48 protein-coding genes are annotated in these 57,508 nt (G+C 65.8%); 22 read left to right on the top strand and 26 right to left on the bottom strand.

The window, feature by feature from the left end; genetic code table 11:
• Positions 1–255 precede the first annotated feature (255 nt).
• From MHZ91_RS10585 to MHZ91_RS10540, 10 genes are all read left to right on the top strand, one after another.
• Positions 256–3,924 carry a glycosyltransferase gene (locus tag MHZ91_RS10585; RefSeq protein WP_239213559.1) on the top strand — a complete coding sequence of 1,223 codons (3,669 nt, stop codon included), beginning with the start codon at positions 256–258 and terminating at the stop codon, positions 3,922–3,924.
• Between the two features lie 17 nt (positions 3,925–3,941).
• Positions 3,942–4,712, top strand: a complete 771-nt coding sequence (rfbF, locus tag MHZ91_RS10580; RefSeq protein WP_218343524.1) for a glucose-1-phosphate cytidylyltransferase — start codon at positions 3,942–3,944, stop codon at positions 4,710–4,712.
• Entirely contained in the window at positions 4,697–5,767 is a 1,071-nt protein-coding gene (rfbG, locus tag MHZ91_RS10575) for a CDP-glucose 4,6-dehydratase (protein WP_239213558.1), read from the top strand. The genes rfbF and rfbG overlap by 16 nt, the downstream gene beginning before the upstream one ends.
• The gene (locus MHZ91_RS10570) at positions 5,764–6,321 is read left to right on the top strand and encodes a dTDP-4-dehydrorhamnose 3,5-epimerase family protein (RefSeq protein WP_239213557.1); all 558 of its coding nucleotides are present in this window, start codon (positions 5,764–5,766) and stop codon (positions 6,319–6,321) included. Before rfbG ends, MHZ91_RS10570 begins: the two co-directional genes overlap by 4 nt.
• Complete coding sequence (locus tag MHZ91_RS10565) at positions 6,318–7,562, top strand: class I SAM-dependent methyltransferase (RefSeq protein WP_239213556.1); 1,245 nt, start codon at positions 6,318–6,320, stop codon at positions 7,560–7,562. The genes MHZ91_RS10570 and MHZ91_RS10565 overlap by 4 nt, the downstream gene beginning before the upstream one ends.
• Complete coding sequence (locus tag MHZ91_RS10560) at positions 7,559–8,380, top strand: NAD(P)-dependent oxidoreductase (RefSeq protein WP_239213555.1); 822 nt, start codon at positions 7,559–7,561, stop codon at positions 8,378–8,380. Before MHZ91_RS10565 ends, MHZ91_RS10560 begins: the two co-directional genes overlap by 4 nt.
• On the top strand, positions 8,381–9,136 hold the full coding sequence (locus tag MHZ91_RS10555) for a cephalosporin hydroxylase family protein (RefSeq protein ID WP_218343519.1): 756 nt from the start codon (positions 8,381–8,383) through the stop codon (positions 9,134–9,136).
• 51 nt (positions 9,137–9,187) lie between these two features.
• The gene (locus MHZ91_RS10550) at positions 9,188–9,463 is read left to right on the top strand and encodes an acyltransferase (protein WP_239213554.1); all 276 of its coding nucleotides are present in this window, start codon (positions 9,188–9,190) and stop codon (positions 9,461–9,463) included.
• A 128-nt stretch (positions 9,464–9,591) separates the two neighbouring features.
• Positions 9,592–10,494, top strand: a complete 903-nt coding sequence (locus MHZ91_RS10545; RefSeq protein ID WP_239213552.1) for a hypothetical protein — start codon at positions 9,592–9,594, stop codon at positions 10,492–10,494.
• Positions 10,495–10,697: 203 nt separating this feature from the next.
• Positions 10,698–10,892, top strand: a complete 195-nt coding sequence (locus MHZ91_RS10540) for a putative motility protein (protein WP_056316520.1) — start codon at positions 10,698–10,700, stop codon at positions 10,890–10,892.
• Between the two features lie 174 nt (positions 10,893–11,066).
• Here the strand turns inward: MHZ91_RS10540 and MHZ91_RS10535 are convergent, their stop codons facing one another.
• Positions 11,067–11,570, bottom strand: a complete 504-nt coding sequence (locus MHZ91_RS10535) for a MarR family winged helix-turn-helix transcriptional regulator (RefSeq protein ID WP_239213550.1) — start codon at positions 11,568–11,570, stop codon at positions 11,067–11,069.
• A gap of 109 nt (positions 11,571–11,679) precedes the next feature.
• Here MHZ91_RS10535 and MHZ91_RS10530 point away from each other — a divergent pair, with 109 nt between their 5' ends.
• Positions 11,680–12,867 carry an MFS transporter gene (locus MHZ91_RS10530; protein ID WP_239213549.1) on the top strand — a complete coding sequence of 396 codons (1,188 nt, stop codon included), beginning with the start codon at positions 11,680–11,682 and terminating at the stop codon, positions 12,865–12,867.
• A gap of 205 nt (positions 12,868–13,072) precedes the next feature.
• Here the strand turns inward: MHZ91_RS10530 and lpdA are convergent, their stop codons facing one another.
• From lpdA to aceE, 3 genes are read right to left on the bottom strand one after another with little or no spacing between them, the layout of a single operon-like run.
• Positions 13,073–14,851 (bottom strand): dihydrolipoyl dehydrogenase, encoded by a 1,779-nt coding sequence (gene lpdA, locus MHZ91_RS10525; protein ID WP_239213548.1) that lies wholly within the window; start codon positions 14,849–14,851, stop codon positions 13,073–13,075.
• A 12-nt stretch (positions 14,852–14,863) separates the two neighbouring features.
• Positions 14,864–16,543, bottom strand: a complete 1,680-nt coding sequence (aceF, locus tag MHZ91_RS10520) for a dihydrolipoyllysine-residue acetyltransferase (protein ID WP_218343514.1) — start codon at positions 16,541–16,543, stop codon at positions 14,864–14,866.
• A gap of 12 nt (positions 16,544–16,555) precedes the next feature.
• Complete coding sequence (gene aceE / locus MHZ91_RS10515) at positions 16,556–19,264, bottom strand: pyruvate dehydrogenase (acetyl-transferring), homodimeric type (protein ID WP_175138964.1); 2,709 nt, start codon at positions 19,262–19,264, stop codon at positions 16,556–16,558.
• Positions 19,265–19,616: 352 nt separating this feature from the next.
• Between aceE and MHZ91_RS10510 the strand changes: the two genes are divergently transcribed.
• From MHZ91_RS10510 to MHZ91_RS10485, 6 genes are all read left to right on the top strand, one after another.
• Entirely contained in the window at positions 19,617–21,371 is a 1,755-nt protein-coding gene (locus MHZ91_RS10510) for a PAS domain S-box protein (RefSeq protein ID WP_105238467.1), read from the top strand.
• Positions 21,368–21,994, top strand: coding sequence for a response regulator transcription factor (locus tag MHZ91_RS10505; protein ID WP_056570132.1), 627 nt, complete (start codon positions 21,368–21,370; stop codon positions 21,992–21,994). The genes MHZ91_RS10510 and MHZ91_RS10505 overlap by 4 nt, the downstream gene beginning before the upstream one ends.
• Positions 21,991–22,842, top strand: coding sequence for a bifunctional methylenetetrahydrofolate dehydrogenase/methenyltetrahydrofolate cyclohydrolase FolD (gene folD / locus MHZ91_RS10500; protein WP_175126081.1), 852 nt, complete (start codon positions 21,991–21,993; stop codon positions 22,840–22,842). Before MHZ91_RS10505 ends, folD begins: the two co-directional genes overlap by 4 nt.
• Positions 22,843–23,081: 239 nt before the next feature.
• On the top strand, positions 23,082–25,148 hold the full coding sequence (locus MHZ91_RS10495; RefSeq protein ID WP_239213547.1) for a M3 family metallopeptidase: 2,067 nt from the start codon (positions 23,082–23,084) through the stop codon (positions 25,146–25,148).
• A 185-nt stretch (positions 25,149–25,333) separates the two neighbouring features.
• The gene (locus MHZ91_RS10490) at positions 25,334–25,948 is read left to right on the top strand and encodes an SCO family protein (RefSeq protein ID WP_175126079.1); all 615 of its coding nucleotides are present in this window, start codon (positions 25,334–25,336) and stop codon (positions 25,946–25,948) included.
• 112 nt (positions 25,949–26,060) lie between these two features.
• Positions 26,061–26,312 carry a GlsB/YeaQ/YmgE family stress response membrane protein gene (locus MHZ91_RS10485; protein WP_008158223.1) on the top strand — a complete coding sequence of 84 codons (252 nt, stop codon included), beginning with the start codon at positions 26,061–26,063 and terminating at the stop codon, positions 26,310–26,312.
• A 126-nt stretch (positions 26,313–26,438) separates the two neighbouring features.
• Here MHZ91_RS10485 and adeC read toward each other — a convergent pair whose 3' ends face one another.
• From adeC to MHZ91_RS10470, 3 genes are read right to left on the bottom strand one after another with little or no spacing between them, the layout of a single operon-like run.
• A complete protein-coding gene (adeC, locus tag MHZ91_RS10480) occupies positions 26,439–27,917 on the bottom strand; it encodes an AdeC/AdeK/OprM family multidrug efflux complex outer membrane factor (protein WP_218343512.1) in 1,479 nt (492 codons plus the stop codon).
• Entirely contained in the window at positions 27,917–31,096 is a 3,180-nt protein-coding gene (locus MHZ91_RS10475; RefSeq protein ID WP_175185178.1) for an efflux RND transporter permease subunit, read from the bottom strand. Before MHZ91_RS10475 ends, adeC begins: the two co-directional genes overlap by 1 nt.
• 13 nt (positions 31,097–31,109) lie before the next feature.
• Positions 31,110–32,303: an efflux RND transporter periplasmic adaptor subunit gene (locus tag MHZ91_RS10470; RefSeq protein ID WP_175185213.1), complete on the bottom strand. Its 1,194-nt coding sequence runs from the start codon at positions 32,301–32,303 to the stop codon at positions 31,110–31,112.
• A 349-nt stretch (positions 32,304–32,652) separates the two neighbouring features.
• On the opposite strand from MHZ91_RS10470, the gene MHZ91_RS10465 reads away from it, so the two are divergent.
• Positions 32,653–33,564, top strand: a complete 912-nt coding sequence (locus tag MHZ91_RS10465; RefSeq protein WP_175126096.1) for a LysR family transcriptional regulator — start codon at positions 32,653–32,655, stop codon at positions 33,562–33,564.
• Positions 33,565–33,765: 201 nt separating this feature from the next.
• Here the strand turns inward: MHZ91_RS10465 and MHZ91_RS10460 are convergent, their stop codons facing one another.
• Positions 33,766–34,497, bottom strand: a complete 732-nt coding sequence (locus MHZ91_RS10460) for a pseudouridine synthase (protein ID WP_175126076.1) — start codon at positions 34,495–34,497, stop codon at positions 33,766–33,768.
• 159 nt (positions 34,498–34,656) lie between these two features.
• Here MHZ91_RS10460 and MHZ91_RS10455 point away from each other — a divergent pair, with 159 nt between their 5' ends.
• Positions 34,657–35,280, top strand: a complete 624-nt coding sequence (locus MHZ91_RS10455) for a chorismate lyase (protein ID WP_175138961.1) — start codon at positions 34,657–34,659, stop codon at positions 35,278–35,280.
• A gap of 116 nt (positions 35,281–35,396) precedes the next feature.
• Here MHZ91_RS10455 and MHZ91_RS10450 read toward each other — a convergent pair whose 3' ends face one another.
• The 14 genes from MHZ91_RS10450 to MHZ91_RS10385 all read right to left on the bottom strand — a co-directional run bounded on the left by MHZ91_RS10450 (position 35,397) and on the right by MHZ91_RS10385 (position 50,860).
• Positions 35,397–36,260, bottom strand: coding sequence for an oxaloacetate decarboxylase (locus tag MHZ91_RS10450; protein ID WP_191578151.1), 864 nt, complete (start codon positions 36,258–36,260; stop codon positions 35,397–35,399).
• A gap of 10 nt (positions 36,261–36,270) precedes the next feature.
• Positions 36,271–37,620, bottom strand: a complete 1,350-nt coding sequence (locus tag MHZ91_RS10445) for an FAD-dependent oxidoreductase (RefSeq protein WP_255809359.1) — start codon at positions 37,618–37,620, stop codon at positions 36,271–36,273.
• Between the two features lie 44 nt (positions 37,621–37,664).
• Positions 37,665–38,273, bottom strand: coding sequence for a cysteine hydrolase family protein (locus MHZ91_RS10440; protein WP_175138958.1), 609 nt, complete (start codon positions 38,271–38,273; stop codon positions 37,665–37,667).
• Positions 38,274–38,282: 9 nt separating this feature from the next.
• Entirely contained in the window at positions 38,283–40,331 is a 2,049-nt protein-coding gene (locus MHZ91_RS10435; protein WP_218343509.1) for a hydantoinase/oxoprolinase family protein, read from the bottom strand.
• Entirely contained in the window at positions 40,328–41,998 is a 1,671-nt protein-coding gene (locus MHZ91_RS10430; RefSeq protein WP_239213545.1) for a hydantoinase B/oxoprolinase family protein, read from the bottom strand. Before MHZ91_RS10430 ends, MHZ91_RS10435 begins: the two co-directional genes overlap by 4 nt.
• A gap of 10 nt (positions 41,999–42,008) precedes the next feature.
• Positions 42,009–42,509 carry a 3-isopropylmalate dehydratase gene (locus MHZ91_RS10425; protein WP_175138955.1) on the bottom strand — a complete coding sequence of 167 codons (501 nt, stop codon included), beginning with the start codon at positions 42,507–42,509 and terminating at the stop codon, positions 42,009–42,011.
• Positions 42,506–43,774 carry a 3-isopropylmalate dehydratase large subunit gene (locus tag MHZ91_RS10420; RefSeq protein ID WP_239213544.1) on the bottom strand — a complete coding sequence of 423 codons (1,269 nt, stop codon included), beginning with the start codon at positions 43,772–43,774 and terminating at the stop codon, positions 42,506–42,508. The genes MHZ91_RS10425 and MHZ91_RS10420 overlap by 4 nt, the downstream gene beginning before the upstream one ends.
• A gap of 2 nt (positions 43,775–43,776) precedes the next feature.
• Positions 43,777–44,487, bottom strand: coding sequence for an ABC transporter ATP-binding protein (locus MHZ91_RS10415; protein ID WP_175126067.1), 711 nt, complete (start codon positions 44,485–44,487; stop codon positions 43,777–43,779).
• The gene (locus MHZ91_RS10410; protein ID WP_056570099.1) at positions 44,484–45,239 is read right to left on the bottom strand and encodes an ABC transporter ATP-binding protein; all 756 of its coding nucleotides are present in this window, start codon (positions 45,237–45,239) and stop codon (positions 44,484–44,486) included. Before MHZ91_RS10410 ends, MHZ91_RS10415 begins: the two co-directional genes overlap by 4 nt.
• Entirely contained in the window at positions 45,232–46,203 is a 972-nt protein-coding gene (locus tag MHZ91_RS10405; RefSeq protein ID WP_175126066.1) for a branched-chain amino acid ABC transporter permease, read from the bottom strand. Before MHZ91_RS10405 ends, MHZ91_RS10410 begins: the two co-directional genes overlap by 8 nt.
• A 2-nt stretch (positions 46,204–46,205) precedes the next feature.
• The gene (locus MHZ91_RS10400) at positions 46,206–47,078 is read right to left on the bottom strand and encodes a branched-chain amino acid ABC transporter permease (RefSeq protein ID WP_175138953.1); all 873 of its coding nucleotides are present in this window, start codon (positions 47,076–47,078) and stop codon (positions 46,206–46,208) included.
• 8 nt (positions 47,079–47,086) lie between these two features.
• Positions 47,087–48,292: an ABC transporter substrate-binding protein gene (locus MHZ91_RS10395; RefSeq protein WP_239213543.1), complete on the bottom strand. Its 1,206-nt coding sequence runs from the start codon at positions 48,290–48,292 to the stop codon at positions 47,087–47,089.
• A gap of 19 nt (positions 48,293–48,311) precedes the next feature.
• The gene (locus MHZ91_RS10390; RefSeq protein ID WP_175126063.1) at positions 48,312–49,109 is read right to left on the bottom strand and encodes a GntR family transcriptional regulator; all 798 of its coding nucleotides are present in this window, start codon (positions 49,107–49,109) and stop codon (positions 48,312–48,314) included.
• A 62-nt stretch (positions 49,110–49,171) separates the two neighbouring features.
• Complete coding sequence (locus MHZ91_RS10385) at positions 49,172–50,860, bottom strand: diguanylate cyclase (protein WP_239213542.1); 1,689 nt, start codon at positions 50,858–50,860, stop codon at positions 49,172–49,174.
• 113 nt (positions 50,861–50,973) lie between these two features.
• On the opposite strand from MHZ91_RS10385, the gene MHZ91_RS10380 reads away from it, so the two are divergent.
• Positions 50,974–51,642, top strand: a complete 669-nt coding sequence (locus tag MHZ91_RS10380) for a hypothetical protein (protein WP_239213540.1) — start codon at positions 50,974–50,976, stop codon at positions 51,640–51,642.
• Positions 51,635–52,759 carry a hypothetical protein gene (locus MHZ91_RS10375; protein ID WP_239213539.1) on the top strand — a complete coding sequence of 375 codons (1,125 nt, stop codon included), beginning with the start codon at positions 51,635–51,637 and terminating at the stop codon, positions 52,757–52,759. The genes MHZ91_RS10380 and MHZ91_RS10375 overlap by 8 nt, the downstream gene beginning before the upstream one ends.
• 61 nt (positions 52,760–52,820) lie before the next feature.
• Here MHZ91_RS10375 and MHZ91_RS10370 read toward each other — a convergent pair whose 3' ends face one another.
• From MHZ91_RS10370 to MHZ91_RS10355, 4 genes are all read right to left on the bottom strand, one after another.
• Positions 52,821–54,374, bottom strand: coding sequence for a DHA2 family efflux MFS transporter permease subunit (locus tag MHZ91_RS10370; RefSeq protein ID WP_239213537.1), 1,554 nt, complete (start codon positions 54,372–54,374; stop codon positions 52,821–52,823).
• A 19-nt stretch (positions 54,375–54,393) separates the two neighbouring features.
• Positions 54,394–55,086 carry an SDR family oxidoreductase gene (locus MHZ91_RS10365; RefSeq protein WP_239213536.1) on the bottom strand — a complete coding sequence of 231 codons (693 nt, stop codon included), beginning with the start codon at positions 55,084–55,086 and terminating at the stop codon, positions 54,394–54,396.
• A 116-nt stretch (positions 55,087–55,202) separates the two neighbouring features.
• Positions 55,203–55,796 (bottom strand): TetR/AcrR family transcriptional regulator, encoded by a 594-nt coding sequence (locus tag MHZ91_RS10360; protein WP_175185166.1) that lies wholly within the window; start codon positions 55,794–55,796, stop codon positions 55,203–55,205.
• Between the two features lie 74 nt (positions 55,797–55,870).
• A complete protein-coding gene (locus MHZ91_RS10355) occupies positions 55,871–56,407 on the bottom strand; it encodes a YaeQ family protein (RefSeq protein ID WP_056570589.1) in 537 nt (178 codons plus the stop codon).
• 184 nt (positions 56,408–56,591) lie between these two features.
• Between MHZ91_RS10355 and MHZ91_RS10350 the strand changes: the two genes are divergently transcribed.
• Positions 56,592–57,245 carry a LysE family translocator gene (locus MHZ91_RS10350; RefSeq protein ID WP_239213535.1) on the top strand — a complete coding sequence of 218 codons (654 nt, stop codon included), beginning with the start codon at positions 56,592–56,594 and terminating at the stop codon, positions 57,243–57,245.
• The last annotated feature ends 263 nt before the right edge of the window (positions 57,246–57,508 follow it).

The raw sequence follows: 57,508 nt of genomic DNA, 5'->3' as shown, positions 1-57,508 counted from the left end.
GTGGTTTCCACTCGCCGTTTCAGGCGGCCCCACCCGCCTGGAATTCCGAAAGCGACCAACGCACGGAATCCCAAACCCCACGCGCCCTCGCCGCCGTGGGGTTTTTTTATTGCCCCACGAATGTCGTACACCCGAGTGAATAGCCATTCAGGTCAGTGGAAATACGGGGGATTTTCCGTCTTCAACTCGACTTTGGTAAGCCTGGACGTCCCTTAAGCTGGCCGGACTTTCGAACATCCCGAATTCCCGGTATCCATGGCTAAGTCCGACCTGCCCACCAAAACTAAATCGTCTACCGTAGGCAAGACGCCCCTTACGGCTAAGCAGGCGTTAGCCCGGACGCAGCGCTTTCCACAAGACCCGTACGGCTGGAAGGAGCACGGCCGCCACCTTTTCAATGCCGATGATCTGAGCAGCGCCAAGGCGGCTCTGAGTCGGGCGAGCGAACTTGATCCCGAAGATTGTGGCATCTGGTTGCTGTTGGGTTATACGCAACTCAATGCAGGGGACGAAACGCTTGCCGTACAACACTTCGAACATGCCCTTTCGCTACAGTCCGACTTGTTCGAAGCGCATCTGAATCTCGGGTTCCTCTATATGCGCCGCAATGAGGCTGCAACGAGCATTGCGCATATCGAAAAAGCGTTATCACTTCGGCCAGAGAACGCGCTGGCATTGCGCGTTAAGGCGCAACTACTTGTCCTCACGTCCCAGCATGAAGATGCGATCCGCATTTATGAGCGTCTCGTAAATGAAGACACTGCCAATCTCCATCATTACTGGAATGATCTGGGCAACATCAAACGCGAACTGATCCGACTGGACGAGGCGTTGGAGTGCTACGTTAAGGCAGCGATGCACCCTGCCACTCGGCCCATCGCGCTTTCCAACCAGATCACACTACTGCACTACATGCCCAATCGAGATCCAGTCGAGATCCTTGATCTGTGCAAAAAATGGGGTCAGATTTTTACCCCACCAATGACGGCATTGCGTCCCATCCCCCGCGATCGTTCCCCCGACAAGATCTTACGAGTCGGATTGATCTCGGACGGCTTTCGCCAGCATCCTGTGGGCGCGATGATTACTCCCGCCGTAGTGCATCTTGAACGCTACGGTGTTGAGCTGTTCATGTATTCGTCGAGCAGCGCACAAGATGACGTGACCGCTAAACTTAAGTCCGCCGCCACGAAATGGTCTTCGATTTTCAATGTCTCGGACGACGACGTGGCAACACGCATCAGGAATGACAGTATCGATATCCTGATTGATTTATCGGGCCACAATGCCGGCACTCGTATGAAGGCGATTGCGTCGGAACCGGCGCCGGTCATCGTGAAATGGGTTGGCGGCTTGATCAACACTACGGGCGTGGCCGCAATCGATTACCTCATCACGGACGCCGTCCAAACCCCCCTGGGCAGCGACACTTCTTACACGGAAAAGCTGATTCGCATGCCGGATGACTATGTCTGCTACATGCCACCTGCACGTATTCCTGACGTTAGTGCCCTGCCCTCCATACGTAACGGTTATATTACTTTCGGTTGCTTCAACAATCCTACTAAGGTGAACGATGTCCTGCTTGGCGAGTGGGCTAAGTTGCTCCATGCCGTTCCGGGTTCACGACTATTCTTAAAAGGTGGTTCATTCGGCACCCAAGATTTGCGCCGGCGTACGCTCGAAACGCTTGGCGGCTATGGCATCGGCCCCGAACGCATTCGCATGGAAGGGCAATCTCACCATTTCGATCTGCTCAACAGCTACAGCGAAGTCGACATCGCGCTAGACCCCTGGCCCTATTCGGGCGGGCTCACGACTTGTGAAGCATTGTTGATGGGCGTACCTGTCATCACGATGCCCGGCCCCACGTTTGCCGGCCGCCATTCCGCCACGCATTTGGTCCACGCCGGCATGCCGGAGCTCATCGTGCAAAGTTGGGAGGAATATCGCGCGCGAGCATCGAGCCTAGCGTCCGATATCGTAAGCTTGGCCACCATACGCAGTCATCTGCGGCGCATATTGCTGGAATCGCCCGTCTGCAATGGCGAAAAGTATGCTCGCCACTTGGGTAAGGCGCTGCGCGCGATCTGGGTGCGATATTGTGAAGGAAGGGCGCCTGCTGCACTCGCATTCACGGCGGAAGGTCAGCCTTGGTTCGAAGACGATTCAGGCCCACTGACGCTGACGCATCCCACTCCGGCAACCTCTAGCTCTGCGATCGATTTTCGCTTCGCCCTCGAAGGGAAAATTTTGGCGTTAGACCATGGCGCGACCCTCACCAAAGGCTCCCTCCTATCCGATTTGCACAGACTAGGTGCGTTCACTGTGGTCGTCATGGATCCGGCGAGCGTTGTAAGTAGTTCGGATGCGCCCAAGCTCGCGGAGTACATTCAGCAATATGTGCCGAACGTGGCCTTGGGTGATGGAGAACCCGCCACACTCTACGCGTGCCTAGACAGATCGCTGAGCGGCACGCAGGAACCGCTGTGCAATGAAGGGACGCTTCAGTATGTGCCGCAAGGGAATCGAGTGCTGGCTAGACTGCCAATTTCTACTGTTCAGCTTGATCAGATAGGAGGCATGGAGAAGTTGGATTGGCTGATCTTGGATGAGAGACACGACAACCTCCTGATCATTCAATCCGCACGGAACATCTTGCCGAGCATCTTGGTTTTGCAGGTCCGCGTAGCTTTCTCGCGCATCTACAAAGAACAATGCGATCTTTCCGCTCTATGTACAGCGCTCGCGGCACGCGGGTTCAGTCTCCTACGATTGAGTAACCCCAAGCACGGCAGCCACTTTCCGCAAGGCACCACAATCAAGGACACATACACCGGCTCGCAATTAATAAGCGCGGACGCCATTTTCATTCCCGATCAAGCAGCAATGGGGCGACTCGACGCGCCTTCTCGGCAGAAATTGGCTTTCATCCTTCACAGCGTCTATCAAGCGCCTGATGTCGCGCACCGGGTTCTCGCGCTTTCCGGGGGCGATTCCGCCGACCGTTACTTGGCCGCCAGCGGCTTGGCGGCTCCCACTAAGGCCCCCGTCATCAGCGCGCCGACATTGCTACTAGGTAAAGAAGGGGCCGCCCGTACATTCGTCGGCGTACCTATCTACAACGAAGAACCCTACATTGAGCAAACCATTCGTTCGTTGATCGGGCAGACCTGCGATGGGCTTCGGTTTTTAGTCTCGGACAATTGCTCAACGGATCGAACCATGGAAATTGTTCGCGACGTTGTCGGCGGTGATAAACGCTTCGAAGTATTTCAGCACGACCGAAATTACGGTAACGCCGCCAATCTGAGATTCGTTTTTGAAAACACATTTTCCGAGTATTTCATGTGGCTCGGAGGGCACGACTACCTTTCGTCGAACTATTTCGAAGAAGTTACCAAAGCGCTGGACGAGGACAGCGGATTAGCAATGGTGCTAGGGATGCCCTACGCTGTCCAGGAGGCAAAAATTGCATTCCTACAGGCGGGCATGTATGACTTTTCCGGCGACACAGGAGAGAGTCGATATCTAGATTCGGTCGCTCGATTAGCGAACTGCACGATTGTGCAGTCTGTTTTCCGTCGCAAGCATCTGGAGGATCTGGAAATTCGGGCGGTTCCATCGTACGACCATATTCTGATCAGCCATTTGCTTTGGAAAGGGCGACTCGGCTATGCGAGTAACGCGAAATACTACCGTCGATATTTCCCGAACCGCGTCGAAACTGCCAGCGCACGTGTTAGCGGAGATAACAGAGAATTGTCCCGAGCCGATATGTATCAGTATTACTTGGATGACATTGCTCAACTAACTAAGGACTTGGCGGATCCGCTGCGCCAGCAGTATCTGCAGGAGACCATCCAAACCATCCTGACGAAACGCTTCGGATTGCCGAAGCTTCAAGAAGCCGCCAACACTTAAGCGACAGCGAGTTGTGCATGAAAGCAATCATCCTGGCCGGCGGCCTCGGCACCCGGATTTCCGAAGAGACCCACACACGCCCCAAGCCGATGATCGAGATCGGCGGGCGGCCCATCCTGTGGCACATCATGAAGACCTATTCCGCCCACGGCGTGAACGACTTCGTGATCTGCTGCGGCTACAAGGGCTACATGATCAAGGAGTACTTCGCCAACTACTTCCTGCACATGTCCGACGTCACGTTCGACATGGCCGACAACCGCATGGAAGTGCATCAGCGCAAGGCCGAACCCTGGCGCGTGACGCTGGTGGACACCGGCGAAAACACGATGACCGGCGGGCGCTTGAAACGCGTGGCCGACTACGTGAAGGAAGACGAGGCGTTCTGCTTTACGTATGGCGACGGCGTGGCCGATATCGACATCACCGCCCTGCTCGCCTTCCACCGCAAGCACGGCAAGGCCGCCACAGTAACCGCCGTGCAACCCCCGGGCCGTTATGGCGCGCTGCGCCGCGACGGCGATCAGGTCACCGGCTTTGCGGAAAAGCCGCGCGGCGACGGCGGTCTGATCAACGGCGGCTTCTTCGTGCTGTCGCCCAGCGTACTCAAGCTGATCGAAGACGACGATTGCACGTGGGAACTCGGACCGCTGGAAGCGCTGAGCCGCGACGGCCAGCTCCACGCCTATGAACATCTGGGCTTCTGGCAGCCCATGGACACGCTGCGCGAAAAGAATCTGCTGGAATCCCTCTGGAGCACGGGCAAGGCGCCATGGAAAGTCTGGTAACGCCGAATGCCGGTTTCTGGCGCGGCAAGCGCGTCCTCCTTACCGGTCACACCGGCTTCAAGGGCGGCTGGCTGGCGATCTGGCTGCAACGCCTGGGCGCAAAGGTGACGGGCGTGGCCCTGCCGCCGTGCACGGAGCCCAGTCTGTTTCAGGCCGCCCGCGTCGGCGCGCTGATCGACAGCCATTATTGCGACATCCGCGACGCCGCCGCGCTGCGCGAACGGGTGCAGACCGCCCGTCCCGAAATCGTGTTGCACCTGGCCGCTCAGGCGCTGGTGCGGTCGAGCTACGCGCAGCCGGTCGAGACCTTCGCCGCCAACATCATGGGCACGGCGCACCTGCTGGATGCCCTGCGCGTCATGCCGTCGGCCCGCGTGGCGGTCATGGTCACGACCGACAAGGTCTACCGCAACAACGAATGGCCCTATCCCTACCGCGAGAACGACGCGCTGGGCGGCCACGATCCCTACAGCGCCAGCAAGGCCGCCAGCGAACTGGTCATCGCGTCGTATCGCGACGCCTTCCTGCGCGAGCAAGACCTGGCCGTCGCCAGCGCGCGCGCCGGCAATGTGATCGGCGGCGGCGACTGGTCGGCGGACCGCCTGTTGCCAGACGCCGTCCGCGCCTGGCGGGACGGCGGAGATCTGCATGTGCGGCGCCCGCAGTCGGTGCGTCCGTGGCAGCACGTCCTGGAGCCGCTTGCGGGTTACATGACCCTGGCCGAAAAGCTGTGGGACGCGCCCGCGTTGGCCGACGCCTATAACTTCGGCCCGGATGCGGCCGAAGCAGCGCCCGTGCGCACCGTGGTGGACATGGCCCTGTCCGCTTACGGCAAGGGCCGCGTGGTCTATGCCGAACAGATCGAAGGCCCGCACGAAGCCGGCCTGCTCACCCTGGATACGTCCAAGGCGCGCGCCGTATTGAACGTGGCGCCCCACTGGGCGCTGTCGCAGGCCGTGACGCGCAGCATGGACTGGTATCGCCGATTCGACGCCGGCGAAGACGCGCAGGCGCTCTGCCATGCCGACATCGACCGCTACGAGGCGCGCGCATGAGCCTGGCCGTCCTTGATACCCCGATCGCTGGCCTGAAGGTTGTGCAGCGCCATCCGCGCGGCGACACGCGTGGCTTTCTGGCGCGGCTGTTCGATGCTGCCGATCTGGCCGCATGCGGCTGGACCGGCCCGGTCGCGCAGGTCAACCATACCTATACGGCGCAGGCCGGCACGATCCGCGGCATGCACTACCAGTTGCCGCCCTTTGCGGAAATGAAGCTGGTGAGCTGCATCCGCGGTGTGGTCTGGGATGTCGCCATCGATCTGCGGCAGGGCTCGTCCACGTTCCTGCAATGGCATGCCGAACGCCTGTCGGCGGACAACGGCCGCGCGCTGCTGATTCCCGAAGGCTTCGCCCACGGGTTCCAGACGCTGACGGACGACGTGGAAATGCTGTATTGCCATTCCGCCTCCTACGCCCCGCAGGCAGAAGCCGGCCTGCATTACCAGGAGGCCCGCGTCGGCATCTCCTGGCCCGTCCCCCCTACCCTCGTGTCCGAGCGCGATCAGCAACACCCGCGCCTGGACGCTGCCTATTCTGGAGTCGCACTGTGAAGTGCCGCCATTGCCAGGCCGATTTGCGCCTGCCCTTTCTCGACCTGGGTCACGCCCCGCCATCCAACGCCTACCTGAGCGAAGCGGCGTTGCGCGGTCCGGAGACCTGGTTCCCCCTGCGCATCCTGGTGTGCGAGTCCTGCTGGCTGGTCCAGACGGAAGACCACGCGGGCCGCGAAGCGCTGTTCACCGACGACTACGCCTACTTCAGCTCATTCTCGTCATCGTGGCTGGCGCATTCGCGCTGCTACGTGGATGCGATGATCAGTCGCTTTGGTCTGGGCAAGGACAGCATGGTCGCCGAGATTGCAGCCAACGACGGCTATCTGCTGCAGTACGTCAAGGAAGCGGGCATTACCTGCTACGGCGTGGAGCCCACCGCCAGCACGGCGCAAGCCGCGCGCGACCGCGGCATCGACATCGTGCAGCGCTTCTTTGGCGTGGAACTGGGCGACGAGCTGACCGAAGGCGGACGCGCCGCGGACTTGATTGCCGCCAATAACGTGCTGGCGCATGTTCCGGACATCAACGATTTCGTTTCGGGCTTCGCCGCCCTGCTCAAGCCGCAAGGCGTGGCGACGTTCGAGTTTCCGCACTTGCTGCGCATGGTGCAGGAAGGACAGTTCGACACGGTCTATCACGAGCACTATTCGTACTTGTCGCTCACGGCGGTCTCGCGCATCTTCACGGCCAACGGGCTGTCGGTGTTCGATGTCGAACACCTGGGCACGCACGGCGGCAGCCTGCGCGTCTTCGCGCAGCGCCTGGACACCGGCAAGCATGAAGTTGGCGCCGAAGTGGCGCGCACGCTGGGCGAAGAGCAGCGCGCCGGCGTCGCTGGAACTGATTTCTACGCGCGCTTTCAGCAGCAGGCCGAACGCGTCAAGAATGACCTGCTGGCGTTCCTGGTGGAACTGCGCCGCGGCGGCAAGCGCATCGCCGCTTACGGTGCCGCAGCCAAGGGCAACACGCTGCTGAACTTTGCCGGCGTGCGTCCAGACCTGCTGCCGTATGTGGTGGACCTGAACCCCGCCAAGCAGGACAAGTACCTGCCGGGCAGCCACATTCCGATCGTGGCCGAAGCCCGGCTGCGCGAGGACCGGCCCGAGTACATCCTGATCCTGCCGTGGAATCTGAAGACCGAGGTGACGGAGCAGCTTGCCTACGCGCGCCATGAATGGGGCGCCAAGCTGGTTACCGCAATCCCTTCGCTTTCCATCGACAGCGGGCCGCACGCATGAATGGCCGGCCGGTCACCGTTCTGGGCGCCTCGGGCTTCATCGGCCGCCATCTGGTCGCGCGCCTGCGCGCCGATGGCATCGCCTGTGACGCCCCGCCGCGCCAGGACACGGACCTGTTGCGCCGCCCGCTGGGGCACGTGATCTACGCGATCGGCCTGACCTCGGACTTTCGCAGCCGTCCGCTCGACACCGTGGAAGCCCACGTATGCCTGCTGCGCAGACTGCTTGCCCAGGGTGATTTCGACACCCTGACCTACCTGTCCAGCACACGCGTGTATTCGGGCGTGAACGACACGCGTGAAAGCGCGACGCTGCGCGTCAATCCTAACGACGCGAGCGACCTGTACAACCTGTCCAAACTCATGGGTGAGTCGCTGTGCCTACACGGCGGACGGTCCGCCAAGGTTGTGCGCCTGTCCAACATCGTAGGTCTGCGCGACGCGCCGGACAGCTTTATTGACCAGTTGCTGGAGGAAGGCGCGCGCGATGGCCGTATCACGCTGCGAACCGCGCTGGCCTCCCGCAAGGACTATCTGCACATCGACGACGCGGTTTCGCAGATTCTTGCCATCGCTCTGTCCGACGCCACCGGCATCTTCAACGTCGCGCACGGCGTGGGCATTGAGAATCGCGAGGTCGCAGCACACCTGCAGGACGTCATGGGCTATCCGGTATCCGTCGCGCCCGACGCCCCGGAATGGGCCTTCGACGACATCGACGTGACCCGCACGCAGGCGCTGTGCCGCCAGCCACTGCGTCCGTTTTCCGAATTTTTCCCGAATTTTCTAGCGCAGTACCGTCTGCACAAAGGAATCTGAATGTCCTACCTTGAAACCACGCCCGACGCGCATCCGGAATACCGCCAGGAGAAGGAAGCCCGCATTGCCGGATTTGCCAAAGACCAGGAATTTCGCGAACTCTCCATTGCCTGGCGCCAGATGGCGCTGGAGCGCAAGTACATGAACAACTTCTCGTGGGCGGGCCGCCCGCTCATCCAGCTGCCCATGGACGCCATGGCCATGCAGGAGCTGATCTGGGCCGTGAAGCCGGACCTGATCATCGAGACGGGTATCGCCCACGGCGGCTCGCTGATGCTGTCGGCCTCCATGCTGCAACTGTTGGGCGCAGGCGACGTGGTCGGCGTGGATATCGAAATCCGCGAACACAACCGCAAGGCCATCGAGTCGCATCCGCTGGCCAAGCGCATTCATCTCATCGAAGGCTCCAGCATCGACCCGGCGACGATTGCGCAAGTACGCGCGCACGCCGAGGGCAAGAAGAACATCATGGTGTGCCTGGATTCCAACCACACCCACGACCACGTGCTGGCCGAATTGAATGCCTACGCGGATCTCGTCAGCGTGGGAAGCTACTGCGTTGTCTTCGACACCTTTGTGGAAGACATGCCGGCCGACTACGAGTGGCCCGGCCGCCACTGGGGCAAGGGCAACAACCCCAAGACGGCCGTGTGGGAATGGATCAAGCAGCATCCCGAGTTTGAAATCGACCGTTCGGTCGAAGACCGCCTGCTCGTGACGTCCGCGCCGGACGGCTTCCTGCGCCGCAAGGCCTGATTGCGCGGCGGTCTGACAGCATGATTCACATCGACCCCACCTCGCGCGAAGGTGGCCGCAAACTACACCTTCGCTCCGGCCAACCATGAATTCCGCCGGCGCGACATGCCCTTCCGCGAGCGGGGCTTCCGGCCCAGCAAGGGCGGCATCGTAATCGAGGACGACCTCTGGATCGGCACCAACTGCGTGCTGCTGGACGGCGCAGTGCTGCGTCAGGGCTGTGTCATCGCAGCGGGCAGCGTGGTGCGGGGCGAAGTCGAGGCGTATTCGATACAGGGCGGCAATCCCATGAGGCTGCTGGGACGTCGAGAGGCGACGGGAGACTGACGCGACGGGTCGGATGCGTGGCGGAAACTTGGGCCAAGCGGCCGATTTTCGGTCCTATTCGCCGGTTGCCCCCTGCGGACATGCTTCATAATTGCGTCCGCAGCTTTTGTATCTATATTTTTCACGACATGACCGCCACGCCTCCCGATCCACTCGCTACGCAGCACGACGGCACTCCGGATCAAGATGACCAGGGGCCGGGAGACACGCAGACCCTGCGCCTGCGCGAAGAAAACCGCGCCCTGCGCGAGCTTCTGGCTGCGCAGGTACAGGCGTCGCTACCGCGTCAGGAACCGGGCTGGTTCAAGCGCCTGTGCTGGTGGCTGATCTCGGCGCCGGGCGCGGCGCTGGTCGGCTGGCGCAGCCTGTTCGGCCGCGAGGACGGCGAACCCATAACGCGCCGCAATGTGGGCCGCGCGACGATGACCGTGATCTACACGCTGGCCATCTATGGCGCACTGGTGCTGCTCGTGGTGTCGTGGAATTCCCCCAACATTGCACCATCGGGCGCGACATCCGCAAGCCCGGTGCGCGTGCCGTTGACGCCGCTGCCTTCCGTGACGCCAGAGTCGGACAAGGCGGGCACGCCATCTTCCGATCGCGGGCACGAAGCAACAGGTTCTGGATCGGCATCGCCGGCTGCGGGCTCGTCGTCTGGGACACCGATTGGAGCGGATCGGACCGACGCATCGCCCGCAACGGCTGAAACGGAACCAGGCACATCCACGCCCTCTGTGCCCGCCCCTGCCGTGTCATCTCGCGCTGCACCGGTGGCCTCCTCGACCGGGCTGGAGCGCTCGACACCAGCAGCGTCCTCCAACGAACCCGCCGCCCCGCAATCGACGCTGCGCATCACCGAAATTCCCGCGCCGGATCCGATGGCTTGGGTCGCCAAGCTCGATGAAGAGCTCGCGCAGTGCGCGGAACTCGGTTTCTTTGAGCGCCCCGAATGCGCATGGGCCGCACGCAAGCAATATTGCGAACCGAATCAGGGGTGGGGCAAAGTGAAGGAATGTCCCGCGCAGCCCTAGTGCGCCTCACGGTGAGTGTGTCCATCGCCGAACAGCGCCGACGCAAGACGCCGCGCCTGTCACATGCCCGCCACGAACCCACGCCACAATGCACTGCCGTCCACGATCATTGCGAAATGTTTTGCATCATTCGATTGGCGTGCCCCATAATGCGACTTGCTTCGGCCGTTGATCCGGCCTCACATCACCAGGACACCTAGACCATGGATGCTTCCGTCAACAACACCGTCAATTCCGCCCTGGCCTTGCGCGACGCGAACCTCATGATGGAAGTGCAGGCATCGGTGACGAAGAAGGCGATCAACGCGCAAGCCGACTCGGTCGCCACGCTGTTGCAATCGCTGCCGGTGCTGGCCATCGACGGCACGCTGGGTTCGCGCATCAACACCCACGCCTGAATTCAAACCGCGCGGCGACCGGCCGCAACGGAATGCAAGGCAGATAAGCCGCCCACGGGCGGCTTTTTCAATTGGATGGCTGTTCGTCGGGTCAGGACAACATCTGACGCGCACCGCGCGAGGGATGCCGGCCTCTGTATGGCTTGCGAAGCCTGCGCCGGAGCCGCCGCCCGCTCAATCCGCCGGCTTACGCTCCAACCCCACAATCAGCTTCGCCAGCAATCCATCCAGCTGCGCCTGTTCCTTTTGCGTCAATGCAGCCATCGCCTGCTGTTCATTCGCCACATGCAGCGGCAGCAGCTTGTCGATGAGCGCCAGGCCCGCTGGCGTAAGCCGCACCAGCGTGCTGCGCCGGTCGTTCGGAGACGGCACACGTTCGATGAGGCCTTTGCGTTCGAGGCGATCCAGCCGGCTCGTCATCGCGCCTGACGACAGCATCAGGCCCTCGTGCAGATCAGTGGGTGTCATGGCGTACGGATTGCCTGACCGCCTCAACGTGGCGATGACGTCAAACTCCCCTTGGTGCAATTCGAACTGCGTTGCCAGCGGCAGGAACCAGTTGCGCTCCAGCAGATGCGTGGCTTGCAGCAGTCGCCCGACCAGCGCCATCACGTTGGCGTCGATGTCAGGACGTTCGCGCTGCCACTCTTCCTGCGCGCGCCGTGCACGGTCATTCATGGTTGTCTCTACATGGAGCTATTTACAGTGGCAGCCATGATATCCCGTTGCCGAACCCAGCGCCCCGTCTATATACTTCGACATCAAATAACTTGATGTCGAGATATCAATGACGCGCGTGAGGTTACGCCCCTTGTTTGCAATCGTCGCCATCGTGGCCGTGGCGTTGAATCTGCGGCCCGCGCTGGCCGCCATTGGGCCGTTGCTGGACATGATCCAGGCAGCCACCGGCGCGACCAATACGCAGGCCAGCCTGCTGACGACGTTGCCCGTGTTCGTCATGGGGATCTGCGCGCTCGCGGGCGGGCGCCTCAACAAATACCTGAATGAACGCACCGGGATCGCACTGGGCGTGGCGCTGGTGGCCCTTGCTTGCGCCGCGCGCTACGTTGGCACGCAGACCTACGGGTTGCTGCTGACGGCGGTGTTGGCGGGCGTCGGCATTGCGCTGGTGCAGACCTTGCTGCCTGCCTTTATCAAGCGCAATTTCGCGCATGACATGGGACGCGTGTTCGGCTTGTACACCACCGGCATCATGGCGGGCGCGGCCGTCGCGGCGGCCAGCGCTGCGGGGCTTGCGGGTAGCTTCGGGTGGCCCGCCGCATTGGCATTCTGGAGCGTGCCCGCGCTGCTGGCGCTGCCGTTGTGGCTCAACGCAGCGCAAGATCGCGCCGACGCGTCATCGTCCCGGCACCGCATGGCTCGCACGGCACCACGCAGCTTCTGGCGCAATCTGCGGGCGTGGGAACTGATGCTGTCCTTTGGCATCGGCACCGGCGCCTACACGCTGGTGCTGGCATGGCTGCCGCCGTTCTACACCGGTCTCGGGTGGGAACCTTCCGCCGCCGGTTTTCTGCTGGGCGGCCTGACGCTTGCCGAGGTGATGGCGGGTCTGGCCGTGTCGGCGTGGATCGGCCGCTTTCCGGATCGCCGCAAGCCGCTGGCCGCCGTGCTGACCATTCTGATCTGCGGACTGACATGCCTGATCCTTGCCCCGCTCAAGTTGGCGCTGCTGGCGTGCCTGCTGCTCGGCATCGGAATCGGCGCGCTGTTTCCGTTGTCGCTGATCGTGGCGATGGACCACCTGGACGATCCGGCACAAGCGGGCATGCTGGCGGCGTTCGTGCAAGGCGGCGGCTACTTGATTGCGAGCTTCATGCCATTGCTGGCGGGCATCCTGCGCGACCGGTTTTCCAGCCTGACCGAGGCCTGGATCGTGATGCTGGCCGGCGCAGTCATGCTGCTGGCGCTGGCCCTGCGGTTTTCGCCCGCGTCGTACCGGCGAATCGACGCCTGATCACGCGCCCCTGCACTGCCCAAACAAAGGCCCCCGCAAACAACCTACGCACAGCGCTGGCACGTACAGCGTCTGCACAGACAGCCCTCGCATAAGAAACGCCTGGGCAAACAGCGCACACATCCACAACGCCCGCGCATAAAAAAGCGCCGCCCCCTCAAAAAGGGACGGCGCTTTTATTGCAACCGCAGCAAGCCGCGGCGCGTTACTTCTTCTTCATCGGCGGCAAGTCGGTGCAAACACCTTCGGCGACTTCCGCGGCCATGCCCACCGATTCACCCAGCGTCGGGTGCGGGTGGATGGTCTTGGCGATGTCGACGACGTCGGCGCCCATTTCCACGGCCAGCGCCAGTTCGCTGATCAGGTCGCCCGCGTGGGTGCCCACGATGCTGCCGCCCAGGATGCGATGCGTTTCGGCGTCGAAGATGAGCTTGGTGAAGCCCTCGTCGCGGCCGTTGGCGATGGCGCGGCCCGAGGCTGCCCACGGGAACACGCCCTTCTCGATCTTGATGCCCTGCTTCTTGGCTTCTTCTTCGGTCAGGCCGACCCACGCCACTTCCGGATCGGTGTAGGCCACCGACGGGATGACGCGCGCGTCGAAGAAGGACTTCTGGCCGGCGGCGGCTTCGGCGGCGACGTGGCCTTCATGCACGGCCTTGTGGGCGAGCATGGGTTGGCCGACGATGTCGCCGATGGCAAAGATGTGCGGCACGTTGGTGCGCATCTGGCGGTCGACCTCGATGAAACCGCGGTCGGTGACGGCGATGCCCGCCTTGTCGGCGCCGATCTTCTTGCCATTGGGGCTGCGGCCGACGGCTTGCAGCACCAGGTCGTAGCGTTGCGGTTCCTTGGGTGCGCCCTCGCCTTCGAAGGTGACGTAGATGCCGTCCTTCTTGGCTTCGGCGCCCACCGTCTTGGTCTTCAACATGATGTTGTCGAAGCGGTAGGCGTTCTTCTTCTGCCACACCTTGACCAGGTCGCGGTCGGCGCCCTGCATCAGGCCGTCCAGCATTTCCACGACGTCCAGGCGCGCGCCCAGCGTCGAGTACACCGTGCCCATTTCCAGGCCGATGATGCCGCCGCCAATGATCAGCATCTTCTTGGGCACTTCACGCAGCAGCAAGGCGCCGGTGGAGTCGACGATGCGTTCGTCCTGGGGCAGGAACGGCAGCTTCACCGACTGGCTGCCGGCGGCGATGATGGCCTGCTTGAAACGCAGGGTCTGCGACTTGCCGTCGGCGCCCTTGACGGTCAGGTGGTTGGCGTCGGCGAATTCGCCCACGCCCGTCACCACGGTGACCTTGCGCGCCTTGGCCATGCCGGCCAGGCCGCCGGTCAGCTTGGCGACCACGCTGTCCTTGTAGCCACGCAGCTTGTCCAGATCGATCTTGGGCTCTCCGAAGCTGATGCCGTGGGCAGCCAGTTCGCGGGCTTCGTCGATGATGGCGGCGTTGTGCAGCAGCGCCTTGGACGGGATGCAGCCCACGTTCAGGCAGACGCCGCCCAGCGTGCTGTAGCGTTCGACCAGGACCACGGACAGGCCCAGGTCGGCGGCGCGGAAGGCGGCGGAGTAGCCGCCGGGGCCCGCGCCCAGCACCAGCATGTCGTATTCGCCGTCAGCCGAGCCGCTGTAGGTGGCGGCGGCAGGCGCGGCGGCCTTGGCCGCGGGCGCTTCAGACTTGGCAGCCGGCTTGGAGTCAGCTTTTGGAGCCGCTTCCTTGGCGGCGCCAGCGTCAGCACCCGAGGCCGCTTCCACTTCCAGCACGACCGCGCCTTCAGCGACCTTGTCGCCGACCTTCACGGCGATGGACTTGACCACGCCGCCTTGCGACGCGGGGATTTCCATTGAGGCCTTGTCGGATTCAACGGTGATCAGGCTCTGTTCCGCCTTGATCGTGTCGCCCACCGCAACCAGCACTTCGATGACTTCCACTTCCTTGAAGTCGCCGATGTCCGGCACTTTGATTTGAACGGTATTGCTCATAGGGCTCCCCGTTTACAGCGCGATGCGGCGGAAGTCGGCCAGCAGCGCACCCAGATAGGCGTTGAAGCGCGCGGCCGCGGCGCCGTCGATGACGCGGTGGTCGTAGGACAGCGACAGCGGCACGATCAGGCGCGGCACGAACTGCTTGCCGTCCCACACAGGCTTGTGCGACGAGCGCGACACACCCAGGATCGCGACTTCAGGCGCGTTGATGATGGGCGTGAACGAGGTGCCGCCGATGCCGCCGAGCGACGAGATCGAGAAGCAGCCGCCCTGCATTTCGGCGGGCGAGATCTTGCCGTCGCGCGCCTTCTTGGACAGGTCGGTCATTTCCTGGGCGATCTGCAGGATGCCCTTCTTGTCGGCATCGCGGATCACCGGCACCACCAGCCCGTTGGGCGTGTCGGCGGCAAAGCCGATGTGGTAGTACTGCTTGAGCACCAGGTTGTCGCCGTCCAGCGAGGCGTTGAACTCGGGGAATTTCTTCAGGGCCGCAACCACGGCCTTGATCAGGAAGGCCAGCATCGTGACCTTGATGCCCGACTTCTCGTTTTCCTTGTTCAGCGTGACGCGCAGCGCTTCCAGGTCGGTGATGTCCGCTTCGTCGTTGTTGGTGACGTGCGGGATCATGACCCAGTTGCGGTGCAGGTTCGCGCCGGAAATCTTCTTGATGCGCGACAGCGGCTTGGCTTCGATCGGGCCGAACTTGGTGAAATCGACCTTCGGCCACGGCAAGAGGCCCAGCGCGGCGCCATCGGCCGAACCACCGGCAGCAGCGGCCGCCGGCGCAGCCGACAGGGCCTGCTTGACGAAACCACGCACGTCGTCGGCGGTAATGCGTTCCTTGGGACCCGTGCCCTTGACCTTCGACAGGTTCACGCCCAGTTCGCGCGCAAACTTGCGCACGGACGGCGACGCGTGGGGCAGCTGGCCGGGCTTGAGGTTGGCGTCTTCCAGCGCGGCGGCGGGGGCCGGACGCGAGGCGGGCGCGGCAGCCTGCGCGGGCGCCGATTCTGCCTTGGCTTCCGGCTTGGCAGCCGGGGCCGGCGCAGCTTCGGACTTCGCGGCCGGGGCGGCAGCGGCTTGCGCGCCGCCTTCCACCACCACCACGATCGAGCCCTTGGCGACCTTGTCGCCAACCTTGACCTTCACTTCCTTGACCACGCCGCCTTGCGAGGCCGGGATCTCCATCGAGGCCTTGTCGGACTCGACGGTGATCAGGCTTTGCTCGGCCTTGATGGTGTCGCCGACCGCGACCATGACTTCGATGACTTCGACTTCCTTGAAGTCGCCGATGTCCGGCACTTCGATCTCGACCGGGCCGCTGGAGGCAGCCGGCGCGGGCGCCGAGGCCTCGGCCTTGGGCGCGGCGGCGGCGGCCTGCTTGGGTTCTTCCTTGGCGGCCGGTTTGGATTCAGCCTTGGGGGCCTCTTCCTTGGCGGCGCCAGCGTCGGCCGCTTCCACTTCCAGCACGACCGCGCCTTCGGCGACCTTGTCGCCGACCTTCACGGCGATGGACTTGACCACGCCGCCTTGCGACGCGGGGATTTCCATCGAGGCCTTGTCGGATTCGACCGTGATCAGGCTTTGTTCCGCCTTGATCGTGTCGCCCACGGCAACCAGCACTTCAATGACTTCCACTTCCTTGAAGTCGCCGATGTCGGGAACCTTGATTTGCACGATGTTGCTCATGTCTCTTTACCCTCAGGCGTATTGCGGGTTGGCTTTGTTCGGATTGATGCCGTACTTCTTGATGGCTTCGGCCACCTTGGCAACCGGCACCTTGCCTTCGTCGGCCAGCGCACGCAGGGCGGCGACGACGACGAAGTGGCGATCCACTTCGAAGTGCTCGCGCAGCTTGGCGCGGAAATCCGAGCGGCCGAAACCATCGGTGCCCAGCACCTTGTATTCGCGGCCCTTGGGCACGAACGGACGGATCTGGTCCGCAAAGAGCTTCATGTAGTCGGTCGACGCGATGATCGGGCCTTCCGTCTTGGCCAGCTGTTCCGTGACGTAAGCGACCTGCGGCTTCTTCTCGTCGGGATGCAGCATGTTGTGGCGTTCTGCGTCCAGGCCGTTGCGGCGCAGCTCGGTGAAGCTGGTGACGCTCCAGAGGTCGGAAGCGACATCCCAGTCGGCAGCCAGCAGTTCCTGCGCGGCCATGACTTCGCGCAGGATGGTGCCCGAACCCATGAGCTGCACGCGGTTCTTGCCCTTGCCGTGCGACTTGAGCTTGTACATGCCCTTGATGATGCCTTCCTCGTCGCCCTTGGTCAGACCGGGCTGCGGGTAGTTTTCGTTCATCACCGTCAGGTAGTAGTAGACGTTTTCCTGGTCTTCCACCATGCGCTTCAGACCGTGCTGGATGATCACGGCGAGCTCATGACCGAACGTCGGGTCGTACGACACGCAGTTCGGGATGGTCGAGGCCAGGATGTGGCTGTGGCCGTCTTCGTGCTGCAGACCTTCGCCGTTCAGCGTCGTGCGGCCGGCAGTGCCGCCCAGCAGGAAGCCGCGCGCCTGCATGTCGCCGGCAGCCCAGGCCAGGTCGCCGATACGCTGGAACCCGAACATCGAGTAGTAGATGAAGAACGGGATCATGATGCGGTTGTTCGAGGAGTACGACGTGGCCGCCGCAATCCACGAGCTCATCGCGCCCGCTTCGTTGATGCCTTCCTGCAGGAGCTGGCCGTCAGCCGCTTCCTTGTAGTACATGACCTGGTCCTTGTCGACCGGGGTGTACTTCTGGCCTTCCGGCGCGTAGATGCCGATCTGGCGGAACAGGCCTTCCATGCCGAAGGTGCGCGATTCGTCAGCCAGGATCGGCACGACGCGCGGACCCAGTTCCTTGTCGCGCAGCACCTGGTTCAGGATGCGCACGAAGGCTTGGGTGGTCGAGATTTCGCGGCCTTCCGCGGTGGGTTCCAGCACGGCCTTGAAGGCGTCCAGCGCGGGGGCCTTCAGTTGCTCGTCGGCCTTGGCGCGGCGGCGCGGCAGGTAGCCGCCCAGCGCGGCGCGGCGCTCGTGCAGGTACTTCATTTCGGGCGAATCTTCGGCCGGCTTGAAGTACGGCAGATCAGCCAGCTTGTCGTCCGGGATCGGGATGCCGAAGCGGTCGCGGAATTCGCGGATGGAATCCAGTTCCAGCTTCTTTTGCTGGTGGGTCGGGTTCTTGGCCTGGCCGACGTGGCCCATGCCGTAGCCCTTGATGGTCTTGGCCAGGATGACGGTCGGCTGGCCGGTGTGGTCGGTGGCCGACTTGAAGGCCGCGTACACCTTGTGGGGGTCATGGCCGCCACGGTTCAGGCGCCAGATGTCCTCGTCGCTCATGCGCGACACGGCTTCCAGCAGCTTGGGGTGCTTGCCAAAGAAATGTTCGCGGACGAACTTGCCGTCGTTGGCCTTGTACGCCTGGTACTCGCCGTCGACGGTTTCTTCCATGATCTGGCGCAGGATGCCTTCCTTGTCGTGCGCAAGGAGCGGATCCCAGTAGCCGCCCCAGATCAGCTTGATGACGTTCCAGCCCGAACCGCGGAAGTCGCCTTCCAGTTCCTGGATGATCTTGCCGTTGCCGCGCACCGGGCCGTCCAGGCGCTGCAGGTTGCAGTTGATGACGAAGATCAGGTTGTCGAGCTTTTCACGGGCCGCGAGAGCGATGGCGCCCAGGGACTCGGGTTCGTCCATTTCGCCGTCGCCGCAGAACACCCAGACCTTGCGGTTGCTGGTGTCGGCGATGCCGCGGGCGTGCAGGTACTTCAGGAAGCGAGCCTGGTAGATGGCCATCAGCGGGCCCAGGCCCATCGACACCGTCGGGAACTGCCAGAAGTCCGGCATCAGCTTCGGATGCGGGTACGAGGACAGGCCCTTGCCGTCCACTTCCTGGCGGAAGTGGTTCAGCTGGTCTTCGGTCAGGCGGCCTTCAAGGTAGGCGCGGCCGTACATGCCGGGCGAGGTGTGGCCCTGGAAGTAGACCAGGTCGCCGCCGTGGCCTTCGTCTTCGGCGTGCCAGAAGTGGTTCTGGCCGCAGCCGATCATGGTGGCCAGCGAGGCGAACGACGCGATGTGGCCGCCCAGGTCGCCGCCATCGGGCGGGTTGTGCTTGTTGGCCTTGACCACCATGGCCATGGCGTTCCAGCGCACGTACGAGCGGATGCGCGTTTCCAGTTCCAGGTTGCCCGGGTGCGCCGGCTCCAGGCCGGGGGGAATCGTGTTGACGTAAGCGGTATTGGGCGAGAACGGGATGTGAGCGCCGGAGCGACGGGCTTCGTCGATCAGGCGTTCCAGCAGGTAATGGGCGCGCTGCGGTCCTTCGCGATCAAGGACGGCTGCCAGGGCTTCGAGCCACTCCTGGGTTTCAAGGGTGTCTTCGTCGTTGGCGGCCTGTACGGCGCCAGCCTGGGCGTTAGAGGACATCGTGTGTCTCCTGTTGGGGTTCGTCGTGACCACACACCCGCTTATTGATCTACTCGCGGACATTGCATGGTAGCCGGGATCATCCGGGCTACCATGCAATGCATGGGGTCGGGGTGTTCGAAGGACCTGCCAGGGGCGGGTTTCCTGTCAGGCGGCATTCTAAGAAAGAAGATTAACCGGTCGCAAGGAAAATTTCATGTTGCGGTACGGCATTTCATAATGCGGAAAGTTGAACGGAAGCTGAATCGCTGAACGCCATACTTTTTACGGTCTAGGCCGAATGGTGGACTTGATTCCCGGCAATTCCCTCCCAACACGCACTAAAATGCGCGGTCTACCGGCCCCGAATTCCATGTCCAGCGCGCCCAAGTCCAACATACCCACGCCTTTCCACGACCACGCCCGCACCCGGCGGCGCGGGGTGTACTGGGTCACGCCCGCCATGGTGCTGATCCTCTATATCTGTGTGATGGCGGTGTTCTTCTGGCTGCAGCGCATCCATGACGACAGCGTCATGTTTGTCACGATAGACCAGGAGCTGCGTCAGCAACGCCTGATCTGGGTCGTGCTGGCGCTGTCCTGCGTTATTGTCATCAGCCTGCTCATGCTGTGGCGCTACACCCGCTTCCGGTCCACCGCCGAGGCCGCGCTCATTGCCGAAACGGGTTTTCGGCGCGCCATGGAAAACTCCATGTCCACGGGCATGCGCGTGCTCGACATGGAAGGCCGCATCGCCTACGTGAACCCCGCCTTCTGCCGGATGATCGGCTGGAACGAGGCCGACCTGATCGGCCGCAGCCCGCCCTTCCCTTATTGGGTGCCTGGCCGCCACGAACAGCACCAGCACACGCTGGACGTGCTGATGTCGGGCAAGACCCCCAGCAGCGGCCTGGAAGTCGAGGCGCAGCGGCGCGACGGCTCGCGCTTCACGGCGCGCATGTATGTGTCCCCGTTGCTGGACCCCAATGGCAACCAGATCGGCTGGATGACGTCCATGACGGACATCACCGAGCCCAAGCGCATCCGCGAGGCCCTGACCGCCGCACACGAGCGCTTCATGACCGTGCTGGAAGGCCTGGACGACGCCATCTCGGTCACGGCCGACACGCACGACGGGCTGGAACTGCTGTTCGCCAACCGTACATACCGCCGCGTGTTCGGCGCGCAGACGGGTGGCCACGACGAACTGCTGGCCGGCCGCCGCGGCCGCTTCACCGACGAATCGGTCGAGGTCTTTGCGCCGTCGGTGCAGCGCTGGTTTGAAGTGCACCACCGCATGCTGGCCTGGACGGACGGCCGCCGCGTGCGTATGCAGGTGGCGCGCGACATCACCGAGCGCCGCGGCCACGAGGAAGCGTCGCGCGTGCAGCAGGAAAAGATCCAGCTCACCAGCCGCCTGACCACGATGGGGGAAATGGCCTCGTCGCTGGCGCACGAACTGAACCAGCCGTTGACGGCCATCGCCAACTACAGCATGGGCGCAGTGGCGCTGGTCAAGGCCGGCCACACCAGTCCCAACATGCTGCTGCCCGCGCTGGAAAAGGCCGCGTCCCAGGCCGAGCGCGCCGGCAAGATCATCAGCCGCATCCGCGAATTCGTGAAGCGCAGCGAGCCGCGCCGTCAGCGCGTCGCCATCGGCCGCATCGTCGACAACGCCATCGGCTTTGCCGAAATCGACGCCCGCAAGCGCCGCATCCGCATCGACAGCTTCGTGCCGTCCAACGCGCCCGACGTCCTGGCCGACCCCATCCTGATCGAACAGGTGTTGCTGAACCTGCTCAAGAACGGCCTGGAAGCCATGGAAAAGAGCGAGTCCGACGAGCTTAAGGTTGCCGTAATTCTTCACGAGCAGCATATCGAGGTGGCCGTGGTGGACCGCGGCCACGGCCTTGCCGAACCCGAGCGCCTGTTCGAACCGTTCTTCAGCACCAAGTCGCAGGGCCTGGGCATGGGGCTGAACATCTGCCGTACCATTATCGAATCGCATCACGGCCGCCTGTGGGCTGACCCCAATCCCGCCGGCGGTACTATCTTCCGCTTCACCCTGCCCTGCGCTGCCACCCAGACGCAGGCCCAGAACGATCAGTCCGAGGAGTTGCACGCATGAACACGCCCCACCTGTCGAGCACGGTATTCATTGTCGATGACGACGAAGCGGTCCGCGATTCGCTGCGCTGGCTGCTGGAAGCCAATGGATACCGCGTTCGCGCCTACGCCAGCGGCGAGTCCTTCCTGGAAGACTACGACGCCAGCCAGATCGGCGTGCTGATCGCCGACGTGCGCATGCCCGGCATGAGCGGCCTGGAGCTGCAGGAACAGCTCATCATCCGCAACGCGCCGCTGCCCATCGTGTTCATCACGGGCCACGGCGACGTGCCGATGGCGGTGTCCACCATGAAGAAAGGCGCCGTCGACTTCCTGGAAAAGCCGTTCAACGAATCCGACCTGCGCGAAATCGTGGCGCGCATGCTGGAGCAGGCCACGCAGCGCGTGAGCAAGCACCAGGCTCAGAAGGACCACGAAGCCATGCTGGCCCGCCTGACCGCGCGCGAGCAACAGGTGCTGGAGCGCATCGTCGCCGGCCGCTTGAACAAGCAGATCGCCGACGACCTGGGCATCAGCATCAAGACCGTCGAGGCGCACCGCGCCAACATTATGGAAAAACTTGAAGTGACCACCGTTGCAGATTTGATGAAAGTGGCCTTGGCCAAACCCGAGGCACACGCATGACCGCAAGGATTATTGACGGCGCGGCCCTTTCGCAGCGCATTCGCGAAGAAGTCGCCCAGCGTGTTTCGGCTTTGGCCGAAAAAGGCACCCGCCCCGGCCTGGCCGTCGTGCTGGTCGGCGCGGACCCCGCCTCGCAGGTGTATGTGCGCAACAAGGTCGCGGCCTGCGAAAAGGCCGGACTGCATTCCGTGAAAGAGCAATACCCGGCCGAGATGACCGAGGCCGAACTGCTGGCCCGCATCGACGTGCTGAACCAGGATCCCAGCATCCACGGCATTCTGGTGCAGTTGCCCCTGCCCAAGCACATGGACGCCCACAAGGTCATCGAGGCCATCGCGGCCGAGAAGGACGTTGACGGCTTCCATATCAGCAACGCGGGCCTGCTCATGACCGGGCAGCCGCTGTTCCGTCCCTGCACGCCGTACGGCGTGATGAAGATGCTGGAATCGGAAGGCGTGACGCTGCGCGGCGCTGAGGCCGTCATCGTCGGCGCCAGCAACATCGTGGGCAAGCCCATGGCCATGCTGCTGCTGCAGGCCGGCGCCACCATCACGATCTGCAACTCCAAGACGCGCGACCTGGCGGCCCAGACCCGCCGCGCCGACGTGCTGGTCGTCGCCACCGGCAAGCCCGGCATGATCGACGGCTCGATGATCAAGCCGGGCGCCGTCGTCATCGACGTGGGCATCAACCGCGGCGCCGACGGCAAGCTGTGCGGCGACGTGGATTTTGCGTCTGCCAAGGAAGTGGCCGGCGCGATCACGCCCGTGCCGGGCGGCGTGGGTCCGATGACCATCGCCATGCTGCTGGTCAATACGGTCGAAGCGGCCGAACGCGCTGCCGGGTAAAGCGTAGACCTCGGTGTCTGACACCCGTGTGAGTTGCGCTTCAGATTGAACGGGCGTCTCAAGGGTGTCAGACACCTGCCGCGAATTGGTGACGAACACCATCCGATCCTCGGCGCCGCCGGGCATGGCGCCATCCCCTTGGTCAGGCCTTGCGTTCAGGCCGATCGCCCTCACCTGATCCTTATCGCCTTCGCCGGCGCGCCTGACGCGCCGCCTGCCACTCATCAGCCGGTAACACCATGACCCAGAACCCCCTGCTCGCTCCCGTGTCCGAACTGGTCGATTACGCGGCCGTCAAACCCGCGCACATCGTGCCCGCCGTCGAGGAACTGCTGGGCATTGCCCGCAAGGCCGTCGACCACGCCGCCGACCCCGCGCTCGCGCCCACCTGGGAAGCCGTGGCCGAGCCCCTGGACACCGCGTCCGAGCGCCTGTGGCGCGCCTGGTCGGTGGCTGGCCACCTGAATGCCGTGGTCAACACGCCCGAACTGCGCGAAGCCTATAACGCCGCCCTGCCGCTGGTCACCGAGTTTTCGACCTGGGTCGGCCTGCACGAAGGCCTGTACAAGCAATACCAGCGGCTGGCTGCCGCACCCGACTTCGCGTCCTGGTCGCCGGTGCGCCGCCGCATCGTCGAAATGGCCTTGCGCGATTTCCGCCTGAGCGGCGTCGAACTGCAAGGCGCCGACCGCGAACGCTATGCCGCGATTTCCGACCGCGAGGCCCAGGCGTCGCAGAAGTTTTCTGAAAACGTGCTGGATTCCATCGATGCGTGGTCGCTGATCGTTGAAGACGAAAGCCGCCTGGCCGGCGTTCCGGCGGACGTGATTGCCGCCGCCCGCGCCGCGGCCGAGGAAGACGGCAAGGCCGGCTGGAAGCTCACGCTGAAGATGCCCTGCTACCTGCCCGTCATGCAGTACGCGAAGGACCGCTCGCTGCGCGAGGCGCTGTACCGTGGCTACGGCACGGTCGCGTCCGAACAGGGCGATGCCAAGTTCGACAACTCCCCGCTGATCGAAGAACTGCTGGCGCTGCGCGCCGAGGAATCGGGCCTGCTGGGTCTGGGCACCTTCGCCGCGCTGCGCCTGCAGACGCGCATGGCCCGCGACGCCAAGGAAGTCACCGTGTTCCTGCGCGATCTGGCCGCCCGCGCCAAACCGTACGCGCAGCGGGATCTGGCGGAACTTACCGCCTACGCCACCGGCGAGCTGGGGCTGGACAGCCTGCAGCCTTGGGACGTGGCCTACGCCTCGGAACGCCTGCGTGAATCGCGCTACGCGTACTCCGAAGACGAGGTGAAGCAATACTTCACCGAACCGCGCGTCCTGGCGGGCCTGTTTGACGTCATCCAGACGTTGTTTGGCGTACGCCTGACCGAAACGCCCGTGTCGTCCTGGCACGGCGACGTGCGCGGCGTGCGGGTCGAAAGCCCCGACGGCGCGCTGATCGGCCACCTTTATCTGGACCTGTACGCGCGCGCCGGCAAGCAGAACGGCGCCTGGGTCGACAGCGAGCGTACGCGCCGCGTCGTGGCCGGCAAGGTGCAGACGCCGATCGCGTACCTGACCTGCAATTTCTCGCGTCCCAACGGCGACCGTCCGGCCGTGCTGACGCACGACGACGTCATCACCCTCTTCCACGAAACCGGCCACGCGCTGCACGCGCTGCTGTCCGAAGTCGACGAGCCCGGCGCCGCGGCGTTTGCCAGCGTGGAATGGGACGCCATCGAACTGCCCTCGCAGTTCATGGAGAACTTCTGCTGGGAATGGGCCGTGGTGCAGAAGCTGTCGGCGCACGTGGACACCGGCGAGCCGCTGCCGCGCGCGCTCTACGACCGCCTGGTCGCCGCCCGCAATTACCAGAGCGGCATGCAGACCGTGCGCCAGATTGAGTTCGCGCTGTTCGACATGCTGATGCACGACCGCAGCAAGGGCGCGTCGATTTCCGAGGTGCTGGCGCTGTTGCAGGAAGTGCGCAAGGAAGTTGCCGTGCTGTTCCCGCCCGAATGGCATCGCCTGCCGCACGCCTTCTCGCACCTGTTCGCGGGCGGCTACGGCGCGGGCTATTACAGCTACAAGTGGGCCGAAGTGCTGTCGGCGGATGCCTACGAGGCCTTCGAGGAAGCCGCCGCCAAGCAGGCCGGCAACGCGCTGGGCACGCTGGATCCGGAAACGGGTGCGCGCTTCCGCCGCGAAGTGCTGGCCGTGGGCGGCTCGCGCCCGGCGGCCGAATCGTTCGCTGCATTCCGCGGCCGCGCGCCGCGTATTGATGCGCTGCTGCGCCATAGCGGGATGACGGCGAGCTGATGGCGGTGTCAGACACCTGACGCCTGTCGCACGCCGCGCCTGCCAAGACGGCCCGCCATCGCGCGGGCCATTTTTTTGCTCCGGACTTGCGCGTGCACAAGGCAAGGCATTGCAGCCGTATGCGGCTCTCCTCAGATCCTGCAGGTAGAATCCGAAAGGTTTACCCCCTTCCGGCTACTGGACCCATGCGACACCTGATTACCGGCCGCTTCTTTCGCGGACTGCTGTTGAGCTTGTGTGTGTTTCTTGCCGCCTGCGGCGACAGGAATGTGGACTGGACGCTTTACAACGTCAAGGGCCACCTGCCCGACCTGAAGTTCTCGCTGCCCGGCGCGGGCGGCAAGACGGTCAGCAGCGACGACCTGAAGGGCAAGACGGTGCTGCTGTTTTTTGGCTACGCCAGTTGCCCGGACATCTGCCCGACGACCATGGCGCAGCTGACCGCGGTGCTGCAGAACCTGGGCGACAAGGCCAAGGACGTGCGCATCCTGTTCGTCAGCGTGGACCCGCACCGCGACACGCCGGACATCCTGCAGGCCTACGTCAACGCCTTCAACAACAACGCCATTGGCGTGACGGGCAACGAACGGCAAGTGGCTGACCTGGCGCGCCGCTATCGCGTGGCCTACCAGATCGAAAAGCCCCGGCCGGGTGACGACGCCGACATGTACGAGGTGACGCACAGCCGCGGCGTGTACATCTTCGACAAGGACGGCAAGGCGCGCCTGCTGGCCTCAGACACCGACAGCATCGAGACGCTGACCAAGGACGTGCGCCAGCTCATCGACCTGACCTCCTGACGCGGCGCGCAGGTCCGCACACCAGTTGTTACAACGGTGGCGTACGGGGTGCGGGTATCCGTGGGTATCATCAATCCACTTCGCCCCCTTTTCCCTAGTAAGGAGTACGCGCATGAGCATCATCATCATGATCATCGTCGGGTTCATCGTGGGTCTGATCGCCCGCGCCATCATGCCCGGGGACCAGAACATGGGGATCATCATGACCACCATTCTGGGCATCATCGGCGCCGTCGTTGCCGGCTTCCTCGGCCAGTCGCTGGGGTGGTATCAGCCCGGCGAACCCGCTGGCTGGATCGGATCCGTCGTCGGCGCGATCATCGTGCTGTTCGTGGTGGGCCTGATCGCCAAGAAGCGCACCTGACGTCTGCGTCCTGCACGCAAAGAAAAACGGGCCGATCGCGAGATCAGCCCGTTTTGCATTGCAGGCGCCAGGAATGGCCCTATAAGCAGCCCATAAGCGGCGCCCAGCGCGCCGCCCCTGGTAGCGTCAGCCCGCCGGCGTGACCGGCGCGGCAGGCGCCGCCGCCGTGCGTTCCGTCCACCCGCCGCCCAGCACCTTGTACAGCGTGACCAGATTGGTCAGGCGCGCCAGGCGCGTGTCGACCAGCGCCTGCTGCGAGGTATAGAGCGAGCGTTGCGAATCCAGCACGCTCAGGTAGTCGTCGATGCCCTGCCGGAAACGTTGCTCCGACGCGTCATACGCGCGCTGATTGGCGTCCACCAGCAGGCGTTGGGCCTGGATCTGCTCGTCCAGCGTGCCGCGGCCGGCCAGCGCATCCGCGACTTCGCGGAAACCCGTCTGGATCGACTTCTCGTACTGGGCCACCTGGATGTTCTTCTGCACTTTCGCCAGGTCCAGCCCCGCCAGCAGCGAGCCCCCCGCGAAGATCGGCACGGTGATCTGGGGCACGAAGCTCCACGCCCCCGAACCGCCGTCGAACAGGCCGCCCAGGCTGGCGCTGGCGGTGCCGGCCGAACCCGTGAGGCTGATGGTCGGGAAGAATGCCGCACGCGCCGCGCCGATGTTGGCGTTGGCGCCCTTGAGCTGATGCTCTGCCGCGCGGATGTCCGGGCGGCGGGTCAGCAGGTCGGACGGCAGGCCGGCGGGCAGCGTGGTCGGCAGCATGCTGTCGTCCAGTTTGACTGCGTTGTCCAGCGCCGTGGCCATCTGCGGCGACAGCGGCTGACCGACCAGCAGCACAAGCGCATTGCGGTCCTGCGCGGCCTGGCGCGTGTATTGCGACAGGTTGCGTTGGGCGGTGCGCAGCGAGACTTCGGCCTGGCTCAGGTCCAGCGCCGTGGACAGGCCCTGGTCGTAGCTCTGCTTGGTCAGGTTGTAGGAATCTTCCTGGCTCTTGAGCGTGTCGCGCGTCAGGCTGAGCAGCTCCTGGTCCGCGCGCAGCGTCAGGTAAGCATTCGCCACCTCGGCGATCAGCGTGAGCTGCGTCGCCGTGCGCGTTTCGTCCAGCGCCAGGTAGGATTCCAGCGCCTGATCGCTCAGACTGCGGATGCGGCCAAAGAGGTCCAGTTCCCAGGCGGACATGGCAGCGCCCACCTGATAGCTGTGGCTGGTGGTGGCCTGGCCGCTGGGCGACAGGTCGGCCGGCGTGCGCTGGGCAGAGCCCTGCCCAGCCACGCCGATGCTGGGCGCCAGGTCGGCGCGCTGGATGCGGTACTGCGCGCGCGCGGCCTCGACATTCAGCGCCGCCACCCGCAGGTCGCGGTTGTTGACGAGCGACTGCTCGATCAGCTGTTGCAGCAGCGGATCGCCGAAAAAGTCGCGCCAGCCGATGTCGGCCACGGCCATGCCGCCCGGCGCGGCCGCCTGGGCCGCGTTGTAGGCGGCGCCCGTGGGATACGCGGCGTCGATGGGCGCATCGGGACGCTCGTACGTGGGGGCCAGCGAGCAGCCCGCCAGGGCCGCCGCCAGGGATACAGACAGCAAGGTTCTCATCTGGAGTTTCATTACGGTTGACCCTCCGCCGGCACGTCGTGCGGCCCCTTGGCGCTGGTGTCGTGTTTGTCGACGTTTTCGCTCATGCGCTTGACCTTGAACACGCGCAGCATGATGACGAAGAAGGCCGGGACGAAGAAGATGGCCAGGAACGTGCCGGTCAGCATGCCGCCGATCACGCCCGTGCCGATGGCGTTCTGGCTGCCCGAGCCCGCACCGCTGGAAATCGCCAGCGGGGTCACGCCCAGGATGAACGCCAGGGACGTCATCAGGATGGGACGCAGACGCTGACGGGCGGCGTGGATGGCCGACTCGGTCAGGCTGGCGCCCGCTTCATAGTGCTCCTTCGCGAACTCCACGATCAGGATGGCGTTTTTGGCCGCCAGCCCGATTGTCGTCAAGAGACCCACCTGGAAGAACACGTCGTTGGACAGACCACGCAGCAGCGTCGCCAGCAGCGCGCCGATGATCCCCAGCGGCACCACCAGCATGACCGCGGACGGAATGGTCCAGCTTTCATAGAGCGCCGCCAGGCACAGGAACACCACGATGAGCGAGATCGCGTACAGCGCGGGCGCCTGGGCGCCGGACAGGCGTTCTTCGAACGACAGGCCGGTCCATTCGAAACCGACGCCGACCGGCAACTTGGCCGCCAGGCGTTCCATTTCTTCCATGGCTGCGCCCGAGCTGTAGCCCGGCGCCGCCTGGCCCTGGATGTTGTACGACGGCACACCGTTGTAGCGGTTCAGCTTCTGCGGACCGAAGCTCCACGTTGCGCTGGAGAACGCCGAGAACGGGACCATGTCGCCATCCTTGTTGCGCACGTACCATTTGTTCAGGTCTTCCGGCAGCATGCGCGAGGATGCCTCGCCCTGCGCGAACACCTTCTTGACGCGGCCACGGTCGATGAAGTCGTTGACGTACGACGAACCCCATGCGGTGGCGAGCGTGCTGTTGATGTCCGACACGGCCACGCCCAGGGCGCGGGCCTTTTCGCGGTCGATGTCCAGCTGGTACTGCGGCGCGTCTTCGATGCCGTTGGGACGCACGCCCGCCAGCACCGGGCTCTTGCCGGCCTCGCCCAGCAACTGGTTGCGCGCGGCAAGCAGCTTCTCGTGGCCCACGCCGGCACGGTCCATCAGCTGGAAGTCAAAGCCGGTGACGTTGCCCAGTTCCATGACGGAAGGCGGCGGCACGACGAACAGTTGCGCGCGGCGTTCCGTCTTGGCGAAGTGCGCGTTGGCGCGTCCTGCCACGGCGGCGGCCTTCAGGCTGGCGTCGCCGCGTTCTTCCCAGTCGCGCAGCTTGATGAACAGGATGGACGCGTTCTGGCCGCGGCCGCCGAAGTTGAAGCCGTTGACCGCGAACACCGAGGTGACGGCGTCCTTTTCTTCGGTCAGCAGGTACTTGGTGGCGTCGTCGATGACGGCCTTGGTGGCTTCAGCGGTGGCGCCGGCCGGCGTCTGGATCTGGGCGAACAGGATGCCCTGGTCTTCGGCCGGCAGGAACGCGGTCGGGATGCGGGTGAACATCCAGCCCATCGCGATGACCAGCGCCAGGTAGACGACCATTAGGCGCTTGGTGCGGTTCAGGCCGCGGGCGACGGTATTGGCGTAACCGTTGCTGCTGCGCTCGAACGTGCGGTTGAACCAGCCGAAAAAGCCCTTCTTGGCGCCGTGATGGCCCTTCGGAATGGGCTTGAGCAGCGTCGCGCAAAGCGCCGGCGTGAACACGATGGCGACGATCACGGACAGCACCATCGAGGACACGATCGTGATCGAGAACTGCCGGTAGATCACGCCCGTGGAGCCGCCGAAGAACGCCATCGGCACGAACACGGCCGCCAGCACCATCGCGATGCCGATCAGGGCGCCGGTGATCTGGCTCATGGATTTGCGGGTGGCCTGCTTGGGCGTGAGGCCCTCTTCGGCCATCACCCGCTCGACGTTTTCGACCACCACGATGGCGTCGTCAACGAGCAGGCCGATGGCCAGCACCATCCCGAACATCGTCAAGGTGTTGATGGAATAGCCGAACGCCGCCAGCACGCCGAACGTGCCCAGCAGCACCACCGGCACGGCCAGCGTGGGAATGATGGTGGCGCGGAAGTTCTGCAGGAAGAGATACATCACCAGGAACACCAGGATGATGGCTTCGACCAGCGTCTTGAACACTTCATGGATCGACAGGCTGACGAACGGCGTCGTGTCGTACGGATAGACGACGTCCATGCCCGGCGGGAAATACGGCTTGAGGTTGTTGATGGTGTCGCGCACCGCCTGCGCCGTGTCCAGCGCGTTGGCGCCCGGCGCCAGCTTGATCGCAAGGCCCGAGGCCGGGTTGCCGTTGTAGAAGCTGTCGATGGCGTAGGTCTGGCCGCCCAGTTCGATGCGCGAGACATCACGCAGGCGCACCTGCGAACCGTCGGAATTGACCTTCAGCAGGATCTGGCCGAAGTCCTCGGCCGTCTGCAGGCGCGACGGGCCGATGATGGTGGCGTTGAGCTGCTGGCCGCGCACGGACGGCAGGCCGCCCAATTGCCCGGACGAGACCTGGACGTTCTGTTCCTTGATGGCGGTGGTGACGTCGACCGTGGTCAGCCCGTAATTGACGAGCTTGGCCGGGTCCAGCCAGATCCGCATCGCGTACTGCGAGCCGAAAAGCTGGAAGTCGCCCACGCCCTGCGTACGGCTGATGGGATCCTGGACGTACGACGCGACGTAGTCGGCCAGGTCGTCCTTGGTCATCGTGCCGTCGGTGGACACGAAGCCGGCCACGATCAGGAAGTTCTTCGTGGCCTTGGTGACGCGGATGCCCTGCTGCTGCACTTCCTGCGGCAGAAGCGGCTGCGCCAGCGCTAGCTTGTTCTGGACCTGCACCTGCGCGGTGTCGGGGTTGGTGCCCTGCTTGAAGGTCAGCGTGATGGACATGCTGCCGTCGGAGTTGCTTTCCGACGAGATGTACTGCAGGCCGTCAAGACCGTTCATCTGCTGCTCGATCACCTGCACCACGGTGTCCTGCACGGTCTGCGCGGACGCGCCCGGGTAGGTCACCGCGATGCCGATGGCGGGCGGCGCGATGTTGGGGTACTGGGCGACCGGAAGCTGCAGGATGGACAGCGCGCCGGCCAGCATCAGCACGATCGCGATCACCCAGGCAAAAACCGGCCTGTCGATAAAAAACTTTGCCATGCGTGGCTCCTGATTACTGCTTGGCCGGCGCGGCGGGGGCAGCGGCCCCCTGCGCATTGGCCGCTTGCGGCTGGGCCTTGGCGCCGGCTTCGGTGGCAACCACTTCAACGCCGGGGCGGACCATCTGCAGGCCTTCCACGATCACGCGGTCGCCGGCGGCCAGGCCGTCGGTGACGAGCCACTTGTCGCCGATGGCGCGGTCGGTCTTCAGGTCGCGCAGTTCGACCTGGTTCTTGGCGTTGACGACAAGCGCCGTCGGCTGGCCGCGCTGATTGCGCGTCACGCCGCGTTGCGGCACCAGCAGGCCGTCGGCGGCCACGCCGTCAGCCAGGCGCGCACGCACGAACATGCCGGGCAACAGACGCCGGTCGGGGTTGGGGAACACGGCGCGCAGCGTGATCGAGCCGGTGCCCGGGTCCACGGTCACTTCGGAGAACTGCAGCTTGCCGGACTCTTTGTATTGCGAGCCGTCTTCCAGCGTCAGCGTGACCTGCGCGGCCTGCTCGCCGTCCAGCTTCTTGAGCTGGCCGGTGGCCAGCGCGTCCTGCAGGCGCAGGAGCTGCACGCTGGACTGCGTGACGTCGACGTAGATGGGGTCGATCTGCTGCACCGCGGCAAGTGCGCTGGTCTGGTTGGCGGTCACGAGCGCGCCTTCGGTCACGGCCGAGCGGCCGATGATGCCGTCGATCGGCGACAAGACCTTGGTGTAGACGAGATTGATGCGGGCCGTGTCCAGCGCCGCCTTGGCCGACAGCACGTCGGCGGCGGCCTGATCGCGCGAGGCGACGGCGTTGTCGTAGGTCTGCTGACTGACCGCGCGGGTGGCGACCAGCGGCTTGTAGCGCTCGGCCAGCAGGGCGGCGGTCTTTTGCTGCGCCTGGGCGCGAGCCAGCGCGGCCTTCTGGCTGTCGACGTTGGCTTGGTAAAGAGCGGGATCGATCTGATAGAGCTGTTCGCCCGCCTTGACCTCGCCGCCCTCGGTAAAGAGGCGCTTCTGGACGATGCCGTTGACCTGCGGGCGGACCTCGGCGACGCGGAACGCAGAGGTGCGGCCGGGCAGTTCGGTAGTCAGGGAAACGGGCTGCGTCGCCAATGTGACGACCGTCACTTGCGGCTTGCCGCCCTGAGGCGCCTCTTGCTTCTTGCCGCAGGCGGCCAGTGTGAGGGCCGATGCCGTCAGCGCGACAACGGCCGCGCCGCGCCACATAGCGCTTTTCTTATTCATAGATTGCATTCCCGATTTCAATAAAGGTAGCCCCACGCCGCGCATGCGCCGCGTGCCTGATAGCCGTGAAAGGCCGTTTTGCCTGGGGCGATTCTGCGAAGAACATCAGCCCGTCAGACCGTCTTGGCGCGGTCCGTGGCGTTCGACCTGGGTGGATTCGCGTAGAACACGCAAGGCTGGACGTTTATCGCATTGCTGCATTGCAGAACTCGCATTCTGAGTTATCCCGCTTTAGAAACAAAGGGGCATGTTGAGAAAACATCATTCCATTTATGGGACAATCGTGCGATCCGCACTGTGACAAAATCGCGCCATGAAACGCCTACAGGGAATGGAACTCTTCGTCGAGGTCGCCAAAACGCACAGTTTTAGCCGCGCTGCGGCAACGCTGGGCGTCCCCAAGTCGACCTTGTCTCGCCAGGTGGCCGAATTGGAGCGGTCCGTGGGGCTGCGGCTGCTCAGCCGCACCACGCGCAAGGTGGAACTGACCGATGCCGGGCGACTGTATTTCGAACGCTGCCAGCGCATCGTGGCCGAAGCGCAGATCGCCCATGAAGAATTGCAGAAGCTGGTCGACACGCCCACCGGGCCGCTGCGGGTCAACATGCCCGCGGATTTCGGCACGGATTTCCTGGCTGAGTCGTTCATGGAGTTCTCCCGGCGCTATCCCGATGTGACGTTTTTCCTGGACCTCGCGAACCCGGACCACGCGTCTCGCGTGTTCCAGACCTGCGACGTGTCGATCGAAATCGGCGACCTGCCTGATTCGACCCAGATTGCAAGACTGCTGGGCATGCTGCCTGCCTACCTGTATGCCTCGCGCGATTACCTGGAAAAGCACGGTGAACCGAGGCATCCCAGCGACCTGACCCGGCACGAGTGCATCGAGTTCCGCGCGGAAGGCGCGGGCCGCGTGACGCGCTGGCCGCTTACGAACGGCGAGCAGCACATCGAGTTCACGCCGGGCAACCGGTTTTCCGTCAACGGCGTCGCCATGGCCCGGCGCCTGGCCATGCTGGGCGCGGGCATCGCGGTGCTGGTGGGTGGTCAGATGTCGGAACAGCAGTCAGGCCAGTTGCAGCGCGTACTGCCCGATTGGCAGTTGGGACCGTTTCCGGTGCATGCGGTCACGGAGACGCGGCTGCTGCCCGCCAAAACGCGGATCTTCATCGAATTTCTGATGGAGCGCCTGGGCAGCCACTGGCAAGCGAAGGATACGCCCGGTTTCATGAAATCCCGCTGAGATCGAAACCGACTGAAAAATCCTTCGGACGCTGACAAGTGTTGTCGAGTCAGGTGACCAATGCTGCGAGCGGTGTCTCGCTGTCGGTGTCAGACACCCTCTGGAGGGCAACTCAGGATGAAGGGGCGCTCACCAGGGTGTCAGACACCTGCGCTGGAGGCCATCTCACGATGGTGTGGACGGCGGGTGTCAGACACCAGCTCAGAACGATTCGTCGTCGCGCAGATAGCGCCATTGGCCCAGGGGCAGATCGCCCAGCGCCACACGGCCGATGCGTACGCGTTTCAGGCCGATCACCTTCAGGCCCACCAGTTCGCACATGCGGCGGATCTGGCGCTTTTTGCCTTCGCGCAGCACGAAACGCAGTTGATCGTGGTTCTGCCAGCGCACCTGGGCGCGCTTGAGCGGTTTGCCGTCCAGCGATAGTCCGTGGTTCAGCAGGGCCAGGCCGTTGTCGGACAGCTCGCCCTGAACGCGGACCAGATATTCCTTGTCGACCGTGGAGTCTTCGCCGATCAGCTGCTTGGCGACGCGGCCGTCCTGCGTGAGGACGAGGAGTCCTTGCGAATCGATGTCCAGGCGGCCAGCGACCGCCAGGCCTTCGAGGTGCGCGCGTTCGAAGCGCTGCGGGGCGCGGTCGTTGGCGAAGCGGGAGCGGGAATCGATCAGGGCGACGGCCGGCGTGTAGCCTTTTTCGGCCTGGCCGGAGACATAGCCCACGGGCTTGTTGATGAGGATGGTGACGCGGGAAGTCTGGCGCGCATGCGCCGCGCGCTCCAGCGTGATTTCCTGGTCCGGATAGGCCCGCGCGCCCAATTCGGACACGACGACGCCGTCGACGCGGACCCAGCCGCGCTCGATATAGCTGTCCGCCTCGCGGCGGGAACAGAGTCCGCGCTCGGACATGAGCTTGGAGATACGTACTTTTTCCATGGGCGGTATTGTATGCGGGTCGGCCGGTGCGGATCTCCAGTGCAGAGGACCAGTGCAGTCGGCCGGTGCGGCCGTCCAGCGCGGAACGGCCAGCGTCCCCTGCCCTGCGGCATTGCGACGCAGACGGCCTTCGGGCGGGGCTTGGCATAATACGCAGCCATGACGAAGCAACCCGCAGCCCATCGCCCCCCTCTCGCCGCTGGCTGGCTGGCGCAAGCCCCGGCCATTCTGTCCCCTGCCCAACGCCACTGGCTGTTCCGGCCGGGCGCGCTTACCGCTGGTCTCCGCCAGGTCGGGCAGGTGCGTCTGCGGGTGTTGGCCGAGTACGCCGACGGCGCGCCGGCTGACGAGGCGCGTGCGATGCGCATTGCGCCGGGCTCTCCGGTGTGGATCCGCGAGGTGTTGATGTCCGTGAACGGCGTGGACAGCGTGCCGGCGCGCAGCCTGACGCCGCTGACCGCGTCGCACGGCGCCTGGCAAGGGATGCGGCGCCTGTTGACCCGGCCGTTGGCCGACATGCTGTATCACGACAGTACGGTCATCCGGTCACCGTTCGCGTGCCGCCGCCTGGCCTCGCCCGTGCCGTTCCATGCCACCGCCTCGGACGTTCTTCCGCCGGAGGCACGCGCGCTGCAGGCCGGCCGGATCTGGGCGCGGCGCTCGGTGTTCTGGCGCCAGGGCCAGCCGCTGCTCGTGGCCGAGTGCTTCCTGCCGGACTTCTGGGATTTGATCGCCGGCCAGCCCGTGCCGCCGCTCGTGCCGCACCAGCGCACGCCGCGTTAAGGCGGGCTTGCTGAATTCGGGCCGTTGCGTAGACGTTCAGTCCACGCGGCGACCCGCTACTGCCGCACCCGCTCGCACCAACCCATACCGGAACCCTGCCCCCGCAGCCAGCGGGTTCAGCCCTCGTACCGCCGCCCCTGCTCCAGCAGTTCCGGCGTGCCGATCACGTCATTCAATCCATCGAAATCCAGCATCCTGTCCTTCCAGGGGCCCGTCGTGCCGTGCTGGCGCAGGCTGCCGTAGTAGCCCTGCAGCGTGTGCGCGACCGCGCGCGCCGTGCCGCCCGGGAAGATGACGATGCGAAATCCCGCTGCGGCGAGCGCGCCCGCGTCCTGCACCGGGGTCTTGCCGCCCTCCACCATGTTCGCCAGCAGCGGCACACGCGCTGCGAAGCGGTCGCACGCGGCGCGCATCTGTTCCGGCGTGCGCAGCGCCTCGATGAAAAGCGCGTCCGCGCCGGCTTCAAGATAGGCCTCGGCGCGGTCCAGCGCCGCGTCCAGGCCTTCGGAGGCCAGCGCATCCGTGCGCGCCAGGATCAGCGTGGATGCGTTGACCCGCGCATCAACGGCGGCGCGCAGCTTGCCGCACATCTCAGCGGCGGGAATCACGCTCTTGCCGTCCAGGTGGCCGCAGCGCTTGGGAAAGGTCTGGTCCTCAAGCTGGATCATCGCGGCGCCCGCGCGCTCGAAGCCACGCACGGTGCGCTGGGTGTTCAGCGCGTTGCCGAAGCCCGTGTCCGCGTCCACGATCACCGCGGCCGACACGCGTTCGGCGATACGGGCTAGCGTGTCTTCGACTTCGGTATAGGTGGTCAGACCGATGTCCGAGCGGCCGAGCCGCGTGTAGGCGATGGACGCGCCCGACAGGTACAGCGCGGTAAAGCCCGCCTGCTCGGCCACCAGCGCCGACAAAGCGTCGTAGACGCCGGGGGCCAGCACCGTGCCGGCCGCCAATTGCGCTTTCAAGTTCTGTGTTTGCATCTGGGGTTTCCTAATCCAGGCGGCGCCCGAGCAGCGCCGCCGCGGTGTCCGCGGCGATATGGCCGCCGGCCACCGCGCTGAGCAAGCCGTTGCCGGACAGATAGCCCGACACGTCGTTGCCCGATACGCCACGGGCGGCCCCGCCCGCAGCCAGCAGGTTGGGCAGCGCCCGGCCTGCGTTGTCCAGGACGCGGCATTGCGCGTCGATGTCCAATCCGCCTTGTGTGTGAAAGAGCGCGCCCGTCACCTTGATCGCGTGGTACGGCGCCTGCAGCGTGCGCTCGAAGCGTCGTCCCTGCGGGTCCGGCGCGCCGGGACGGACCGCGTCCAGCGTCTGGCCCAGCACGTCCGGATCGCAACCGATCAGCGCGGCCAGCGCCGCCACGTCGCCGCACGTCTTCAATGCCTGGCCTTGCTCGGCCTGCACGAAGTCGGGAAAGCCGCGCGCCAGGGCGAGTGTGCGGTCGTCAAAGACATTCCAGGCCACCGAATCCGGCTGCGCCAGCACGTGGACCGCGGCCTCGGAATAACCGTGCGTCTCGTCGTGAAAGCGGCGGCCCTCGCGATTGATCTGCACGCCGCCGTCCATCATCACCGCCCAGGAAATCAGCGCGCCCTGCGGCGTGGCCCAGGAGCCGTGGCCCTGGTAGCCGCCCAGGTCCGCAAGGCGCGCGCCCAGTTGCGTGCCCCACTGGATGGCGCTGCCGTCGTTGCCGACGTGGCCGCCATAGACGGCCTCGCGCATCGCGGGCAGGTACTCGCCGACCATCGCGGCGTTGCCGCCAAAGCCGTTGCAGGCCAGCAGCAGGACATCGCAGCCGATCACGTCGACCGAGCCGTCCGGGCGTTCGCAGCCGACGGCGGTCACGCGGCCGGCGTCGTCCGTCCAGATCTCGCGCGCCAGCGCGCGGGTCAGCAGATAGGCGCCGGCCTCGGTGGCGGCGCGTTCCAGGGCCGCGACCAGCGCCGCGCCGGTGCGCTCGGGCAGCGTGTGCATGCGCCGCGCGGTGTGGCCGGGGTACAGGAACCCGTCCAGCACTTCGAAACGCAGGCCATGCGAGGCAAGCCCGTCCATGGCCGCGGCGGCCGCGCCGGCGTAGGCAGCCACCAATTCAGGTGAGGCCGTGCCGTGCGCCTTGGCCTGGATGTCGGCGGCAAAGCGCGCCGCGTCATCCTCGATGCCCGCTGCCCGCTGCACGGCAGAACCGGCCGCGGGAATGAAGCCCGACGACAGCGCAGTGGATCCGCTGGGCACGGCATCGCGTTCGATCAGCACCGTCTCGATCCCGGCGCTGGCCAGGCGCAGCGCGGCGGTCAGGCCGCAGGCGCCCGCGCCGATGATGGCGACCGGCACGTGCATGGCGTCTGCGCCGGGCGTAACGCCCCGTCTGACGATTGGCGCACTCACGACTTCAGCCTGTCCAGCACGTCCTGGCACGTCACCACGTCGGCCACCGTGCGCAGATCCGCCAGCGCAGCTTCGTGCATCGCAGGCGTGGGCGCGGCGCAGCCGTCGGCCAGCACCGTCACGTGATAGTCGCGCATGTGGGCGTCGCGCACCGTGCTGGCAACGCCGCCGTTGGTGACGATGCCCGCCACCACCACGCTGGAAATGCCCGCGCGCCGCAGCACCCAGTCCAGCTGCGTGTTGAAGAAAGCCGAATACGCGACCTTCCAGACCGACACGTCGACCAGCCCGTCCAGCTCGGCCACGTTGGCCTGCCCTGTTGAACCGGCCACGAAGTCGCCGCGGCGCAGGAACGGGCGCAATTGCTTGAGATGCGGCGAGATCATGGGCTCGCCGTGCGCGTCGGGCCACAGCGTGAACTGGCTGGCGGCCACGAAGCCGCCCTGCCCTTTCAGCGCGCGGGCCACGGGCGCCACGCGCGCCGGCAGGGCTCTGGCCTGCGGGCTGACCGCGCCGCCGCGGTCATAGGCGCCGCCCGGCGCCAGGAAGTCGTTCTGCAGGTCGATGATGACCAGCGCGGTCGTGCGGGGATCGAAGGCGTGCATGGCGGGCTCCTACGATGCGGTGCGGACGATGAGCATGTTGCCCAGGGAATCGACCCGGCCCGCGAAGCCGGGCTCGATCCAGATGGTGGTGTCGGGCTGCTCGAGGATGGCGGGTCCCGCCACCTCGGCGCCGACCGGCAGGTCCAGGCGCGCGTAGCGCACGGCGTTGTGCCATTGCCCGGCGTGAAAGACCCGCTGGGTGCCCAGTGCCTCGGGCATGGCCGTGCTGGTCGGCGCCAGCAAGGCCAGATCGAACTTGGGCCGCTGGCCGATGCGGGCATAGCGCAGATTCAGGATGCGGACCGGAATGCCGGTCAGGCTGCGGCCGAAGGCGGCCTGGTAGGCGCGGTCGAATGCGGCCGCGATGCCGTCGCGGGAGAGGTCCGCGCGGCCCACTTCCACGCGCACGGTGTGGCTCTGGCCTACATACAGCATGTCCAGTTCGATGCTTTCGCGGATGCCCTCGAAGGACACGCCCGCCGAATCCAGACGCGCCTGGCACGCGTCCGCCAGCCCGTCGATGCGGGCCAGCAGGTCGGCCGCATCCAGCGCGTTCAGCGCTACGTTCAGGGTCTGGACGCCGTCGTGGCGCATGTCGGCCATGACGCAGCCCAGCGCCGAGGTCACGCCCGGATAACGCGGAACGATCCCGTGGGCGGCGTCCACCTCGTTCATCATGGCGCACACATGCAGCGCGCCGCCGCCGCCGAACGGCATGTAGGCGAACTTGCGCGGATCGTGGCCGCGTTCGATGGAGACGACGCGGATCGCGCCCGCCATCTTGGCGTTGGCCACGGTCAGGATGGCCTCCGCCGCGGCGTGGACGTCCAAGCCCAGCGGGCGCGCGACGTGCTCGTCAATGGCGGCGCGCGCCAGCTCGACGTCCATCTTGGCCAGAAGGCCGCCGCCCAGCGGACGTTCCGCGGCGATGCGGCCCAGCAGCACATTGGCGTCGGTAACCGTGGGGCGGGTGTTGCCGCGGCCGTAGCAGGCAGGACCGGGAATGCTGCCCGCGGACTCGGGGCCCACCTGCAGCAGGCCACCAGCGTCCACGCTGGCGATCGAGCCGCCGCCCGCACCGATGGTTTCGATCTGGATCATCGGGGCGCGCACGACCATGCCGAAGTCGATGGCGGTCTGCGCCGACAGCGAGGCCTCGCCCTCGGCCACCAGCGACACGTCGAACGAGGTGCCGCCCATGTCGCCCGTGACCACGTTGGGAAAGCCCGCGGCGCGCGCGATGGCCGCGCAGGCGATGACGCCGGCCGCCGGACCGGACAACGCCGTGCGCACGGGCACGTCGCACGCCGTCTGGCGCGACATGACGCCGCCATTGCTCTGCACCACCAGCAGCTCGCCTTCGAAGCCGTGCTGCTGCAGGTCCGATTCCAATCGCGTCAGGTAGCTGCCCACCACGGGCTGCAGCGCCGCGTTCAGCACGGCCGTCGAGCAGCGCTCGAATTCGCGGATCTCGGGCAGCACCTCGGTCGCGGCGGTGACGTTGCCGTTGGGCCAGATGGACCGCACGCGAGCCGCGGCCTGGGCCTCATTCACCGGATTGGCGTAGGCATTGACGAAGAAGACGCAGACCGCGTCGCAGCCCGCCTCCAGCAGCGCGCGCGCCGCGGCCTCGACCTGGTCCAGATCGACGGGCGTGTGCAACGCGCCATCGGCCAGCACGCGCTCGCGCACTTCCAGCCGCAGATCGCGCGGCACCACGGGTTCATAGTTGCCGCGCAGGCCCCATGTTTGCGGCCGGTCGCGCCGGCGCATTTCCAGCACGTCGCGAAAACCTTCGGTCGTGATGATGCCGGTGCGCGCGACCTTGCGCTCGAGCAGCGCATTGGTGCCCACGGTGGTGCCGTGCACGATGGTCGCGATGTCGCCGGCGCCGTCAGCCACCCGCGCAATGCCGTTCATGAAGCCGCGCGCTTCCTCGCCGCGCGTGGACGGCACCTTGACCACGCGGGCGCTGCCGCCCGCCTCGTCCAGCACGAACAGATCCGTGAACGTGCCGCCCACGTCCACGCCCACCACCAAACCTTGCGCCGCGCTCATGCCGACTGCTCCTTCTGAATGTCGCTCACATAGCCCATCTTGCGGTCGTGCTCGCGCGCCGCTGCATCGCGGCGGGCGGGCTCGCCATAGCCGCCTCCGCCCGGGGTTTCCAGGCGCACGCGGTCACCGCGCTGCAGCCGGATGCCCAGCATCTTCGAACTCATGGGCGGGGACAGCCACTGGCCATCCTGCTGATAGCGGAAGACGTTGAGCGCGGCCTGGCCGCCGCCCGCGATACCCTTGGGCGCGCTGCGGCCGCGTTCGCCAAAGATGAAGGCTTCGGCGCTGTCCTCCAGCAATTCGATTTCATAGATGGCGCCCAGGCCGCCCCGGTGCGCGCCGTCGCCCGCCGAGTCCGGCCGCAGCGCCCATTGCGTGAAACGCACGGGATACGCGGCTTCCAGGATTTCCAGCGGCGGAATGGTGGCGGTGGAGATCGGCGCGTTGCCGTGGCTCAGGCCGTCGCCGTCCGAATGACCGCCGTGGCCGCCGCCGAAGAAGCTGAACATGACCCAGCGCTGACCCTTGCGGGCGGCGTCGCTGCGATAGCCCGCGATCGACAGCGCATTGATCGTGCCGTAGGCCTGCGCCATGGCGCGCTCCGGCGCGGCCTGGGCCATGGCGCAGAAGATCACGTCGATCATGCGCAGGATGGTTTCGGTGTAGCCGCCCACCGGACGCGGGCGGTCGGCCGAGATCACCAGGCCATCGGGCAGCGTTACGTCCACCGCATCCAGCACGCCGGCGTTGGCCGACACGTCCGGGAACAGGTGCTTGAGCGCCACGTAGCAGGCCGCGATGGCCGTGGCGCGCGAGATATTGACCGGACCCGCGCACGCCGGTGACGTGCCGGTGAAGTCCAGCCCCAGCCGGTCGCCGGCGATGGTGAGCTTGAGCGCAATGCGCAGCGGCGCGTCGCGCACGCCGTCGTTGTCCAGCATGTCCTCAAACGCATACTCGCCATCCGGCAGGCGGGCGATGTGGTCGCGCATCAGGCGGCGCGCGCGTTCGCGCAGCGTGTCCAGGGACTCCAGCACCGTGGCGTCGCCGTATTCGTCGAGCAGGCCGTCCAGACGGCGCGCACCCAGTTCCAGCGCGGCCAGCTGGCCGTTCAGGTCGCCCCACAGGCTGTCGGGCAGACGCGTGTTCGCCTTCAGGATGGCCAGCACGTCCTGGTCCAGCACGCCGGCGCGCACGATCCGCACGGGCGGGATCTGCACGGCTTCCTGCCAGCACTCGGTGGCGGCCGGGTTGTAGTTGCCGGGCACTGCGCCGCCCACGTCGTGCCAGTGGGCCGCGGACGCCAGAAAGCAGAACAGCTTGCCGCCGCGAAACACCGGCTTGACCAGCTTGAAGTCGTTGGCGTGCGTGCCGCCCTCGTACGGATCGTTGAACAGCCACACGTCGCCGTCCGTCATGCCGCCGCGCTCGGCCGCAGTCTTGGCCGCCGCCTTCACCGCGAACGCCATCGCGCCCACGAAGACGGGCAGGCCCGACTTGCCCTGGATCAGCGTGGCGCCGGTGGCGGCGTCGTACATGCCGTGGCAGGCGTCATGGGCCTCGGCAATGATGGGGTTGAACGCGCTGCGGTACAGCGTCGCGTCCATTTCGTCGGCGATCTGTTCCAGGCGGCCCTTCAGAACCGCCAGGGTAACGGGGTCAAGCATGATGTTGTTCCTAAGAGGTTTGACGCTGTTTCAGCAGATTCAGCAGTCCGCCGGCCTGCACCATGTCAAGCAGAAAGCCGGGCACGGTCTCGCAGTGCAATTCGGCGGGCGTGCCCCCGGGGCGTTGGATGCGGCCGGCGACGGGGTCGAACGTGATGCCCTCGCCCTCGGCCAGGGTCTCGGCCTGGCTGCACGTCAGCAGCAGCAGCCCGACGTTAAAAGCGTTGCGGAAATACAGCCCGTTGAAGGACGGCGCGATCACGGCAGCCACGCCCAGGCGCACCAGGGCGGCCGCGGCCTGCTCGCGCGACGAGCCGATGCCGAAGTTGGGGCCCGCCACCAGCACGTCGCCCGGCTGCACCTGCCCGGCAAAGTCCGGCCGGACGCGTTGCAGGCAGTGGCGCGCGATTTCGTCGATGCCGAATTTCATGTAGGCGCCCGGCGCCAGCGCATCGGTGTCGATGTCCGCGCCCACGCGCCAGACGCGGTGCGTCGTGGTGTCTGCATTCATGCCAGGAACTCCCGGGGGTCGGCCACGCGCCCCGCCACGGCCGAGGCCGCCACCGTGTAGGGCGAGGCGAGGTAGACCTGCGCGGTCTCCGACCCCATGCGCCCCTTGAAATTGCGCGCGGTGGTGGCGATGACGCTGGCGCCGTCCGGAATGGACCCGCCATAGCCCGCACAGGCGCCGCACGACGTGGCCAACACCTGGGCGCCGGCGTCGCGCAGCACCTGCATGACGCCTTCGCGGTCGGCCTGATCCTGGTCCTGCCGGCTGGCCGGCGCGACCATCAGCTGCATGCCGTCCGCCAGACGGCGGCCGCGCAGGACGGTGGCCGCGGCGCGCAGGTCTTCCAGCTTGGCGCCGGTGCATGCGCCGATGTAGGCCACCTGCACCGGCACGTCGCTATAGGTGTCCACGCCGCGCGCGTTGGCCGGGCTGTGCGGCGCGGCAACCTGCGGGGCCAGCGCGGCGGCATCGAACTCGTGCCACTCGGCACCGGCGTCGCGGTCGCTCTGCCAGCGGGCCAGATCCAGTTCCTCGGTCACGCCCGCCTCCCGCAGCCAGGCTGCGGTGGTCTCGTCCGGCGCGATGAGCCCCACTTGCGAACCCAGTTCCGCGCTCATGTTCGACAGCGTCATGCGCTCCTGCATGGACAGCGCGCGAACGGCCTCGCCGCAGAACTCCACCGCCTGGTAGCGTCCGCCGTTCATGCCGTAGCGGCCGATCATGTGCAGCATCATGTCCTTGGCCGTGACGCCGGCGGCCAGCCGGCCGCGCCAATGCATCATCAGGGTCTTGGGCACCTTGACCCAGATCTGGCCGGTGACCGCCACGCCCAGCATCTCGGTGCTGCCGATGCCGAACATGTAGGCCCCGAACGCGCCGCCGGTGGGCGAATGCGAATCGCCGCCCACGCAGAACATGCCGGGCCGGATGTGTCCGTGCTGCGGCACCACCACGTGGCAGATGCCGACGGAGTCATACACGTTGGGCAGTTGCTGCTCCGCGGCCCAGTCGCGTGCAATGCGCACGATGCGGCGCGATTCGTCATCGGATTCCGGCACGTAGTGATCAATGACCAGCACGATCCGCGACGGGTCCCACAGCGTGGCGCCCAGCTCTTCCAGCATGGGCTTCAAGCGCCGCGGACCGCTGGAATCGTGGAACATCGCCAGATCAACCGCACAGGTCACGATTTCGCCCTCGGCCACCGTCTCACGCCCGCAGGCGGCGGCGATCAGCTTCTGGGCCAGGGTTTGAGGCTGGGCCATGATTACATCCCCAGATAGGCGCGGCGCACGTCGTCGCTGGCCAGCAGGTCGGGACAGCTGCCGCTGTACCGCACGGCGCCGTTTTCCAGCACATAGGCCCGCTGTCCCGTTTCCAGGGACTGACCCACGTTCTGCTCGACCAGCAGAATCGCCAGTCCGTCGCCGTGCAACCGCTTGATGAGGCCGAACAATTCCTCGACCATCAGCGGCGACAGGCCAAGCGAGGGTTCGTCGAGGATCAACAGGCGCGGCTCGGCCATGAGGCCGCGGCCGATTGCCAGCATTTGTTGTTCCCCGCCCGACATCGTGCCGGCCAACTGGTCCAGGCGCTCCCGCAGGCGCGGGAAAATGTCGAGAACCTTGTCCAGATTCTGCGCGCGGCGCTCGCGCGCCCGGGTGAAGGAGCCCAACTCCAGGTTTTCGCGCACGCTCAGGTTCGGAAAAACGCGGCGGCCTTCGGGCACCTGGATCAGGCCGGCCTGCACCACCTGCCGGTAGTGGCGGCCGGTCAGATCCTGGCCTTCGAAGCGCACCGTACCGCCCCACGGCCTGCACAGGCCGCATACCGTGTTGTTCAGCGTGGATTTGCCCGCGCCGTTGCTGCCCAGCAGCACCACGATCTCGCCGGCCTGCACGTCCAGGTCCACGCCGCGCAGCACCTCCATGCGACCGTAGCCCGCCCGCAGGCCCTTGACCTCCAGCAGCGCGCTCATGCCGGGGCTCCCTGCGCGGCCAGACGGGCCGCCGCGCCGTGGCCCAGATAGGCCTCGACCACCTTGGGATCGCGTGTGACCTCGCCGGGTGTGCCCGCCGCGATCAACCGGCCCTGCGCCAGCACCCACACGTGCTCGGCCAGGCTCATCACGGCGCGCATCACGTGTTCGATCATCAATACGGTGACGCCATCGTCCACCAGTTTCTTCACCACCGGAATCATCTCGTCGATCTCACTGGGATTCAGGCCCGCCAGCACCTCGTCCAGCAGCAAGAGGCGCGGCCGGGTGGCCAGCGCGCGCGCCAGTTCCAGGCGCTTGCGTCCGGCCACCGTCAGGTCGGCCGCCGGCTTGTCCAGCGAGGCCTGCAGGTTGACGCGCGCGGCCACGGCCTCGGCCGCGGCCAGCGCCTCGTCGCGATCCGCCAGACGCAGGTGGGCGCCCACGGCAATGTTCTGGCGCACCGTCTGCGCGCCGAACGGCTGCACGATCTGGAAGGTGCGGGTCAGGCCAAGCCGCGCGGATTCGTGCGGCGCCTGGCCCGTGATGTCCTGCCCGGCAAAGTGCACGGAACCGGAACCGGGTTTCAGAAAGCCCGACAGCAGGCCGAACAGCGTGGTCTTGCCCGCGCCGTTGGGGCCGACCAGCGCGGTGAGCGAACCCTGCGGCACGTCCAGACTGACGTCCTGCACGGCCTTCAGGCCGCCGAAGGTGATGGAGAGGTTGCGCGCTTGCAGCAGGATCTCAGACACGGGCGCGCTCCTTCATTTTGAACAGGCGGCCCAGCGACTGACCGCCGCCGGTAATGCCGCGCGGCATGAACATCACGATGAGGATCAGCACCACGCCGTAGATGACCATGCTGATGCCCGGCAGCTCGCCGAACAGGTTGCGGGTCAGGTCGGCCAGCGCATGCAGCGTCACCGCGCCCAGCAATGGGCCCCACAGCGTGCCCATGCCCCCGACGATGGCGCCGACCAGCGCCTCCACCGACACGGCCGAGCCGAACGCGATGCCCGGATCGATGTATTGGAAAACCTGCACATAGAAGGCGCCCGCGACACTCATGAAGGCGGCGGACAGCGCGATGCCGCCCAGCTTCACGCGCAGCGGGTTCACGCCGATGGCGCGCGCCGCGTCCTCGTTGTCGCGCACGGCCTGCAAGTAGGCCCCGAAGCGCGAATGGCGCAGCCACGCGGTCACCAGCAGCGCCAGCAGCACGAAGGCGAGCAGCAGATAGATGTAGCCGCGGCGCGAACCGAACTGCATGTTGGCCACGCCTTCCTGCAGCGGCACCATCAGTCCCACGCCGCCGCCCGTGAACGACGCCGACAGCGCCAGAATGCGGAAGACTTCAGCGAATGCCAGCGTGACCAGCGCGAAGTACGAGCCCTTCAGCCCGTAACGGAACGTCAGCCCGCCCACCGCCACGCCGACCAGCGCGCCCAGCGCGATGGCCCCGGGCAGCACCAGCCACGGATTCAGGCCCAGGTTGAGCTGGCCCAGCGCCTGCGCATACGCGCCGACACCGAAGAACAGCGCATGGCCGAACGACAACTGACCGCCATACCCGCCCAGAATGTTCCAGGCCTGCGACAGCAGGGCCGCGTACAGCGACATCATCACGAACGTCAGCAGCACGCCCGACTGGGACAGCGCGGCCACGGCCACCAGCACCACCCCGAACAGCGCGATTGCGCAAAGATCCCGTTTCATCGTCAGCCCCTCGCCCCGAACAGCCCCTGCGGGCGAAACAGCAGCACCGCGATGAAGATCGCGAAGATGCCCATCTGGCCCAGCGAGTCGCCCAGGAACAGGCCTCCGATGGACTCCACCACGCCGATCAGCAGTCCGCCCACCAGCGCCCCCACGAAACTGCCCATGCCGCCCAGCACCACGATGGTGAAGGCGACCAGCACGAAACCGCTGCCCACCTGCGGATTGACGTAGTACGCGGGCAAGAGGAAACACGCCGCCGCGCCCAGGCACGCCATGCCGATGCCGAACGACAGGGCGTAGACCTTTTCAACGTCGATGCCCATGAGCTTGGCGCCCTGCTTTTCCCGGGCGACGGCGCGGATCGCGCGGCCCAGGTCGGTGCTGCGGATGATCCAGAACAGCACCGCCGCCACCGCCAGCGCGCCGCAGAACGCGATGACCTTGGGCAGCGCAATCATGGCCGGGCCGATCTCTACCGTGGACAGCGTGTACGCCGTGTCGATGCTGCGCGTGTCGGACTTGAACCAGACCAGCGCCAGGTTCTCCAGCACGATCGCCAGGCCCAGCGTGACCAGCAGGATGTTCTCGTCCTTGCCGTGGCTCGCGCGATTGATGACGAGGCGCTGCAAGGCGTAGCCCAGCACGAACATGCCGGCCACCACCAGCGGCAAGGCGGCGTAGGGGTCGATGCCCAGCCGGTCCTTGAGCAGGTAGACGGCGTACAGCGCCACCATGAGCGCCGCGCCGTGGGCGAAGTTGATGATGTGCAGCACCCCGTAGATCAGGGTCAGGCCCAGCGCGATGAGCGCGTAGACCGCGCCCGTCGTCAGGCCGTTCAGCACCGAGGAAAAGAGGATGGCGGGATCGAGCATGGGTCTGGTCAGGCCTTCAGCGGAAACACGGCGTCGGCCTGGCGGTATTCGGCCGGGAAGATCACCTTGATGTCGCCCCCGATCACCTGCGTCAGCAGCGGCTGCGCGCCGGTGTTCTGGCCGTTGACGAACTTGGTTGGGCCGTAGGGCATCAGGTTGTCCTGGAAGGAGCTGGCCGCCAGCGCCTCGATGATCGCGGCGCGGTCGGCGGACTTGGCGCGTTCCAGCGCGTCGGCCAGCAGCAGCATCGCGGTGTAGGTCATGAAGACCTCGTAGCTGAAGTACGCGCCCTTCTCTTCCACGCGAGCCTTCAGCGGCGCAACGCGCGCGTCCTTGGGGTTGAACCAGTGGTTGCAGTCGATGATGCCGTTGGCGATGTCCGGGAATTCCTTCAGGAACTTGTAGCTGGATGCCGCCCCGCCCAGCACGGAGTAGATGGCCTTGGGCTGCACCTTCTGCTGCTTCATCGCGCGCAGCAGCAAGGCGTATTCGTTGTAGTAGTTGGCCGGAATCACGATGTCCGGGTTCACCGACCGCATGCGCAGCACGATGTTGTTGAAGTCGCGCGTCGGGTTCGGATGCTTGACGATCTCTTTGACCTCGAAACCGTGCTGCGGCAGCGACTTGGCCAGCAGCGCCGCCGTGCCCGTGCCGAACAGCGAGTCTTCGTGCACGATCATGACGGTCTTGGCCGGCTTGCCGGCGGCGTCGTTCAGCGCGGCCAGGTCCAGGATGGCGCGTTCGCTACAGGCGCGATAACCCGGTCCGAAACGGAACGTGTTCTTCAGGCCGCGCTCGACAATCTGGTCGGCCACGCCCACGTCCACCACGTGCGGCAGGTTGTACTTGGCGGCCGTCTGCGTCGTCGCCAGACAGATCGCCGAGGCATACGCGCCCACGATGGCCGACACGCCCGCCTCGTTCATCTTTTCCACTTCGGCCGAACCTGCCTCGGGCCGCGACTGCGCATCGCCCAGCACTGCCTGCAGCGGCGCGCCGCCCAGCGACTTGATGCCGCCCGCCTTGTTGATGTCCTCGATGGCCAGCAGCGCGCCCAGGCGGCATTGCTGGCCCGAATACGCCAGCGCACCGGTCACCGGATGCAGCACGCCGACCTTGATGGGCGTGGCGCCCTGCGACCGGGCCACCCACGGGGCGGATACGAGGGCCGCGGCGGCGGCGGATTGGTAGAGGAAAGTGCGGCGCGAATTCATGGGCGAATCTCCGAAGGGTTCAATGGAATTGGGCCGACAGTTCTTCGCTGACCCAGACCTTGGCGTCGATGCTGCCGACGCGCGATAGCTGCAACTGATATTGGTAGCGATCGGGCCGGTACAGGCCCTGCAGCAATTGCACGGGCCGGTCGCCGACATCGCGCACCAGGCGCGTGACGGCCAGCAAGGCCGAGCCCACCGACACGTCCAGATGGCGCGCGACCTGCGCATCTGCCAGGCGTGCGGAAATGGTCTGCGTGGCGCCGCCGAACTCCACGCCGGCCGCTTCCAGCAGCATCAGCAGCGGCTCGCGCTCGAGGTCTTCACGCGTGAAATCGGCCACGGACTGCGGCACGTAGGTGGTGATGTGGGACAGCGGCCCCGCGTCGGTACTGCGCACCCGCAGGCTCTTGTGCACGGGCGTGCCGGACGGAATGTGCAGCGCCTCGGCCACCGTGGGCGGCGCAAACACCAGCGTGCTGTCCAGCACCTGCACGGACGTGCGCAGGCCCATGTTGACGATGTTTTCCAGAAGGCCGGTCAGGTGCGCCTTCTGTTGCGCGCTGGGGGCCGCCGCGGCGTGGGCGCTGGGTGCGCCGCGCAGGGGCCAGGTGCCCAGGCCGGGCCGGCGCGTCACCAACCCGTCCGCGACCAGCATCTCCATTGCCTTGCGGATGGTGATGCGCGCCACGTCGAACTGGTCCGCCAGCGCATGCTCTCCGGGCACGCCATCCTGATCGAACCGCCCCTCCTGCAATTGCTCGCGCAGGACGAGATAGATCTGGTGGTACTTCGGAAGTGGTAATGAGGTTCCCATGACGGGAACTCTAGGGGTGTCCTAATGTACGGTCAATGGAACAAATGGCTGGACGGGTTGTTCTATCGGGAAAACACCGACTCGATCCGATTGCGTCCCCGCTGCTTGGCGTAATACAGCGCGCGGTCGCTGCGGCTGAGCGCCAGCTCGGCGTCGTCGTCCTTGGTGTGGAGGGCGGAAATACCGATGCTGACGGTCAGCGGAATGTGCCGCCCTTCCGACAGATAGGGCGTATCGGCGATGCGGCGCTGCACGTTGCGGGCAAAGACGCGGGCGCGTTCGATGTCGGTATCGGGCAGCATAACGGCGAATTCTTCTCCGCCGATGCGCCCCACCAGGTCGATCTCGCGCAACTGCGTGCGCAGCATGCTCGCAAAATGCTGCAGCACACCATCGCCGATGGCGTGGCCCCAGGTGTCGTTGATGTGCTTGAAATGATCCAGGTCGCACATCAGTACGGCCGATCCCAGCCCGCCGTGACCCTTGATCCGCGCCAGCTCCGCGGCGATGCGCGACATGAAATGGCGGCGGTTGGGCAGGGTTGTCAGCGCGTCGGTCGCGGCCAGCTCGCGCAGTTCGAGCTCGGCCCGCTTGCGGTCGGTGATGTCGGTGACGAAGCCGTGCCAGACCACGCCGCTGTCTGCGTCCCGCCTAGGACTCGCGTCGCCCTGCCGCCAGCGCACGCCCTGCAGCGGCAGGCACACGCGGAACTCCACATGCCAGGGGGATCGCGCCGCCGCCGCGGCCTGCAGGGATGCGCGGTAGACAGGCAAGTCTTCCGGATGGATCCGCTGTTCGACTGCGGTCGTGCTGGCCCGCACGTCGTCTGCGGTGAGTTCGAACATGTCCCAGATGCCCGCGCTGACGTACGAGAAACGTGATCCGCCCTCGGGCAATGGCCGGCATTGAAAGACCAGACCGGGCACCGCGTCGGTCAGGTTGACGACTAGGTCTGCCGTGCGCTGGAGCCTTTCGGACATGGCGCGCACGGCGCTGATGTCGGTCGTGGTGCCCATCATGCGCAGCGCCCTGCCCGATTCGTCGCGGCTGACCACCTTGCCGCGGCTGCAGATCCATTTGTAGCTGCCATCCTTGCACCGGATGCGGTGTTCGACTTCGTAGCTGTCGGTCTTGCCGTCGAAGTGATCCTGCATCGCGGCCCGCACATAGACCAGGTCGTCCGGGTGCAAGCGGGTATAGGCGTCCTCGATGCGTGTGGTGAGTTCGGATTCGCCATAGCCCAGCAAAGCCTTCCAGCCGGGCGAATAAGTGATCTCCCCGGTCACCACATTGCGGTCCCACACCCCCGTACCGCTGCCCGCGATAGCCAGCGACAGCTTGCGGGCCTCATCGCGCCAGGTGTCTTCGTCGGCGCGTTCGCACGCCAGCGCGTGGCGCTTTTCGACGGCCGTGGCCGCCAGGCTGGCGAGGTCCTGCAAAGCCTTGCGGTCTTCATCTGAGAATTCGCGCGCCTGCCCGTGCCCGAGACGGAAGACGCCGAGGAGGCGCCCATCTGCGGCGCGCACCGGAAGTTCGAACGACCACGAACTTCGGGCACCGGCGCAGGCCGGGCCGGCTGCCGCCTGCCACACGCCATCCGCATCGGTGCAAACAATGGCGGCCAAATCCACGTCAAACATGCGGCAGGCCAGGCGCGCCAGCTTGTCCAGCGGGCCGTCCGGATCGCGCTGCGCGACGCCGGCGGCATCGACCGGCGATGGGGTTGGGGACACATCACCGGTAGCGGGCATGTCAGAACCTGATCAATACGACATTCATCGGTACAGCCTGGCGCAACGTGGCTGACATTCTGTCACGGTTCGCACCAAAAATGCATCATTTCGGCAGATATGATCGCGGGCCTATGAGACCCCTTATTTCCGTAACGTTGCCGTGCTGGCGGCCTCGCTGGAAGGCCGCGCTGACGTATCCGCTATGGCTTGCCGCCGCAGCGGCGCTGATGGCTTTCCAGTCCGCCATCGCGGCTGCGCAGCCCTTCGAACGCCACGCGGAAAACGTGCGCTACCAGCAATGGCTGAGCGATTTCCGGGAAGATCTGCGCCGGCTGCGGCCATCGGCCGGTGGGCAGCCGGGGGACATCGACGCCCTGTTTGCCGGAACGGTCGTGCCCGGCTCGCGCGCCGCGGCGTTGCTGGAAAAACTGGCGGCAGCCCAGCCGGGCGGGAGATCCGGCGAAATCCATTTCATGGGCATCCGGCGCGTCTTCCTGGCCGCGCTGTCCGACGCCGTCGTGGCGGGCGACGGCGGGATCTATCCCGAAACGCAACCGGCGTTTCAGCACCCTGCGCTACGCGTACGGTACGTACATGTGGACGGTGGCGGGCGTCTGGAACGCTACTTCAACGACCCCGAGGTCTTCAAGCCCTACCGGCTGCCGGCACCGGGCGTTTTCGCCCGCAACGCGTATCCGTTCCTGCTGTTCGAGGAACGCGATGGAAAACTACGCCTGGGCGGCGTATCCAAGGAATTCTGGGATCTCGTGACGTTCATGGACGCGCTGCAATATGCGTGATCGTCTTGGCCGCATCGCATTTGGCGCTACGTTGGCCTCGGCCTCGGTCATGCACGCCGGCCCGGCCCTGGCGGCCTGCGGTCCTGCGGACGCGGCGTTTTCCGTGTCCGGCGCTTTGACCGCGGTTCGCGTTTCCGTCGATGTGACGCAATCGCGCGTCCTGCTGGGCCGCCAGGGCGAACGCGTCGCCACGCAGCCGCAACCGGTCTGGCTGACCGCTTCCGGCGATCCGCACCCGCGCACCTGGATGGACAAGGTGGACTGGACCGCCTATCGCGTGGGCGACGGCGAGGGTGCGGCCCACGCGCAACTGCTTTTCGACGCCGACGGCCGGCTTTGCCGGGTCCAGCACCTGGACCCGCGGGCTTTGGGGACGCCGACGGTATCCGGCGGCCATGCGTTCGAGTACGGCGCTGACGGGTCCCTGTTGCGCGTGGCCGAGTACACGCGCACGCAGGGCGCGGCCTACACGCTCGTCGGCCAGGTCTGCCTGCGGCGCGATGCGCACGGCGCGCTGCAGGCATTTATCGCCGGGCCCTGCAACGAGGCGTTGGACGCGGCCCCCGGGCGGCGCTACGTGCGCGATGCAGCCGGCAGGCTGCTGCGTGTCATCGACGCCGCCGCCAACGAATCCGTCGCGGTGCAAACCTACGATGAACAAGGCCGGCCCGCCGCGCGCTATGTGCGGCGGCAGTCTCCATTCACGTCGCCGGATGGCCACGACGATCCCGGGGCGTATGCGGAACCCGTGGCCCTGCGGGACCGTCTGCACGTGATCGAGCGCGACGCGCTGTCGCGGTTGTCGACCGACGTGGCCGGCAGTGCATGGCGCATCGTGCGCCTTCAGGAAGACATCGCTTTGGACGACGATGACATGGTGTCTTGGGATCCAGGCAGCCAGACGGTGCTGGCCGAGGGCGTGACCGGCGACCGGGGTCAATGTGCGCTCGATCCCGCCGCGCAGCAAAAGGTCTGGAAGGCCATGCAGGACGAGCCCGGGCGGATTCTCTGGTACACCGACCCGATGAGCCGGCTGGTCCTGGTGCCGGCCGTGCCGGCCGCGACGTGGCGGGCATGCACGGACCCCGCGAACGTGTCGCGGGACGCCTGCCTGTAAACCGCAGGCGCGGAGCGTCCGTCACGGAACGCTGGCCGCGCCTGCCTGGCTCCATCGCGTGTTACGCGGTCCTGGGCCGGGTATCCACCGGCAGGCACAGCAGCGCCGTCAACAGCGCCAGCCCCACGTGCGCGGTGTAGATCGGCGAGAAATCCGCGTGACTGGCGACGCCGTGCCCCAGCAGCAGCACCGTGATCGCCACGCCCAGCACGCCGCCCACCTGGCGCGTCGCCTGGTTCACCGCGCTGCCCACCGCGTAATGCTGCGCCGGCAGCCGGTTCACCGCCGCCCCCGACAGCGACGGCAGCACCATGCCCACGCCGATGCCGCTCAGCAGCAGACCGGGCAGCCATTCAGTCAGATAGGCGGGCTCCGCGCCCGGCACCAGAAGAAACCACAGCCCGCTTGCCGCGTACACCAGCGCGCCGCCCACCAGAAAGGGCCGATGCCCCATCCGCGCCGCCAGCCGGCCGGTGATGATCGCCGTCGGCATCACGAGCAGCGGACCCGGCGTTACCGCCAGCCCGGCGCGCGGCAGGCTGTAATGCCACACGCCCGTCATGTAGAAGAAGAACGCGAAGAACATCATGGCAAAGGCAATGCCGAAGCTCAGCGTCGCCAGGTTCACGTAGCGGTACGTCCGGTGCTTGAACAGCGCCAGATCCACAAGCGGATGCGGCGTCACGCGCGCCCAGGCCACAAAGGCGATCAGCGCCATCACGCCCACCGCCGCCGCGATCGCCAGTTCGCTGCGCTGCCACGTCGGCGATTCCGACTGCACGATGGCCAGGGCCACTGCCCCCACGCCCACCATCAGCAGCGCCATGCCCACGCCGTCCACCCGGCGGCGCGCGTCCGGTTTCACCGACTCCTTCAGCATCCCCGCGCCGAACCACAGCGACACCGCGCCCAGCGGCAGGTTGATGTAGAACGCCCATGGCCAACCCGCCACATCCACCACGAACGCGCCCAGGCTGGGACCCACCGCCGCCGCCAATCCGCCCACCGCGCCCCACAGGCTGACCGCGACCGACCGCTTCGACGCCGGAAAGGCTGCCAACACGATCGACAGCGACGCCGGCGTCAAGAGTGCCGCGCCCACCGCCTGCAGCACCCGCGCGGCGATCAGCCACTGTTCCGTCGCCGCCAGCCCGCAAGCCGCCGACGCCGCCAGAAACAGCAGCACCCCGCCCATGAACATGCGCTTGCGGCCATGCGTGTCTGCCAGTCCGCCCGACGGGATCAGCATGGCGGCAAAGACCACCGTGTAGGCATTGAGCACCCAGGACATGTCCGCGGCTGAGGCCGTCGGGAATCCTTCGCGCAGCGCGCCGAACGCCGCGAACAGCATCGTGCTGTCCAGCGACACCAGGAAGACGGCGATGCTGGCGATCCAGAAAATGGGCCAGGGGGATGCGTGCGGGGCGCTGGCGGCGTGCCCGGGCGCGGCCGCCGGGCCGGGGCCGGTTGCGGCGTGGCCGGACGCGGTCGCCGGGACGGGGCCGGTTGCGGCAGCCGCGCCGGCGTTAACGGCGTCAGCTCGCAAGGCTGCACCGCCCAATGCGGCGCCCGAGCCTGCTTCGGAAGCGCCGGCTGATGTGGAGTTGTTACGCATGTCGGCCTGGCCCTCGCGCTTACAGATAGACCGCCGGGGTGGCGGTCAGCCCCTGCTTGACCTGGCGGGTCCGCTCGTCGGCCAGCACTTCCTGCTCGCCGGCTTCCAGCGCATCAAACGCCTGGCTCACGATGGCCTGCGGCGTGGACTTGGGGGCATCGATGCCCTTGGTCAGGTCGGTGTCCACGAACCCCATGTGCAGTCCAAGCACCTGCGTGTTCTGGCCCCGCAGCTCTTGGCGCAGCCCGTTCGTCAGCGCCCAGGCTGCGGACTTGCTCATCCCGTACACCCCCAGCACCGGGTTGTTCACCCAGCTCGCGATCGACAGGACATTCAGGATCGCCCCGCCGCCATTCGCGGCCAGCGCCGGAGCAAACACCTGCGACACCAGCATCGGCCCAAACAGATTCACGTCCAGATGCCGGCGTGCCGACTCCACGCTGCCCTGCGTCAGAAATCCGCCAAAGTCCGCGATACCCGCGTTGTTGATCACCAGCGTCACGTCCTTCGCCAACTCCGCAGCAGCCGCCACGTCTTGCGCGCGCGTCACGTCCAGCTTGACCGGCACCACGCCTTCCAGCGTGATCGAAGACGGATCACGCGCGGCGGCGTACACCTTGCGGGCCCCGCGGGCCAGCGCCTCGCGGGCAAAAGTCAGACCCAGGCCGCGATTGGCCCCGGTGATGAAAACAACGGCGTTCTTGAGTTCCATGATCGGTATTCCTAAAAGTGATGTGTGGGTATGAGCCAGCGTCGGCACGACTAAATATGATGACCATCATATTTAAGGACAGCAAAATGGCCGCGCAACGCGGCCAGAAAAATCATTCAGTGGGAGACTGCGGCGCCCTCGTGGTCGTACTGCGCCAGAACGGCGTGGCGGGCAGACGCCAGGACTGCGCGTCCGCTCGGGTTATCGCCCAACGCCCGGGCCAGCTGCAATGCGCCCACCAACGTGCTGAGCACCGCCGCCGCCGCGTGTTCACCCGCCTGAGCCGGCAGCACCTGTTGCACCGCTTCCAGCAACCGCTGCACCCGGCCGGCGGCCGCCTCGCGCACGTCGTCCGACTGGCGGGGAATCTCTGACGCCAACGCCGCCACCGGGCACCCCCGTTCGCAGCCGGTCAGATGCGCATCACTGAGATAGGCTTCCACCCAGGCGCGCAACGGACTGGCGCCCTCGGCGCGGCGCCGCGCCATGCTCTGAGACAACCGCGCCGCGCCATCCTGCCCCGCACGCTCCATCGCCGCCGCCAGCAACGCGTCGCGCGACGGGAAATGCGCATAGAAGCCGCCGTGCGTCAGCCCGGCTTCTTTCATGACGTCCGCGACGCCCACCCCCGAATACCCCGCGCGCCGGATTGCGCGGGCCGCTGCATCAACAATGCGTTCGTGGGATTGTTCCTTGCGGGAGGCGGACATGATCGCAACACCGAAATATGATGATCGTCATATTACGCTCGCAATATTCCAGCTTGCAAGCCCCGGCCCCGTTTTCAGCGCCAAGCTTCCGGCTCGATGGTCACTTCGCCCTTTTCCGCCGAGAAATACACCACGCCGTCCGAGATATTGGCGTTCAGCTGCATCGTGCGCTCGGCCAGCTTGCCCAACGCCTTCGACTGCTCCGAAGGCAGATTCACCACCTTCAGATTGCGCGTGCGCTCCAGCTTATTGCGCACCCCGTCCCACCAGATCTTGCTGGCCGACCCGCCATAGCAATACACGATCACCTCATCGGCGCGGCCACAGGCACGCAGAATCCGGCGCTCTTCAGGCTGGCCCACTTCGATCCACAGCTTGATCTCCCCGGTCAGATCCTTCACCCAAAGATCCGGCTCGTCGGTATCGCTCAGCCCCTTCGTGAACGCCAGTTCCTCCTGCGCGTGCATCGCAAACGCCAAGAGCCGCACCATCATGCGCTCGTCCGTCTCGGACGGATGACGCGCCACGGTAAGCCCGTGGCTGCCGTAATAGTGGCGATCGGTATCGGCGACGTTCAGGTCGGCCTTGTAGATGGTGGCGCGCAGGGCCATGGCGTAAGTCCGTTCAAAAGCGAATTGCAGGAAGGCCGCCATGATAACCGGGCGGTGCGGGCGTCAAGGCGGCTGTGCCGAGTCGGCATCCCCCCGACCTCATCGCAGTCAGGCGCCGCGACCGGCGTTACACTTGCCGGGCGCCCGCAACCCCAGCCGGCAACGCCCTCAAGACCCGCCCGCCATGACCGCCACAGCCGCCCTCCTAGCCTTCACCCTGGCCGCCGCCATCCTGACCATCACCCCCGGCCTGGACAACGCCCTGGTGCTGCGCACCGCCGCCGTCGAAGGCAGCCGCCGCGCGCTCATGGCCGGATTGGGCATCAGCGCCGGCTGCCTGCTATGGGGCGCCATCGCGGCATTCGGCCTCGGCTCGCTGCTGGCCGTGTCCACGTTGGCTTACGACACCTTGCGCATCTGCGCTGCGATCTACCTGTTCTATCTGGGCGTCAAGCTGCTGTGGAGCACGCGTTCCCGCCGAAAGACCGCGACGGCGTCGCCCTCCGGCATCCTGGCCACCCCCGCCCGCCCCAGCACATCCGCCACCGGCTGGTTCGTGCGCGGCTGCCTTACCAACGCGCTGAACCCCAAGGTCGGTGTGTTCTACATCACGTTCCTGCCGCAATTCATCCCCGCTGGCGCCGACGTCCTTCGCTTCAGCCTGCTGCTCGCCACGGTCCACGCGATCGTCGGCATGCTGTGGTTCGTCCTTCTGGTAGCCGCCACCCGGCCTCTGGCGCGCTGGCTTTCCCGCCCCTCAGTCACTTGCGGCCTGGACCGTGTGACCGGGGCGGTGTTTATTGCGTTCGGGTTAAGGTTGGCGCTGGAAAAGCGCTGATTCAAAGGCTTGAAGCGACGCTGGCGCTTCGATGGGTGTCAGACACCCAGGCAGGCCGGCTGCAATATCACGCCCATCTCGTAGGGATGTCAGACACCTGACGGCGGCGCGGGCGCGCTCAGGCGTCTAACGACACCCCCCCCGCCACCAGCGCGCAGCGTCATCACCACGACGCAAGACACCCCAACGCCAAATAAGGCCGCCCGCGCGGCCGATTTTGGCGGCCCCGCAAGACCTTCGCCCCACCCCGCCCGAGGCAAAAA

The organism is Achromobacter sp. ACRQX, from assembly GCF_022346505.1.
Taxonomy (GTDB): Bacteria; Pseudomonadota; Gammaproteobacteria; order Burkholderiales; family Burkholderiaceae_B; genus Achromobacter; species Achromobacter animicus.
Note: the sequence above shows the minus strand (reverse complement) of the source record. Positions and strands in the feature narration are given on the sequence as shown.

Bases quoted from the DNA above. Each gene is read 5' to 3' on its own strand.
- MHZ91_RS10355 (WP_056570589.1), bottom strand. From the start codon at position 56,407: ATGGCCCTGCGCGCCACCATCTACAAGGCCGACCTGAACGTCGCCGAT.
- MHZ91_RS10555 (WP_218343519.1), top strand. From the start codon at position 8,381: ATGTCCTACCTTGAAACCACGCCCGACGCGCATCCGGAATACCGCCAG.
- MHZ91_RS10370 (WP_239213537.1), bottom strand. From the start codon at position 54,374: ATGCGTAACAACTCCACATCAGCCGGCGCTTCCGAAGCAGGCTCGGGC.
- MHZ91_RS10390 (WP_175126063.1), bottom strand. From the start codon at position 49,109: ATGGGAACCTCATTACCACTTCCGAAGTACCACCAGATCTATCTCGTC.
- MHZ91_RS10530 (WP_239213549.1), top strand. From the start codon at position 11,680: ATGACGCGCGTGAGGTTACGCCCCTTGTTTGCAATCGTCGCCATCGTG.
- MHZ91_RS10425 (WP_175138955.1), bottom strand. From the start codon at position 42,509: ATGAATGCAGACACCACGACGCACCGCGTCTGGCGCGTGGGCGCGGAC.
- MHZ91_RS10400 (WP_175138953.1), bottom strand. From the start codon at position 47,078: ATGCTCGATCCCGCCATCCTCTTTTCCTCGGTGCTGAACGGCCTGACG.
- MHZ91_RS10375 (WP_239213539.1), top strand. From the start codon at position 51,635: ATGCGTGATCGTCTTGGCCGCATCGCATTTGGCGCTACGTTGGCCTCG.
- MHZ91_RS10365 (WP_239213536.1), bottom strand. From the start codon at position 55,086: ATGGAACTCAAGAACGCCGTTGTTTTCATCACCGGGGCCAATCGCGGC.
- MHZ91_RS10510 (WP_105238467.1), top strand. From the start codon at position 19,617: ATGTCCAGCGCGCCCAAGTCCAACATACCCACGCCTTTCCACGACCAC.
- lpdA (WP_239213548.1), bottom strand. From the start codon at position 14,851: ATGAGCAATACCGTTCAAATCAAAGTGCCGGACATCGGCGACTTCAAG.
- MHZ91_RS10430 (WP_239213545.1), bottom strand. From the start codon at position 41,998: ATGCTTGACCCCGTTACCCTGGCGGTTCTGAAGGGCCGCCTGGAACAG.
- MHZ91_RS10470 (WP_175185213.1), bottom strand. From the start codon at position 32,303: ATGTGGCGCGGCGCGGCCGTTGTCGCGCTGACGGCATCGGCCCTCACA.
- rfbF (WP_218343524.1), top strand. From the start codon at position 3,942: ATGAAAGCAATCATCCTGGCCGGCGGCCTCGGCACCCGGATTTCCGAA.
- MHZ91_RS10545 (WP_239213552.1), top strand. From the start codon at position 9,592: ATGACCGCCACGCCTCCCGATCCACTCGCTACGCAGCACGACGGCACT.
- MHZ91_RS10490 (WP_175126079.1), top strand. From the start codon at position 25,334: ATGCGACACCTGATTACCGGCCGCTTCTTTCGCGGACTGCTGTTGAGC.
- MHZ91_RS10405 (WP_175126066.1), bottom strand. From the start codon at position 46,203: ATGAAACGGGATCTTTGCGCAATCGCGCTGTTCGGGGTGGTGCTGGTG.
- adeC (WP_218343512.1), bottom strand. From the start codon at position 27,917: ATGAAACTCCAGATGAGAACCTTGCTGTCTGTATCCCTGGCGGCGGCC.
- MHZ91_RS10435 (WP_218343509.1), bottom strand. From the start codon at position 40,331: ATGAGCGCGGCGCAAGGTTTGGTGGTGGGCGTGGACGTGGGCGGCACG.
- folD (WP_175126081.1), top strand. From the start codon at position 21,991: ATGACCGCAAGGATTATTGACGGCGCGGCCCTTTCGCAGCGCATTCGC.
- MHZ91_RS10440 (WP_175138958.1), bottom strand. From the start codon at position 38,273: ATGCACGCCTTCGATCCCCGCACGACCGCGCTGGTCATCATCGACCTG.
- MHZ91_RS10450 (WP_191578151.1), bottom strand. From the start codon at position 36,260: ATGCAAACACAGAACTTGAAAGCGCAATTGGCGGCCGGCACGGTGCTG.
- MHZ91_RS10475 (WP_175185178.1), bottom strand. From the start codon at position 31,096: ATGGCAAAGTTTTTTATCGACAGGCCGGTTTTTGCCTGGGTGATCGCG.
- MHZ91_RS10395 (WP_239213543.1), bottom strand. From the start codon at position 48,292: ATGAATTCGCGCCGCACTTTCCTCTACCAATCCGCCGCCGCCGCGGCC.
- MHZ91_RS10495 (WP_239213547.1), top strand. From the start codon at position 23,082: ATGACCCAGAACCCCCTGCTCGCTCCCGTGTCCGAACTGGTCGATTAC.
- MHZ91_RS10570 (WP_239213557.1), top strand. From the start codon at position 5,764: ATGAGCCTGGCCGTCCTTGATACCCCGATCGCTGGCCTGAAGGTTGTG.
- MHZ91_RS10415 (WP_175126067.1), bottom strand. From the start codon at position 44,487: ATGAGCGCGCTGCTGGAGGTCAAGGGCCTGCGGGCGGGCTACGGTCGC.
- aceF (WP_218343514.1), bottom strand. From the start codon at position 16,543: ATGAGCAACATCGTGCAAATCAAGGTTCCCGACATCGGCGACTTCAAG.
- MHZ91_RS10485 (WP_008158223.1), top strand. From the start codon at position 26,061: ATGAGCATCATCATCATGATCATCGTCGGGTTCATCGTGGGTCTGATC.
- rfbG (WP_239213558.1), top strand. From the start codon at position 4,697: ATGGAAAGTCTGGTAACGCCGAATGCCGGTTTCTGGCGCGGCAAGCGC.
- MHZ91_RS10360 (WP_175185166.1), bottom strand. From the start codon at position 55,796: ATGTCCGCCTCCCGCAAGGAACAATCCCACGAACGCATTGTTGATGCA.
- MHZ91_RS10540 (WP_056316520.1), top strand. From the start codon at position 10,698: ATGGATGCTTCCGTCAACAACACCGTCAATTCCGCCCTGGCCTTGCGC.
- MHZ91_RS10560 (WP_239213555.1), top strand. From the start codon at position 7,559: ATGAATGGCCGGCCGGTCACCGTTCTGGGCGCCTCGGGCTTCATCGGC.
- MHZ91_RS10380 (WP_239213540.1), top strand. From the start codon at position 50,974: ATGAGACCCCTTATTTCCGTAACGTTGCCGTGCTGGCGGCCTCGCTGG.
- MHZ91_RS10505 (WP_056570132.1), top strand. From the start codon at position 21,368: ATGAACACGCCCCACCTGTCGAGCACGGTATTCATTGTCGATGACGAC.
- MHZ91_RS10465 (WP_175126096.1), top strand. From the start codon at position 32,653: ATGGAACTCTTCGTCGAGGTCGCCAAAACGCACAGTTTTAGCCGCGCT.
- MHZ91_RS10535 (WP_239213550.1), bottom strand. From the start codon at position 11,570: ATGAATGACCGTGCACGGCGCGCGCAGGAAGAGTGGCAGCGCGAACGT.
- MHZ91_RS10385 (WP_239213542.1), bottom strand. From the start codon at position 50,860: ATGCCCGCTACCGGTGATGTGTCCCCAACCCCATCGCCGGTCGATGCC.
- aceE (WP_175138964.1), bottom strand. From the start codon at position 19,264: ATGTCCTCTAACGCCCAGGCTGGCGCCGTACAGGCCGCCAACGACGAA.
- MHZ91_RS10455 (WP_175138961.1), top strand. From the start codon at position 34,657: ATGACGAAGCAACCCGCAGCCCATCGCCCCCCTCTCGCCGCTGGCTGG.
- MHZ91_RS10585 (WP_239213559.1), top strand. From the start codon at position 256: ATGGCTAAGTCCGACCTGCCCACCAAAACTAAATCGTCTACCGTAGGC.
- MHZ91_RS10420 (WP_239213544.1), bottom strand. From the start codon at position 43,774: ATGGCCCAGCCTCAAACCCTGGCCCAGAAGCTGATCGCCGCCGCCTGC.
- MHZ91_RS10460 (WP_175126076.1), bottom strand. From the start codon at position 34,497: ATGGAAAAAGTACGTATCTCCAAGCTCATGTCCGAGCGCGGACTCTGT.
- MHZ91_RS10445 (WP_255809359.1), bottom strand. From the start codon at position 37,620: ATGCACGTGCCGGTCGCCATCATCGGCGCGGGCGCCTGCGGCCTGACC.
- MHZ91_RS10350 (WP_239213535.1), top strand. From the start codon at position 56,592: ATGACCGCCACAGCCGCCCTCCTAGCCTTCACCCTGGCCGCCGCCATC.